The 57671-nt window shown below is 49.5% G+C and carries 47 protein-coding genes (1 of these 47 running past the window's edge); 34 read left to right on the top strand and 13 right to left on the bottom strand.

Going from position 1 to position 57671, the window contains the following annotated elements:
• The 8 genes from AC0YN3_RS29580 to AC0YN3_RS29545 all read left to right on the top strand — a co-directional run.
• Window positions 1-1012, top strand: partial view of a sensor histidine kinase gene (locus AC0YN3_RS29580; RefSeq protein ID WP_475778497.1) — the 3' portion only. Its footprint begins 770 nt before the window's first position; only the last 1012 of its 1782 coding nucleotides appear in the window; its start codon lies beyond the left edge, outside the window; the stop codon is at window positions 1010-1012.
• Window positions 1005-2072, top strand: a complete 1068-nt coding sequence (locus tag AC0YN3_RS29575; RefSeq protein WP_475778496.1) for a response regulator transcription factor — start codon at window positions 1005-1007, stop codon at window positions 2070-2072. The genes AC0YN3_RS29580 and AC0YN3_RS29575 overlap by 8 nt, the downstream gene beginning before the upstream one ends.
• Window positions 2073-2173: 101 nt before the next feature.
• Window positions 2174-3466 carry an ABC transporter substrate-binding protein gene (locus AC0YN3_RS29570; RefSeq protein ID WP_475778495.1) on the top strand — a complete coding sequence of 431 codons (1293 nt, stop codon included), beginning with the start codon at window positions 2174-2176 and terminating at the stop codon, window positions 3464-3466.
• Between the two features lie 93 nt (window positions 3467-3559).
• Window positions 3560-4444 (top strand): carbohydrate ABC transporter permease, encoded by an 885-nt coding sequence (locus tag AC0YN3_RS29565; protein WP_475778494.1) that lies wholly within the window; start codon window positions 3560-3562, stop codon window positions 4442-4444.
• Window positions 4441-5268 carry a carbohydrate ABC transporter permease gene (locus AC0YN3_RS29560; RefSeq protein ID WP_475778493.1) on the top strand — a complete coding sequence of 276 codons (828 nt, stop codon included), beginning with the start codon at window positions 4441-4443 and terminating at the stop codon, window positions 5266-5268. Before AC0YN3_RS29565 ends, AC0YN3_RS29560 begins: the two co-directional genes overlap by 4 nt.
• Before the next feature lie 56 nt (window positions 5269-5324).
• On the top strand, window positions 5325-7334 hold the full coding sequence (locus AC0YN3_RS29555) for a beta-galactosidase (RefSeq protein ID WP_475778492.1): 2010 nt from the start codon (window positions 5325-5327) through the stop codon (window positions 7332-7334).
• 244 nt (window positions 7335-7578) lie between these two features.
• The gene (locus tag AC0YN3_RS29550; RefSeq protein ID WP_475778534.1) at window positions 7579-8694 is read left to right on the top strand and encodes an LLM class flavin-dependent oxidoreductase; all 1116 of its coding nucleotides are present in this window, start codon (window positions 7579-7581) and stop codon (window positions 8692-8694) included.
• A gap of 239 nt (window positions 8695-8933) precedes the next feature.
• Window positions 8934-10502, top strand: a complete 1569-nt coding sequence (locus tag AC0YN3_RS29545; protein WP_475778491.1) for an alpha-amylase family protein — start codon at window positions 8934-8936, stop codon at window positions 10500-10502.
• Here AC0YN3_RS29545 and AC0YN3_RS29540 read toward each other — a convergent pair.
• A complete protein-coding gene (locus AC0YN3_RS29540) occupies window positions 10489-11418 on the bottom strand; it encodes a helix-turn-helix domain-containing protein (protein WP_475778490.1) in 930 nt (309 codons plus the stop codon). The genes AC0YN3_RS29545 and AC0YN3_RS29540 overlap by 14 nt on opposite strands.
• 92 nt (window positions 11419-11510) lie before the next feature.
• On the opposite strand from AC0YN3_RS29540, the gene AC0YN3_RS29535 reads away from it, so the two are divergent.
• The 3 genes from AC0YN3_RS29535 (at window position 11511) to AC0YN3_RS29525 (ending at window position 14094) form a co-directional block, all read left to right on the top strand.
• Window positions 11511-12821: a family 4 glycosyl hydrolase gene (locus tag AC0YN3_RS29535; protein WP_475778533.1), complete on the top strand. Its 1311-nt coding sequence runs from the start codon at window positions 11511-11513 to the stop codon at window positions 12819-12821.
• Between the two features lie 158 nt (window positions 12822-12979).
• Window positions 12980-13285: a chorismate mutase gene (locus AC0YN3_RS29530; protein ID WP_475778489.1), complete on the top strand. Its 306-nt coding sequence runs from the start codon at window positions 12980-12982 to the stop codon at window positions 13283-13285.
• 50 nt (window positions 13286-13335) lie between these two features.
• On the top strand, window positions 13336-14094 hold the full coding sequence (locus AC0YN3_RS29525; protein ID WP_475778488.1) for a DUF3891 family protein: 759 nt from the start codon (window positions 13336-13338) through the stop codon (window positions 14092-14094).
• A gap of 59 nt (window positions 14095-14153) precedes the next feature.
• Here the strand turns inward: AC0YN3_RS29525 and AC0YN3_RS29520 are convergent, their stop codons facing one another.
• The 4 genes from AC0YN3_RS29520 to AC0YN3_RS29505 form a co-directional block, all read right to left on the bottom strand.
• Window positions 14154-15281, bottom strand: coding sequence for a Ger(x)C family spore germination protein (locus AC0YN3_RS29520; RefSeq protein ID WP_475778487.1), 1128 nt, complete (start codon window positions 15279-15281; stop codon window positions 14154-14156).
• A complete protein-coding gene (locus tag AC0YN3_RS29515) occupies window positions 15278-16378 on the bottom strand; it encodes a GerAB/ArcD/ProY family transporter (protein WP_475778486.1) in 1101 nt (366 codons plus the stop codon). The genes AC0YN3_RS29520 and AC0YN3_RS29515 overlap by 4 nt, the downstream gene beginning before the upstream one ends.
• The gene (locus AC0YN3_RS29510; protein WP_475778485.1) at window positions 16375-17880 is read right to left on the bottom strand and encodes a spore germination protein; all 1506 of its coding nucleotides are present in this window, start codon (window positions 17878-17880) and stop codon (window positions 16375-16377) included. The genes AC0YN3_RS29515 and AC0YN3_RS29510 overlap by 4 nt, the downstream gene beginning before the upstream one ends.
• 153 nt (window positions 17881-18033) lie before the next feature.
• Entirely contained in the window at window positions 18034-18975 is a 942-nt protein-coding gene (locus tag AC0YN3_RS29505) for a ribose-phosphate diphosphokinase (protein ID WP_475778484.1), read from the bottom strand.
• 268 nt (window positions 18976-19243) lie between these two features.
• On the opposite strand from AC0YN3_RS29505, the gene AC0YN3_RS29500 reads away from it, so the two are divergent.
• The 8 genes from AC0YN3_RS29500 (at window position 19244) to AC0YN3_RS29465 (ending at window position 26785) form a co-directional block, all read left to right on the top strand.
• Complete coding sequence (locus AC0YN3_RS29500; RefSeq protein WP_475778483.1) at window positions 19244-20896, top strand: GAF domain-containing sensor histidine kinase; 1653 nt, start codon at window positions 19244-19246, stop codon at window positions 20894-20896.
• A 9-nt stretch (window positions 20897-20905) separates the two neighbouring features.
• Window positions 20906-21565 (top strand): response regulator, encoded by a 660-nt coding sequence (locus AC0YN3_RS29495; protein WP_475778482.1) that lies wholly within the window; start codon window positions 20906-20908, stop codon window positions 21563-21565.
• A 160-nt stretch (window positions 21566-21725) separates the two neighbouring features.
• Entirely contained in the window at window positions 21726-22352 is a 627-nt protein-coding gene (locus AC0YN3_RS29490; protein ID WP_475778481.1) for an FMN-dependent NADH-azoreductase, read from the top strand.
• Window positions 22353-22500: 148 nt separating this feature from the next.
• Window positions 22501-23085 (top strand): TetR/AcrR family transcriptional regulator, encoded by a 585-nt coding sequence (locus AC0YN3_RS29485; protein WP_475778480.1) that lies wholly within the window; start codon window positions 22501-22503, stop codon window positions 23083-23085.
• Window positions 23086-23143: 58 nt separating this feature from the next.
• A complete protein-coding gene (locus AC0YN3_RS29480) occupies window positions 23144-24586 on the top strand; it encodes a DHA2 family efflux MFS transporter permease subunit (RefSeq protein WP_475778532.1) in 1443 nt (480 codons plus the stop codon).
• Window positions 24587-24790: 204 nt separating this feature from the next.
• Complete coding sequence (locus tag AC0YN3_RS29475) at window positions 24791-25738, top strand: carbon-nitrogen hydrolase family protein (RefSeq protein ID WP_475778531.1); 948 nt, start codon at window positions 24791-24793, stop codon at window positions 25736-25738.
• Window positions 25739-25867: 129 nt separating this feature from the next.
• Window positions 25868-26008, top strand: coding sequence for a hypothetical protein (locus tag AC0YN3_RS29470; RefSeq protein ID WP_475778479.1), 141 nt, complete (start codon window positions 25868-25870; stop codon window positions 26006-26008).
• Window positions 26009-26137: 129 nt separating this feature from the next.
• Window positions 26138-26785 carry an HNH endonuclease gene (locus AC0YN3_RS29465; protein WP_475778478.1) on the top strand — a complete coding sequence of 216 codons (648 nt, stop codon included), beginning with the start codon at window positions 26138-26140 and terminating at the stop codon, window positions 26783-26785.
• 99 nt (window positions 26786-26884) lie between these two features.
• Here the strand turns inward: AC0YN3_RS29465 and AC0YN3_RS29460 are convergent, their stop codons facing one another.
• Window positions 26885-27886 carry a LacI family DNA-binding transcriptional regulator gene (locus AC0YN3_RS29460; protein WP_475778477.1) on the bottom strand — a complete coding sequence of 334 codons (1002 nt, stop codon included), beginning with the start codon at window positions 27884-27886 and terminating at the stop codon, window positions 26885-26887.
• A 370-nt stretch (window positions 27887-28256) separates the two neighbouring features.
• Here AC0YN3_RS29460 and AC0YN3_RS29455 point away from each other — a divergent pair, with 370 nt between their 5' ends.
• From AC0YN3_RS29455 to hisC, 3 genes are all read left to right on the top strand, one after another.
• The gene (locus AC0YN3_RS29455; protein ID WP_475778476.1) at window positions 28257-30803 is read left to right on the top strand and encodes a beta-mannosidase; all 2547 of its coding nucleotides are present in this window, start codon (window positions 28257-28259) and stop codon (window positions 30801-30803) included.
• 191 nt (window positions 30804-30994) lie between these two features.
• Window positions 30995-31663 (top strand): S-layer homology domain-containing protein, encoded by a 669-nt coding sequence (locus AC0YN3_RS29450; RefSeq protein WP_475778475.1) that lies wholly within the window; start codon window positions 30995-30997, stop codon window positions 31661-31663.
• Between the two features lie 137 nt (window positions 31664-31800).
• Window positions 31801-32913, top strand: a complete 1113-nt coding sequence (gene hisC, locus AC0YN3_RS29445; protein ID WP_475778474.1) for a histidinol-phosphate transaminase — start codon at window positions 31801-31803, stop codon at window positions 32911-32913.
• Window positions 32914-32986: 73 nt separating this feature from the next.
• On the opposite strand, the gene AC0YN3_RS29440 is transcribed toward hisC, so the two are convergent.
• Window positions 32987-33715, bottom strand: a complete 729-nt coding sequence (locus AC0YN3_RS29440; RefSeq protein WP_475778473.1) for a CAP domain-containing protein — start codon at window positions 33713-33715, stop codon at window positions 32987-32989.
• A 284-nt stretch (window positions 33716-33999) separates the two neighbouring features.
• On the opposite strand from AC0YN3_RS29440, the gene AC0YN3_RS29435 reads away from it, so the two are divergent.
• Entirely contained in the window at window positions 34000-34200 is a 201-nt protein-coding gene (locus AC0YN3_RS29435) for a cold-shock protein (RefSeq protein ID WP_053377054.1), read from the top strand.
• A 69-nt stretch (window positions 34201-34269) separates the two neighbouring features.
• Window positions 34270-34500 (top strand): cold-shock protein, encoded by a 231-nt coding sequence (locus AC0YN3_RS29430; protein ID WP_475778472.1) that lies wholly within the window; start codon window positions 34270-34272, stop codon window positions 34498-34500.
• 79 nt (window positions 34501-34579) lie between these two features.
• Here the strand turns inward: AC0YN3_RS29430 and fabV are convergent, their stop codons facing one another.
• Complete coding sequence (gene fabV, locus AC0YN3_RS29425) at window positions 34580-35770, bottom strand: enoyl-ACP reductase FabV (protein ID WP_475778471.1); 1191 nt, start codon at window positions 35768-35770, stop codon at window positions 34580-34582.
• A gap of 207 nt (window positions 35771-35977) precedes the next feature.
• On the bottom strand, window positions 35978-36187 hold the full coding sequence (locus AC0YN3_RS29420; protein WP_183560184.1) for an alpha/beta-type small acid-soluble spore protein: 210 nt from the start codon (window positions 36185-36187) through the stop codon (window positions 35978-35980).
• 132 nt (window positions 36188-36319) lie between these two features.
• Here AC0YN3_RS29420 and AC0YN3_RS29415 point away from each other — a divergent pair, with 132 nt between their 5' ends.
• Entirely contained in the window at window positions 36320-36928 is a 609-nt protein-coding gene (locus AC0YN3_RS29415) for an ATP-dependent DNA ligase (RefSeq protein WP_475778470.1), read from the top strand.
• Window positions 36929-37120: 192 nt separating this feature from the next.
• Here AC0YN3_RS29415 and AC0YN3_RS29410 read toward each other — a convergent pair whose 3' ends face one another.
• Together AC0YN3_RS29410 and AC0YN3_RS29405 are read right to left on the bottom strand one after the other, a co-directional pair.
• Window positions 37121-37606, bottom strand: coding sequence for a C40 family peptidase (locus AC0YN3_RS29410; RefSeq protein WP_475778469.1), 486 nt, complete (start codon window positions 37604-37606; stop codon window positions 37121-37123).
• Between the two features lie 166 nt (window positions 37607-37772).
• A complete protein-coding gene (locus AC0YN3_RS29405; protein WP_475778468.1) occupies window positions 37773-38753 on the bottom strand; it encodes an aldo/keto reductase in 981 nt (326 codons plus the stop codon).
• A 226-nt stretch (window positions 38754-38979) separates the two neighbouring features.
• Between AC0YN3_RS29405 and AC0YN3_RS29400 the strand changes: the two genes are divergently transcribed.
• From AC0YN3_RS29400 to AC0YN3_RS29370, 7 genes are all read left to right on the top strand, one after another.
• Window positions 38980-39759, top strand: a complete 780-nt coding sequence (locus AC0YN3_RS29400; RefSeq protein WP_475778467.1) for an alpha/beta hydrolase — start codon at window positions 38980-38982, stop codon at window positions 39757-39759.
• Between the two features lie 233 nt (window positions 39760-39992).
• Window positions 39993-41486 carry an alpha-N-arabinofuranosidase gene (locus AC0YN3_RS29395; RefSeq protein WP_475778466.1) on the top strand — a complete coding sequence of 498 codons (1494 nt, stop codon included), beginning with the start codon at window positions 39993-39995 and terminating at the stop codon, window positions 41484-41486.
• A gap of 13 nt (window positions 41487-41499) precedes the next feature.
• Complete coding sequence (locus AC0YN3_RS29390; protein ID WP_475778465.1) at window positions 41500-41772, top strand: DUF6171 family protein; 273 nt, start codon at window positions 41500-41502, stop codon at window positions 41770-41772.
• 326 nt (window positions 41773-42098) lie between these two features.
• The gene (locus AC0YN3_RS29385) at window positions 42099-43112 is read left to right on the top strand and encodes an S-layer homology domain-containing protein (RefSeq protein ID WP_475778464.1); all 1014 of its coding nucleotides are present in this window, start codon (window positions 42099-42101) and stop codon (window positions 43110-43112) included.
• A gap of 46 nt (window positions 43113-43158) precedes the next feature.
• Window positions 43159-43755, top strand: coding sequence for a peroxiredoxin family protein (locus AC0YN3_RS29380; RefSeq protein WP_475778463.1), 597 nt, complete (start codon window positions 43159-43161; stop codon window positions 43753-43755).
• 89 nt (window positions 43756-43844) lie between these two features.
• Window positions 43845-48227, top strand: coding sequence for a beta-L-arabinofuranosidase domain-containing protein (locus tag AC0YN3_RS29375; protein WP_475778462.1), 4383 nt, complete (start codon window positions 43845-43847; stop codon window positions 48225-48227).
• Window positions 48228-48304: 77 nt separating this feature from the next.
• Window positions 48305-52798: a PA14 domain-containing protein gene (locus tag AC0YN3_RS29370; RefSeq protein WP_475778461.1), complete on the top strand. Its 4494-nt coding sequence runs from the start codon at window positions 48305-48307 to the stop codon at window positions 52796-52798.
• 86 nt (window positions 52799-52884) lie between these two features.
• Here the strand turns inward: AC0YN3_RS29370 and AC0YN3_RS29365 are convergent, their stop codons facing one another.
• Both AC0YN3_RS29365 and melA read right to left on the bottom strand, forming a co-directional pair.
• Window positions 52885-53550, bottom strand: a complete 666-nt coding sequence (locus tag AC0YN3_RS29365; protein ID WP_475778460.1) for a cupin domain-containing protein — start codon at window positions 53548-53550, stop codon at window positions 52885-52887.
• Window positions 53551-53688: 138 nt separating this feature from the next.
• Window positions 53689-54987, bottom strand: coding sequence for an alpha-galactosidase (gene melA, locus AC0YN3_RS29360; RefSeq protein WP_475778459.1), 1299 nt, complete (start codon window positions 54985-54987; stop codon window positions 53689-53691).
• 148 nt (window positions 54988-55135) lie between these two features.
• Between melA and AC0YN3_RS29355 the strand changes: the two genes are divergently transcribed.
• Window positions 55136-56008, top strand: coding sequence for an AraC family transcriptional regulator (locus tag AC0YN3_RS29355; RefSeq protein WP_475778458.1), 873 nt, complete (start codon window positions 55136-55138; stop codon window positions 56006-56008).
• 1044 nt (window positions 56009-57052) lie between these two features.
• On the top strand, window positions 57053-57280 hold the full coding sequence (locus tag AC0YN3_RS29350) for a hypothetical protein (protein ID WP_475778457.1): 228 nt from the start codon (window positions 57053-57055) through the stop codon (window positions 57278-57280).
• The last annotated feature ends 391 nt before the right edge of the window (window positions 57281-57671 follow it).

The following is a 57671-nucleotide window of genomic DNA, read 5'->3' as shown; positions in this document are numbered from 1 at the left end:
CAAGCTGCCGAAAGCCTACGTGTTTTACAACACGATCGATCCGGTGGGCTTAAAGCTTGTGACGATCATCCCTACCAGCTTTATAAACAAAAGCGCGCAATCAACGATGCGGTTCGGCCTTCTGGTCGGCGCGATTTCTATCGCGGTCTCCATCCTGATTGCGATCCTGCTCGCATGGCGCACGGCGACGCCGATCGTGACGCTGGCGAGATCGATGCAAGGCCTTGGCTTAATCAAAGAAACGGAGCTGCCGCAAAGCAATCGCGTCGACGAAATTGGACTGCTCGAGACGAAGCTCTACAACATGTCTTATCGGATTAGAGAGCATATCAAGACGGAATACAGCATCAATCTAGAGAAAAAGACGGCGGAGCTTAAGGCGCTGCAGGCACAAATCAATCCTCATTTTTTGCAAAATACGCTACAAATGATCGGCAGTATGCTGTTCACCAAAAAGCCCGCCGAAAGCTATGAAATTATTAGGTCATTGAGCGATATGTTTCGGTACGTGATCAGGGACCCTAATGATCTGGCCAGTCTCAAAGCGGAGATGGAGCACTTGAACAATTATATGCTTATACAGAAGCAGCGTTTCTCGTCCAGGCTCAGCTATACGACAGACATCGACGAGCTGGCGCTCGCCTGCTCGATTCCTAAGCTTACGCTTCAGCCGATTGTGGAAAATGCTTTCTTTCATGGCTTGGAGAATAAATCGGGAAGCTGGGAGCTGTCTGTCTCCGTCGCGCATGCGCAGGATGCGGTGCATATACGGATCCAAGACAATGGGGTGGGCATTCACGAGAAGAAGCTGGCAGACCTGAAGCGGAGGCTGAACATTCAAAGCGGACAGGTGTGGACGAGAGGCAACCGCATCGGCATACAGAATGTCGCTTCCCGCATTGCGATGCATTTCGGGCCAACATACGGGATAACGGTAGAGAGCGAGCAAGGAGCGGGGACGCTGGTAACGGTGATCATACCAAAGGAAGCAAGAGGTGAGTCGGGTGATTAAAGTATTGATCGTTGATGATGAAAGCTGGACAAGGGATATTATTAAAGCCTTTGGGGATTGGGAGCAGCTTGGCATGGTCATTGCAGGGGAAGCGGAGGATGGACAGGATGCGCTTCGGAAAACGGAAGAGCTGGAGCCGAATATCATCATTACCGATATGCGGATGCCAGGAACGGACGGCGTCCAGCTGCTCCAGCTGCTTAATGACCGTTTTCCGCATATAAAGACGATCGTCGTAAGCGGCTACGATGATTTTCAGTATGCCAAGCATGCACTGCGCTACAAAGCGATGGACTATTTGCTTAAGCCCGTAGATCCGAAGGAGCTTAATACTGCGCTGCTCAATTGCAAAAGCAGCCTGGAAGCCGCGCAATTGGAACGAGGGGCTTGGTCGCTGGACTTGGATATATCCATAACGCTAGGCACTTATAAGCAGCTTGTGAAGTCGCATTACAATGAGCTGAATAAGGAAGGCGTGGTTGCGACGCTTTCCCAGATGATGAGTGAGATCGAACAAAACGGTAACGATAATGGTAAGCCGGCCATGCTTGAGCAAGTCATTCAAGAGATGCTTCTGCTGCTCAAAGAGCTGATGATCGCCAATTCGCAGGACAGCGATGGTTTGAGCGTGAATTATGGACAGGAAGCGGTTGAATCCTGTGCAGCAACGTCCGTGTTTCTCATTCATCATTATGAGGAATCGATGGAACAGCTCATTTTGCACCGCAAATTCAAAAACAAATTAAATTTGGACGAGGTTCGGCATTACATGGATAAACATTATGCCGAGTCGGTAACACTAGAACAGTTGGCTAGGGCTTTTTTCGTGAGCAAAGAATACTTAAGCAAAATGTTCAAGCAGGAGTATGGCCGCAACGTAACGGATTATATGCTGCATCTGCGCATGGTGAAGGCTAAGGAGTGGCTGCTCGACGAAACCATTCCGATTAAAGCGATCGCAGAGATGGCGGGTTACGAGGATATCACCTATTTCTACCGCGTATTCAAAAAGCATTTTGGCATCGCGCCAGGCGAAATGAGAAAAAACAGCGAGGTTTAAAATTGTCCAACGAAAGTGTCTAATTCCGTCCAATTAAACGCTTTCAAAAATCCATTACAATGAAAGCGTAAACAAAACAAGCTTCTGGGAGGTCAAATTAGATGAAAAAAATGATCAAGGGTCTACTGGTTACCGTACTCGCTACTACGCTGCTTGCAGGCTGCGGCAATAATGCAAATGATGCGGGAAGCACGAATGAAGGGGCAAGCGGCGGCGAGGCCAAAAGCGTCAAGTTGAAAATGTTTATCGCGCAGCCGCGCTTCAAAGAGCATTATGACAAATATATCGCGGATTTCGTAGCGAAAGAGAAAGCCGAGAAAAATATCGACGTTTCCGTTCAACTGGAAATGCCGACCGCCGATAACGCTGCCCAAATCTTGAAAACAAGATTGGCTTCGAATGATGCGCCTGATATTTTCGCTCTGCATGCCATCAACGAAATTCCTTCCTATTATAAAGCCGGATACCTGGAGGACTTGTCCGACCAGCCTTTCGTGGGCAAGCTGCTTGACAGCGTCAAACCATCCGTGACAACGACGGACGGCAAGGTTGTGGCGCTGCCGCTTGAAACTTTATCTTGGGGCTACCTGTACAACAAAAAAATATTCACGGATCTTGGCTTGACTCCGCCAACGACATTAACGGAAATGAAAGCCGTTGTCGAGAAGCTGAAATCCAATAACGTAACGCCATTTGTGCTCTCTTACAAAGAGGCATGGATTCCGCAATTGGTTCTGCCGCTGGCGGCTGGCGCGATTATCAATACGAAGGATAAAGACTTCATTGAGCGCATGAACAAGGATGAAGGCTCCTTCACGGAAATGAAAGAGATGTTCGATATCTTTGATCTCATCAACGCCAATGGCACGGAGAAAGCAACAGAGGTAGGCGGCGATGACGGCGCTGCGGCATTCGCGGCAGGAAAAGGCGCGATGTGGCTGCAAGGCCCATGGTACGCAGAAACGATTCTGAAATCGAACCCGGATTTGGATTTCGGAGTGGCTCCGCTGCCAATCAACGACGATCCTAACGCGACATTGATTAACCTGAGCGCATCCACGTCGCTGGCTGTCTCGAAGACAACTAAAAATAAAGAGGTTGCGCTTGATTTCATGAACTACGTGCTTGACGATACGGCTTCGAACGGCTTCTTCCAAGCGCTGAAATTCAACCCGCTTGCCACCGTTCATACCTACGAAAGCTATCCATGGGTAAACGATGCGACAGCTTACGTTAAAGAAGGCAAATCCTATCAGGATCCGGCGATTCCGCAAGCCGTTAAAGATGAGGTAGGCAAAGGCTTGCAAGCGTACTACGCAGGCCAGATTTCACAGGACGATGTGCTAAAAGCGCTTGATAAAGCGTGGAAATCGTACAACAAAGTAAACAAGTAATGTAGATATGCCTAGGGATGAAGAGGAGAAGGTTTCCCGTCTTCGCTTCATCCCTTTCTATACTTAGAGACACATAGGAGAGGGGCGGATACTGTGCCGATCAAGAGCTACAAAAAATACATCTCGCTGTTAACATTCGTCGGGCCTGCATTTATTTTATATGCCGTCTTCCTGCTTATTCCAACGCTTGGGGGCATGTACTACAGCTTCACGGATTGGAACGGATTAAATAGGGATTATGATTTCATTGGCTTCGGAAATTTCGTCGAGGCGCTTAAGGAAGATCCCGATTTCGTATCTTCGATATTTTTCACGTTGAAATACGTGCTGTTCATGGTCGTGCTGCAAAACGTATTCGCGCTGCTGCTAGCCGTTTTTATTGAATCACGCAAAAAATCAAAGGGCTTCTTCCGTACGATCTTCTTTATGCCCAACATGATCTCTACCATTATCAGCGCTTTTATGTGGACCTTTGTGTTCGCGCAGGTTATTCCGCAAATTGCCGAAAAAACGGCTATCTCGTTTTTGGACCAGGCTTGGATCGGCGATCCCAAAATCAGCTTTTTCTCCATATTAACCGTGTCGCTATGGAATGGCGTCGGGTACATGATGATTATTTATTTGGCCGGCCTGCAAGGCGTACCGCAAAGCTTGAAGGAAGCAGCGGTAATCGACGGCGCTTCCGCTTTCCAAACGTTCCGGAATGTCACGCTTCCGATGATTACGCATGCGATTACGATATGTTTCTTTCTGACCTTGAATGGTGCTTTCAAAGTGTTTGAGGTTGTGTACGGCTTAACCGGCGGCGGTCCTGGACGGAGCACGCAGGTCATTACGATGAATATTTATGAGGAAGCCTTCTCGAACAACTTCCGATATGGGTATGCCAGCGCCAAATCGGTTATCTTGTTCGTCATCATCCTCATTTTCACATTGATTCAAATTCAAGTCATGAAGAAAAGGGAGCTGGAAGCATGAATCAGAAAAAATCAACGTCGATTCTCATCACGGTTCTGCTGTCCATCGCAGCCGCCATCTCCTTTTTCCCTATTTACTTAGCGGTAATCAATTCTTTCAAGACTCAGGGGCAAATGTTCGCATCATTCGTTTCCTTGCCTACGAGCATTTCATTCGACAACTACGTGAACGCGTTTAAACAAATCAATCTGCTCAACAGCACGCTCAATTCGATCATTATTTCAGTAATCGGCATCGGCGGCATCGTGCTATGCGCGTCGCTCGCCGGGTATAAGCTATCCCGAACCAGCGGGAAAATAAGCAGCATCATATTTTTCCTGTTTATCGCTTCGATGCTCGTTCCATTCCATTCGATAATGATTCCGCTAACGAGAATGGCTAAAGCGTTATCGGTGCAAGGCACTACTTATGGGCTTGCGATCATCTATATCGGGCTTGGCGTTAACATGGCTGTGTTCCTGTACCATGGCTTCGTAAAGTCGATCCCGAGAGAGCTTGAGGAAGCTGCGCAGATCGATGGCTGCAACGAATATCAAACGTTTTTCCGCATTATATTTCCGCTGCTCGTACCCATTACCGTCACGATTGCGATTCTTGATTTCCTATGGATTTGGAATGATTTCCTGCTGCCGCTCTTAATGCTGACGGACGTTGAGAACTATACGTTGATTCTGTCGACGAATACGCTGTTCGGAGAGTACAACAAGGAATGGGCGCTTATTCTGGCGGCACTCGTACTGACGGCAATTCCCGTTATCGTCATCTATTCTTTTTTCCAAAGATTTATTATGCACGGAATCGCGGAAGGCGCGGTCAAAGGCTAATAGGTGCTGTGGGGTAATCGTCTCTGTTTAAGATAAGAATGAAGGAGCTGCTTTACGTGAACCGACTTCTGTACGGCGTAGCTTATTATGATGAATACATGCCCTATGAGCGCATAGATGAAGATATTCGGCTGATGAAGGAAGCGGGCATTAATGTCGTGCGAATCGCCGAATCCACATGGAGCACCCACGAGCCGCAAAACGGCGTATTTGACTTCTCTTCGGTTGATAAGGTGCTTGATAAAATGGTTGAGGCGGGCATCGCGGTTATCGAGGGTACGCCAACGTATGCCGTGCCGGCATGGATGGTGAAAGAGCATCCGGACGTTCTCGCCATAACGCCGCGTGGTCCAGGGAAATATGGCGCACGCCAGATTATGGATATCACGAATCCGGCTTACCTGTTTTATTCCGAACGAATTATTCGCAAGCTGATAAGCCGCGTGTGCAAGCATCCAGCCGTAATCGGCTATCAGACGGATAATGAGACGAAGCATTACGATACGGCCGGACCCAATGTGCAGCTGCGATTCGTCAAATATATGAGAGATCGTTATGAAACGCTTGAATGTATCAATAAGCGGTTTGGCCTTGATTATTGGAGCAACCGGATTAATAGCTGGGAGGAATTTCCTTCCATTGTAGGTACGATTAACGGCAGTCTTGGAGCAGAGTTTGCCAAATTTCAACGAACGCTTGTCAATGAGTTTCTGGCTTGGCAGGTATCGCTCGTCAATGAATACAAGCAGCCTGGACAATTCGTTACGCAAAATTTCGACTTCGAATGGCGCGGCTATTCCTTTGGCGTTCAACCGTCGGTTGACCATTTTGCGGCAGCGGAGCCCTTCGATGTCGCTGGCGTAGATATCTATCACCCGTCGCAGGATGATCTAACCGGGATCGAAATTTCCTTTGGCGGAGACATGGCGCGTTCGCTCAAGCGCAACAACTATCTGGTACTTGAAACGCAGGCGCAGGCTTTCCCGCATTGGACGCCTTATCCGGGGCAATTGCGTCTGCAGGCGTTCAGCCATCTGGCATCCGGGGCGAATATGGTTGCGTATTGGCATTGGCACTCCATCCATAATTCGATCGAAACCTATTGGAAAGGGCTACTCAGCCATGATTTGCAGCCAAATCCGGTTTATAACGAAGCGAAAACGGTCGGGTCTGATTTTGCCAGGTTAAGCGATGAGCTCGTTAACTTGAAGAAAAATAACCAAGTTGCGGTTATGGTGAGCAATGAAGCATTGAGCGCGGTCGAATGGTTTAAGCTGCCAGACGGGAAAAACTATAATGACGTTGTTCGGGCGATGTACGACGAATTGTACAAAATGAACGTCGAGGTTGATTTTATCCAGGCTTCTTATGCCACCCTGGACGAATACAAGTTGATTATCGTGCCAGCGCTTTATGCTGCCGCGACGGAGGATTTGGAGAGGCTGAACGAATACGTTCGCAGGGGCGGACATGTCGTATATACATTTAAGAGCGGCTTTGCTGACGAGGTCGTAAAAGTTCGCACCGCTCAGCAGCCTGGATTGTTAAGCGAGTCTTGCGGCATTACTTACAGCCTTTTCGTACAACCGAATAAAGTTGCGCTGAAAGGTACGCTGATTCCTTCCGGCAAGGAGCGGCGCGAAGTACAATCTTGGATGGAGCTGATAACGCCAACATCGGCTGAGGTGCTTGCCCATTACGATCATCCGCAATGGGGACAATATGCAGCGATCACACGGAATAGATTTGGCAGAGGAACGGCAACGTACATGGGCTGTCTGCCAAGCGCGGAGGTTATCAGCCGTTTGCTTGCGGGTGCGGTTAAGGATGCGGGCCTATGGCATGCCGAACAAGAGCTTGCTTTTCCGATAATCGTAAAATCAGGCATAAACAAAGCGGGCATCCCGATCCGCTATTATTTCAATTATTCGGCTACCGCGGTTTCATTCCCTAACATGCAGCGCAGCGGAGTGGATCTGATGTCAGGTCGCAGCATCGCGAGCGGCGAGACGGTGCAGCTGGAGCCTTGGGGCTTTCTGGTTATGAAGGAAATGAGCAAAGAATAGATATATGCAAAGGCTGGAGCAGGCTTGACTTGCTTCAGCCTTTTTTTTAATATAGGAAAACCACCAGAGGACGGCTTCAACCGTTTACGCTTGCGTATGCTAATAGGCGCTGGCGCATAGCAGTAGGCATATTTCCTTGACGAAATTAAATTACTTATGTATCATTACTTACGAATAGTAACTACGGTGCCATACAAATAACGATTGATCTACCGCAGGAAAAAGAACGAAAGTGGTGTTAGTCATCAAAGAGGAAACACATCAGTCTGGCTTACTTCCCACAGAGAAGCAGCCGCTTGATTTTGAATTCGGCATTTATACGTTGGGGGATTTAAGCAGGAGTCCCGCCAACGGATTATTGGCAAGCCCGCGTGCTCGGATGAAAGAAATTGTAGCCGCAGCGATGCTAGCCGACGAGGCAGGCATAGACGTGTTCGGCGTAGGCGAGCATCATCGGCTTGACTTCGTTATATCCTCCCCTCCCGTCGTTTTGGCTGCCATTGCTCATGCTACAAAACGGATAAAGCTGACAAGTGCGACTACGGTTCTTGGCACATCGGATCCGGTGCGCGTATTCGAAGACTTTTCTACCTTGGATTTGCTATCCGATGGACGTGCTGAAATTATTGTAGGCAGGGGCGCGTACGTCGAATCTTTTCCGTTGTTCGGCTACGAGCTTAGCGACTATAAAGCGTTATTTCAAGAAAAGCTCGGCTTGCTGTTAGAGCTGAATGAACAAGAGAGGATCAATTGGTCCGGACGCTACCGTTCGGCTTTGATCAATGCAGAGATTGCGCCGCGTCCCTTCCAGCCGCGTCTGCCTGTGTGGGTAGGAGTGGGAGGCACGCCACAAAGCGCGGAGCTTGCCGGGCAATCAGGCACCGGGATGGCTCTCGCGATTCTTGGCGGCGATCCGGCAAGATTCAAGCCGCTTGTCGACGTTTACCGGTCTGCTGGCATTCATGCCGGTCATATGCAGGAGGAATTGCGGGTCGCCATTACAAGCCATGCCTATATTGCGGACACCAATGAGAAGGCCAGGGCTGAATATTATCCTTATTACGCGAATTACGTGAGCAGCTTCATGGGTGGACAAGGCAGGGGCGAGACGATGACCCGTGAGCAGTTCGAACTGCTTGCGGATCCGATGAGCGCGCTAGCGGTAGGCAGTCCCGAGCTCCTGGTCGAGAAAATTCTGGCTCAACATGAGCTGTTTGGGCATAATCGATTCATGGCACAGTTTGATATCGGAGGCATTCCATTCTCAAAGGTGGCCGCGTCCATCGAGCTGCTTGCCGTTAAGGTCATGCCCGTTGTTCGCAGGGAATTGCGGAAATCTTCCATGGATCGTGTGCGTTAATGCTATCTGCATCTAAACTGAAGGACTGCTGCAAGCCGTTATCGGCTAGCAGCGGTTCTTTTTTTGTTCATTGGCCGAGGGGTCCCATTTGGTTAGTTTTTTATTCGAAATTGGGCTCAATTCGTTATTCAAATTGCTTGGTTACCGTACTATACTCAGGTTGTCGGCAAGAAAAGCAGCTAAAGGAGGCCAACGCCATCACATTTATAGATCTATTAACGAACCCGGACGCGATTTTCGTGGAGCTGAATGAAGGCTGGGCTCGCGCTTCGTACCAAATGCGGGAATGGCATGCTGGAGAAGCAGTCATAACCTGCACATTGGAAGACGGAAGAATGCCCGTTCGGTTAAACGCAGGCCAGACACCGGTTAGACGACTGCATTTGCGATGGAACAGGGATCTTCAGAACGAGGTAAAGGTGCTAGGCGATCACTGGGAACGGGGATACGGTGATTTGGAATGGCGGGGGCTGGTGGCCGAGCGGGATATGCCATGGTATTTCTTGCTATCCGGGGATGGATTTACGCACGCTTACGGCGTGGAAACCGGTACGCATTCTTTTTGTTATTGGCAGGCAGACGCAGGCGGCATCAGTCTCGTCATGGACGTACGCTGCGGGGAAGAAGGCGTACTGCTGGGAGACCGCCAATTGGAAGCGGCGGTTATCGTGACGAGAGAAGGCTTAGCAAACGAGTCGGCTTTCCAAGCCGCAACCGCTTTCTGCCGCTTGATGTGCAAGCGGCCGATGCTGCCGCCGCAGCCCGTGTATGGCGGGAATAATTGGTATTACGCATATGGAAAAAGCTCAACGGCGGAAATGCTCGCGGATTCAGCGCGCGTATCGGCATGGGCGGCATCGTCGCAAAACCGTCCGTTTATGGTCATTGATGACGGATGGCAGCTATGCAGCGGAGGCGGAAGCTGCAACGGCGGGCCATGGGTGCCTAATTACCGGTTTTCCGATATGCAGAGGCTTGCCAGCGATATGAGCGATATCGGGGTTCGTCCAGGCATTTGGTGCAGGCCGCTTCTCGTTGCGAACAGCGTGCCTTCACATTGGCGAAGATACGGCCAGCAGCTAACTGGCGTGTATTTGGATCCGAGCGTGCCCGAAGTGCTGGACTATGTGGGCAATGAAATTCGCAAGCTTCATGATTGGGGTTATGAGTTGATCAAGCATGACTTCTCCACCTTTGACATATTTGGCAAATGGGGCTTCGAAATGGGCACATCGCTTAGCAGCCATGGGTTGGCGTTCGCAGATCGGACGAAGACGACGGCGGAAATTATCGTTGCTTTGTATGAGCGAATCTCGGAAGCAGCCGGAGACAGCTTGATTATAGGCTGCAACACGGTTGGGCATCTTGCTGCTGGGCTCGTGGACATACAGCGGACAGGCGATGATACGAGCGGCAAAGAGTGGGAGCGAACGCGCAAGATGGGGGTTAACACGCTTGCCTTCCGCATGCCGCAGCATAATACTTTTTTTGCATCCGATGCGGATTGCGTGGGGCTCACGCAACATATTCCGTGGGCTTTGAACAAGCAATGGCTGGAGCTGCTGTCCGAAAGCGGCACGCCGCTGTTCGTTTCTGCCGATCCTCAAGCGGTTGGCCCCGAGCAGGAGGCTGCGATTCGCAGGGCATTCGAGCTAGCCTCCAAGCCTAGGCAGCCAGCAGAACCACTCGACTGGCTGAATGACCGCTGCCCGTCGCACTGGAACCTGTCCGGGGAGGAAAGACGTTTTGATTGGTATTCGGATCGTGGTGTCCTGCTGAATGACCGTCCGGAAATTATTCTAAGGTAGAAGCAGCGCCGGCATGGAACGGTTCAAGCTCTAGCGGCGTCAAATAGCTAATGGTTGCCCGTTCCTTTTTGCGGTATGCGCCAGGCGTGAGGCCCGTCCACTTGGCAAACTGCCTGATGAAGCTTTGCACATTCTCAAATCCGATCCGATTCGCAATTTCATCAAGCGAGGTATTTTGCCCGGCGAGCATATGCATAGCCTCCTGTTGACGAATAATGGACAAATATTGGCGCGGTGACATCCCGTAGGTTTGTTGAAAGATGCGCCCGCAATGCCTGCGGCTGATATTAAGCTTCGCTGCAATCGTTTCCAGCCAATTCGTAGATGCGGATGAGGCTTCCGTTTCATTGAAAGAACGGAGAAGCGCTTCGATTTCCTTTGCGATCTGTTCGGCCAGCGGTTGTTCTGCTTCTGAATGACCGGCATGCCGAAGCGTTGGCTGCAAATGATCTTCCAAATGAACGAGCATGGCATTGCAGAGCATGAAAATGCGGTGGCTGGAGGCCTTTTGCTTCAAACAAGCCAACAGTTCCGCTAGAAGCGGGTGAAGCAATTGGTTAAGCGGATGGCCGCTTGCATACAAATATTCGCCGCTTTCACGAAAGGCTTGCAGCAGCCTGTGATCCACATTTTGAATATGAATGACAAAATAGCTCATTTGCGCCTCGGCGCTGAAATCATGGAGCTTCATCGGAGGAATGAGCAGGATATCGCCTTCTTGTTGAAGAATCCGCTCTTGTCCGATGTTCGCTGCTTGGCAGCCAGAGAGGACCATATTGATCTCCAGCATGCGGTGATGCAGATGACGTTGACATAGCGGTCCTTGACCAACCTGATAGGTATGCATCCCATAAAGGAGAAGCTGAGCCTTGTAATTGGGAAAGGATTGATTAGAAGTTAAGGATGGGCTGCTCATAATGCCTCCTTCATAGACGGTATTGTTGTTAAATATTATCCCTCCAGAAGCCTTAGCATTGCAACTATTCAACCGAGAGGACACATGATGTGATGAGAATTGTATTAATTGGAGGCGGGAGCTTCGTATTTGCTCCTACCGTACTAGAAGATGTGATCGTGAAACACCGATTATCGAATTGCGAGCTAGTGCTAGTCGATCCGAATATGGAGGCCGCCGGAGCAATGGCTGCAGCAGCTAAGCGTATAGCGGGCGAGCTGCAGGTTGCCATCGAAGTCACGGCAACAACCCAGCGGAGAGAAGCGCTGAGCGGTGCCCATTTCGTCATTGTATCTGCGTCTGTGCAAGGTGCGCGCCGCTGGCAAATCGATTATGAAATCTTGTCTGAGCTGGATATGGAAGACCAAGCCCGGGAATGCGGGGGAATAGGCGGGCTGATGAATGCTTTTCGCTCCATTACGCTGCTGATGGACATTTGCCGCGATATGGAACAATTATGCCCAGAGGCATGGATTCTCGATGTGACGAATCCGATGCCCCGTGTCGTTACCGCGGTTGAACGATTCACTTCGATTCGGATCGCCGGTTTTTGCAACATTGCGCACCGGGGACCGGAAGGGTATGCATTCCTGCCGCGGCTGCTTGGCAAGTCGCCTTCCGAGGTTTCGATCGTGTCTGCAGGACTTAACCATTTTGCGTGGGTGCTGCAAATCGAGGATGTGAATTCCGGAGAGGATCTTCTCCCGGCAATGAAGGCATATGTGGAGAGGGATAGCTGGCCAGAGCAGGATCGGGAGACGCAGCGCGAGCTTCGAATAATGAAACGATGGCTGAATGCGTACGGAGCCATTGCTGCAGGGCATGTCGATCATCATGCGGAATATCTACCGGTCCAGGCAGATATTCATTATACGACGAGCCCGCCTTACCATGGTTCTGCTGCCGACCGCAGCCGGAGAATGGAAGAGCTTCATGCGATTGGCTCAGGCATGCTTCACTGGGATATTTTGTTTGACCATGGCAGCTGGGAGCACCCTGTCAGTCTGGCGCTTGCGATCCATAATGGGAGTTTCACCGCGTTTAATATATTGAATGTGAGAAATGCAGGGGCTATTCCCGGGTTGCCCGCGGAGCGTATTGTAGAGGTGCCCGTTACCGTTTCGGAGGGTAGGATTTACCCGCAGTCGGTTTCTGTGTTTCCATCGGCCCTGCTGGAGCTTTGCCGCAAGATCTCGGACGTCCACGAGCTCGTTGCCGAAGCAGCAGTCACCGGCAGCAGGGCGATTGCGAAGCAAGCTATCGATGCAGACCCGGCAATCACAAACAAAGCGGCGGCTTACGTGGCGCTGGAGCGGATGCTGGAAGCGCATGCGGATTTACTGCCTCAATTCCGAACTTCTTAATTACGAATGCCAAGCCGTAACCCTATCGGAAAGCCGCCGTCCCCTAACTAGGAACGGCGGCTTTTTTGGATGGCTTATGAATAAAAGGCAAACCAATAGCTGAAATGGCGTTGGTGATGGTACAATAATAGGAAAACTGACAGATAAGGGAGAGGCGCATGAAGGCTTCCAAACTAGATGAGTTAAGACAAAGCATTGACCAATTGGACCAGGAAATGATTGGATTGCTCGCAAAACGGTTTCAATTGACGGAAGAAGTGGGTATTTATAAGGCAACCCACAAGCTTGCTGCTCAGGATTCAAATCGCGAACAGCAGCAATTCGACAAGATAAGGCGTCTAGCCGAGAGCAGCAAGCTCGACGGGGAGTATGCTTCCGTTATATATCGCTGCATGATGGATTTAGCCATTGCTAGACACAAGGAAATTGAGCAAGGCCTTAAGGAAAGCTCGACAATCGTCTAAATCGCATGAGCGACTCCGCCGTTTATTTCATATAGAAAGGAATGGTAACGTTGATCGTATACGAGAAAGAGGACTCATATATCTGCATTGCGCAGCATGACCATGCCAGAATTTCTGGCGACCTTGTCACCGCTTGGGCGAATGAGCTGTTCGTCAGCGGGGATAGGAGGGAGGAGCTTAACCTGGCAGCGTATGAGCATGATAGCAGCTGGATTGAGCTTGACCGGATTCCGCTTTGGAATGATGCGGTAAGCGCCCCGTTCTCGTTCCGTGACTTTCCTGGGAATATACGTTTCGTGTTTTACTCCAAGGCGCTCGACCGCCTGCAGGAGAAGAGTGAATATGCAGCGCTGCTGGGCAGCATTCTATACACAACGCTAGCCGAAAGATTTCGCAACGAAGATACGATCTCGTTTGTTGAAGGCGAATTTGCCCGACAAAGCGACATATTGGAGAAATTGCAGCTGAATGTGAAGCTTCTTCAGGAGCATGCCAAAGCGCTGCTGCTTTGCGATGAGCTATCCTTGTTTGTGTGCATGGAGTCGCCGGGGACGCCTCGAGAGCAGTATGAGTGGTTTGCTGAGGGGTTTCCGTATTGGTTCGACCGAACGGGCGGAACGAGCTTGATCGCGGAGTGGAAGGGCGAAGAAACGATCGAGCTGGAGCCCTTTCCGTTCAGCCGAATGGTTGAAACGACGCTTTCCTATAAAGAAGTAAAAAAGAAGGAAGCAGCAAAGCTTGGCATTTCGCAAGTCTATCAATTGTCTGAGCTTCGCGAACACTCGATCCGGTTTGCCCCGAGAGCGTGAGGATTGAAAGATTTTTTGAAAGAGGCTTTTCCCGCTGGGAGGGAAAAGCCTCTTTCTTTTTATTTGACCGGACCCATGGCACCGATTTTCAGATCTACCTTCACATTAAATTCAGCGCGTGCGATCGCGTCGCCCCATTCATCCTGGACCTGCTTAAAGTTTTCGTATTGAAAGGCTCTTGCATATACGCCTAGACCGATCGGATCAATTTTATTTTTTTTGAATTTTTTGATAATCCCTTCGATCTGGTCCTGCACGAGTCCAGAAACCTGTTTTTCTAGCGGTGCCGAATCTTGAGCGACATTGATCGGAAAGAGATGCTCCGAGAGGCCGACCGTCATTTTAATGTGAATATCGAAATTGAATTTATTGTTACGGTAGGCGGTTTTAATTTTAGTTTTCACCTTTCCGCCTGTAAAGCTCAGCATGTTGGTTGCGAACGGCCCCTTGACTGGCTTGCCAGGAATGAGATAGGAGAGGCTGAAGCCGGGATCGGCTTGCTTCTGCATGATGTTGAGCAGGATGGTTTCCTGAGCATTCAAGGACATTTTATATTTGCCATACTGGTTTAATAACGCGCTTCCTTTGAGTTGAACCTGATGGTTGGCTACCTTGACCTCGGCAATGTAAGGCGTGACGCCCTTGTCGATAAACTGCCGGTGGAGCTCTTGCGCGGTCGTGGAATAGGTTTCCGACTTTCTGGTTTTTGTATCGACCATGCTTCGAAGCAAAATAGGCAGTAGCGGCTGATCGGGCGGATTCAGGTAAAGAAGCTCTTCTACCGAGCCATCAACCGCGATGATGCGGTCGGTGATCGTATTGCGGGCATCGCGAAAGATAACATCGAGCATGCTGAACCAATCATTGTATTGGAGCAAGCGTCTGCCGAGTAAAATGACTTGATAGTTTCTCCCTTGGACAGAGCCTGCCGTGTGCGAATCTTGAATCGCCTTGGATTGGCGCAGCGACTCTGCCCGACCGGTTATCTCCTGGCTCTTTTTCTTAATGTTTTTGCTGAAGACGGGCGCGGAGGAATAAAAATGAAATTTTCCATTCTCATCCATATCCATGCCGAGTGCTAGCGGTGTTGAAGCGTTCTCCAAAGTTAATTGGTCTCCGCAAGCGGATAAAGCGAAGCAAGCGGCAAGCAATAGGAACGACTTCATGGAAAGATGTCGCCATTTCATAGGGATTTCCCCTTGTGCATCTGTTTATATAACGTCATGTATATGAGCAATAGGCTCGGCAATACGTATTCCATGCCGATGCCGAACCAGGTCAGCCAGTGCTGCAGCTTATCGCTTTGATTGAAGGTTGGCACGAAGAAAAAGGTACCTATGATAAGTATGGCGCAAAGGATGCGAAGCGGATTGCGATGACTGCCTAACCCGAAGATAAGCCTCATACAGTATGAAACGATGTACAAGGACGGTATCCAAACGAGCGAGAATACGAACAAATAAAAAGAAATAAACGGGACTTCGATCCGCTCGATAAACCGGAATTCGATCGTCTTGAGTATGCTGATAATCGGGTCATTATACAGCAGGCTCTCGTTGGGGCTGTAATAAATGAAGCAAATGATCGTAATGAAGAGATAAACCGAGAACGTAACGGCATTGGAAAGAAACATGGCTGACGCCGCTTTTTCCTTGTTTTTCAAATAGGGGTACAAAATAAACACGGCAGTGAGTCCGAGTGTAGGATAAACCGTTTGTTTGACTGCATATAACACAGGCAGGAAGCCTTCTTTGAGGAAAGGCAATAAGTTCAGCCAATGGGCGTACTTCAGCGTGAATAAATAAACAAAGGGCAGCCAGCAGGAAATAACGGCAACGAGCTCCGCATATCTGCCAATGATTCGCGGCCCGCCTAAGGCGACCTTATACGCGGGGAATAGCATAAGCAGCATAAGCACATAAGACTGCGTGTTCGGCATGAGCCAAATTTTCACGATGAGAATCGCGCGGACTAAGCCGTCATACATCAAATGGAAGAAGTAGAGGGCAATTACGAGTGCGAAAGCCTTGCCGATCCATTTGCCCATAATGGCGGAAATGGTTTCGATTAACGTTTTTTCGGAACTGTTCCTCATTACCGAGACGATAATATAGCTGCATACGATGTTAAGGGCAAATCCAAGAGGCAGAGCCATCCAGCCGTCAGAACCAGCCGCCTCCGCTAGTTTTCTGGGCAGGGAAAGCACGGCAACGCTAATCTGGATGCCTGAGATGATGAAGACAAATTGCATGAACGTTATGGAGTTTTTGTCCGTTTGAATCAAGGCTGTTCCTCCTGTGGATTGCTGGTGGCTTGACGTCTATCTTGCTTGGAAACGGTGCTTTTGGGGCGCTTGTCCATTAACCAAAGCGGCAGCCGCACAAGCGTGTCCCTCCAGTCCGCGAATCTAACCGGAGCGAGTGGAATGCCATAAGGCATGCCAAGCGATTTGAGCGTAAGCAGATGAGCGATCATGGTCATTAAGCCGACGATGATTCCGACGAACCCAAATAGCGATGCCAGCACCATTAACATGAAACGTATCAATCTTACCGCGGCAACCATATCATAGTTCGGCAGAATAAAAGAGGATATCGCGGTGAACGCCACGACGATTACCATAACGTTGCTAATCAAGCCTGCCTGCACAACCGCTTGTCCGAGCACGATACCGCCTACGATGCCGACTGTCTGGCCGACGGGAGCAGGCAGCCGTACCCCGGCTTCGCGAAGCATCTCCAGCGTAATTTCCATGATAATGGCTTCCACGAACGGAGGAAACGGAACCTGCCCGCGCGATTCTCCGAGGGTGAGCAGCAGCTTCATCGGAATGATCTCGAAGTGGTACGAGGCGACGGCGATATAAAATGCAGGCAGAAACGTAGCGGTTAAAAAGGCAAACATCCGCAGCAGCCTCAGAAACGTTGCGATAGACCATCGGGTACTGTAATCGTCAATGCTTTGGAAATAAGAAAAAAAACTTACGGGCGCTATAAGCACGCTAGGCGAGCGGTCCACGACCACGACGCATCTACCTTGCAAAAGCTGGGAAGCGGCAGAGTCAGGACGCTCGGTCAGAACGAATTGCGGAAAGAACGAGAAGGGATTATCCTCAATGAGCTCGGATAATTCACCCGTATTCAGAATGACGTCCACATCGACCTGCTGAATCCGTTTCTCCATGGCATGTAGCAGGTCGACGTTCATGACGTCAGCCAAATAAAGGATCGTTACGTTCGTCTGCCCGCGCTCTCCGACCACTAGGCGTTTCATTTTCAATTCCTTGTTCGGGATATAGCGCCGAATCATCGCAATATTTAAACCGCTAGTCTCCACGAAGCCTTGATGGGCGCCTTTCAGTGAAGCTTCCATCTGAGGATCCTCGATGGCTCGCTGCGGCCAGCCGCCTGTTCCGAGCACGTAGGCATAATTTCGCCCATTAATGAACAATACGCTGTTGCCGTGCAGCACTGATGATTCGAGCTGCAACAACACCGTTTCCTTCTCGATATGGCCTACCGACATCATAAGCTCGTCGCCGGGTTTGCCAGTTTCCGAGAAGTTCTGAAGAGGCTGCAGGACACCGTTATTGACAGCCGGCCTGTCTGTAAGCCCGTCGATATACACTAAGACAGCCAGCTCATTGGTTTGCGTAATCGTAAATTTGCGAATAATTATATCGGATGTATTCGAAAATAAGAGTTGAATACGTTGGATGTTTTCATCGAGATTGGAGCTGATGACAGCAGCTAGGTCAAGTGTGCCTCCTTTTGATTGATCAACCATCGCGCATCCTCACCGTCCCGTGTTCTCATTCTTATTGGTTTTTTATTTTGCCACGGTTTTCCATGGTTATTCAGGCAAAAAAAATACCACCTTGCAGCTCGGCAAGGTGGTATTTCTGTGGATTCATGAAAACATGCGAATGATGCGTATTGCCTAGGTGCCTGCTTTAAACAAAGTCGCAATCGAGCCGCCTTCGGTAATGATTTTGATGGCAGTGGCAAGCAGCGGTGACATAGGCAGCACAACGAACTTATTGGACCGTTCTTCTCCGATATCGATCGTATCGGTGATGACAACCTCGCGAATGTTCGGGTGGTCAAGCTTCTCGAGCGCATTGGCCGAGAAAAGGCCATGCGTCGCACATATGTATGAATCATGCGCGCCTTTTTTCTTAAGCGCCTCTACTACATTGACGATCGTGCTTCCCGTGTCAATCAAGTCTTCAATAATAATCGGCGTCATGTTTTCTACATCGCCGATTATATGCGTGATCTCCGATTGATTGTGCGCAGGCCGGTTTTTAATCATAATGGCAAACGGGCAATCCAGCAGGCCCGCAAGCTTCTCGGCTGTCGTGGCCCGTCCCGCATCCGGAGATACAACGACCGGATTCGTAATCTTTTTCTCTCTTAAATATTCGATGATTAGGTCCAGCGCGGTTAAATGATCGACGGGAATATCGAAAAAACCTTGAATCGGATCGGCATGCAGGTCGACGGTAATGATCCGGTTCGCTCCGACAGTCGTCAGGACATCCGCAACGAGCTTAGCCGATATCGGTTCGCGAGGCGCAGATTTTCTTTCCTGCCTTGCATACCCGTAATAAGGCATGACGATATTGATCGTTTTGGCTGAGGCCCGTTTGGCGGCATCGATCATGACAAGCGTCTCGATCAAATGCTCGTTGACAGGATGCGAAAGCGATTGGACGATAAAAACATCGCAGGTACGGATGGATTCTCCGTAGGAAACGTGTATTTCGCCGCTTTGCTGCCTCGAAATCGCAACATTGCCGAGCGGAAGATCCAGCTCCCTGCACAATTCGGCGGCCAGCCTTTCGTTTGAGGTGCCGGAAAATATTTTAACCTTTTGCATGTGTTCCTCCTTAAAGATAAACAAAATTCATCAGATTACGACAGTCTTTGCTCAATCATAACAAACAAAGCAAATGAGAACAAATATTTCGGTTATTAATCTCGGATTGGCGTGCTTCCTGATGTATTGTTTGATCAAACGCCGTTTTTCCAAGTTAAGAGCGTGCTCAGACGATGGCAAGACTGAGGAATGGAAGGGCAGCTCGAAAACGGCTCTGTTTTTGCATAAAGGGCAGGTGTATAATGGTTGCTAAGAAGGGGGTGGGGGCATGTCCGCAGAAATCAGAGCTTATGAGCTAGTAGCGTTGAAGGAGATCGCCGAGACGCTGAACAGCACGAATGATATGGATGAAATGCTGAACGACGTGCTTGCCAAGCTGCTTCAGGTAACAGGCTTTACGACAGGCTGGGTGTTCATGATGGACAGCCACAGCGAAGAAATATGCGTAGCTACCCATAATTTGCCGGAAGGTCTGCGAGCTAACAATCAGGAAGTGATGTGCGGCTCCATGTGCTGGTGCGTTGAGCGCTTCAAGCAGAACAAGCTGGAGCAAGCGGTCAATATTATTGAATGCTCGAGAATTACATATGCGATAAACAATGAGCTTGGCGATACCGAGGGCATCTCTCATCATGCCACGGTACCCCTCCACGCAGGGACGGATCGATTCGGCCTATTAAATGTTGCTCAGACAGGCAAAAGCCATTTCTCCGAGGAGGAGCTGGCACTGCTTCAAGCCGTGGCTTATCAAATCGGCACGGCGATCAAGCGGATTCGGCTCTATCAGGTGCAGGAGAGGCATGCGCTGCATTATGCCAAGCTGGGCGATGTCATTCAGCGAATAAACGCGATTCAAGATATTAACAACTTGCCGCTCCAGGCTGTCAGACATATCGGAGATACGTTCAGTTGGCAGCACGTCTCGCTGTTTATGTATGAGCAGCAGCAATTGTCGCTGCGGGCGACATATACGGATAAGCATGTGAAGAAAGAATGGCTGACGCTTGAGCTTGATCAAGGCGGGACAGTCAGCACGGCGTTCCGCGAGAACCGAATCGTAACCTTATCGAATTGCCATCAGGTGCCGAGCTCATCCTTGTCATCGATCGGTATACCGCCTTTTTCATCCGCTGTGGCCATTCCCCTTCGGATCAGGAGCAGGCCGATTGGCGTCTTATTTATTAGCAGCGAGCTAGGCAGGCAATTTGACGATTATTTGGAAGATTTTTTATATTCATTAGGTGATCATTTCACGCTTAGCGTCGAGAATCTTCGCGTGTACGAACAGCGGCGGGAGTTGGCACGGATGGAGGAGAGGAACCGGATGGCACGAGACCTGCATGATTCCGTCATTCAGAAAATCTTCTCGTTGTCATTTCTTGCCAAAGGCGCGGAAACCGTACTTGCCGGCAAGGAGCCGATCGTCGAACGCTCGCTTCAAGAAATCAGGCAGCTGTCCCAAGAAACGCTAAAGGAAATGCGAACGCTGATCTGGCAGCTTCGACCGGCCGGCTTGGAGCATGGCTTGCTCACGGCTTTGAAGCAGTATGGAAAAAACATGGGATTAACCGTCTATGAGCATGTGGAAGGCGTGCGCGAGTTGCCCCGAGCGATTGAAGAAGCATTCTGGCGAATTGGGCAGGAGGCTATGAATAACGTAAAGAAGCATGCCGATACAGAAACCGTCCATGTGCGGTTAATGAAGTCCGAGCGGCTTGCCAGCATTGAAATTATAGACAAGGGACGAGGTTTTTCGCCGGAGAAGCGCAAGGGCAAGCTGACGATGGGGATGCTAACCATGAGGGAGCGGGCTGAGACGCTAGGCGGCGAATTGTCCATTACGAGCATCAAGGGACGTTCGACCAGCGTAAAGGCTGCGATTCCGGTCACGACCGAAACAGAAATGTGGAACGAGGAATGAGGAACGGCTGTGAAGATCAAAATCCTTTTAGTTGACGACCATCAAATTGTTTTGAAAGGCATTTCTTTTTTTCTGAATATGCAGCCGGATTTTGAATTGGTCGGCGAAGCGCATCATGGGCAAGAAGCGGTGGAGAAAGCGGAGGAACTAAAACCCGATATTATTCTGATGGACCTTAACATGCCGATTATGGATGGCATTGAAGCAAGCACGCTAATCGCCAAGCAGAATCCTCATATTAAAGTACTCGTGCTGACAAGCTTCTCTGATCGCAGCCATATCGTGCCGGCGCTTCAGTCAGGCGCAATCGGATATATGCTGAAGGATGTGGAGCCTGATCAGCTTGCCGAAGCGATCCGCAGTGCCTATAAGGGCAATATCCAGCTCCATCCCGACATTGCGAGCGCGCTATTGGCTGAGGTTTCACCGAATACCCAGCCTGCGAAAGAAGGCCCAGGCCGCGAATTAATGGAGCAGTTAACGCCGCGGGAGCTTGAAGTGCTGCAGTTGATTACGAAAGGCATGAGCAACAAGGATATTGCATCCGCCTTGACAGTTGCAGAGAAAACGGTAAAAACGCATGTAAGCAGCATTTTGAGCAAGCTTAATATGACAGACCGTACGCAAGCCGCGATTTACGCTGTGCAGTTAATGAATGAAAGCGAATAACGCAACAAGGTCAGACTTTAGTCGTAAGACCATGCCTCCGTCTATTCTGACTTTTTTTTAATCATTTTTCAGCCTAATTGCCGATGTTTCCTCCCGAAAAACTATATACAATAAAGGTACTTACTAAAAGTAAATCACATATCCTGGAGGGAAACACAAAATGAGTACAGTATTATTTGTTAAAGCGAACGATCGCGGAATTGAAATGGCAACTAGCGTTAAACTATACCATGCATTTTTGGACAGCTACAAAGCTAGCCATCCTGAGGATACAGTTGTTGAGCTTGATTTGTTCCAAGAAGAGCTGCCATATCTGAACGCGGATATGATCAACGGCAACTTTAAAGCAGCTCGCGGCTACGACCTTACTGAGGGCGAGCAAGCTGCTGTAGCGGTTTCCGATAAATATATCAACCAATTCCTAGCTGCTGATAAAGTCGTATTCGCATTCCCGCTTTGGAACTTCACGGTTCCGGCTGTTCTGCACACGTATATCGACTACCTGTCGCAAGCTGGCAAAACGTTCAGCTACACGGCTGAAGGTCCGGTCGGTCTAATCCCTGACAAAAAAGTAGCGCTTCTAAATGCTCGCGGCGGCATCTATTCCGAAGGCCCTGCTGCCGGCGCAGAAATGGCATTCAACTTTATTCGCAACGTAATGGGCTTCTACGGCGTGAAGAACCTTGAGAGTGTCATTATCGAAGGGCATAACCAATTGCCTGACCAAGCGGAAGCTATCGTAGCAACTGGCCTTGAGCAAGCGAAAAAAGTAGCAGTAGGATTCTAATTGCCGCTTCCTATTCGGAGACAGCCGGACATACGTTCGGCTGTCTTTCTGTGTGTGGAGGGAAATTCCCTTTAATAAAAGGTTGACTTGATCGGTCTGACCATGTATAAATTATATAGACCAATCGTTATAATCGAGGAGTGAATGGATGCCAGAAAAAATAAATACGCGACAAATTATCCTTGAGACGGCTGCAAGGCTTTTTTTCACGAAAGGATACCACGCAACCGGCTTGAGCCAAATTATTAAAGAGAGCGATTGCCCAAAGGGGTCGCTTTATTATTATTTTCCTGACGGCAAGGAAGAGCTGGCGCTGGAATGCATTAACTGCACGAGAGATCTTGTCCTCGAGAAGTGGTCCAGCAAGTTCGCTGAGTTTGATGAGCCTTCTGATGCCGTTCAAGCGTTTGTCCTTGATATGGCGGAGGATGCCGAGAAGTATGATTTTAAGGGCTACATGCCGTTTAGCTTTTGGATGGCGGTAGAAACGTCGTCGATTAGCGAGAAGCTCCGGAGTGCCGGACAAGCCGTATTTGCCGCATGGCAATCGGCTATTTCTGACCGTCTGGTTGCCGCGGGCATGGAAACGGGGAAAGCGACGGAAATCGGAGTCGTTATCATCTCGCTTTTGGAAGGCGCGCTGATCCTTACGCTGACGAATCGCGACAAGCAGCCGCTTCTGACTGTTGCGAAATGCGTGCCGTATGTTATTAACCAATGCCCTTCCTTCTGAATGATAGGCATGTACAAAGATAGGTAATTATGGGAGAGTGGAATGCTTGCAAGCAACAATGACAGAAACGAAACAACAGTCAGGACAGAAATTTAAAGTCGTACCCATTATGATATCCCTGCTCTTAGCAGGTTTCGTTGGGATGTTCAGTGAAACGGCGCTAAACGTAGCGCTAACCGATTTAATTGAAGTGTTCAACATTACGGCGCCGACGGTTCAATGGCTGACGACCGGCTATTTGCTAACGCTCGGTATTTTGGTACCCGTATCGGGATTGCTGCTGCAATGGTTCTCCACTAGGCAGCTATTCATTGCTGCGGTCAGCTTTTCGGTGCTCGGAACGCTTGTGGCCGCGCTTGCGCCTAGCTTTGAGGTGCTGATGACAGCACGCGTTATTCAAGCGATTGGCACGGCACTTTTGCTTCCGCTCATGTTTAATACGATTCTCATAATATTCCCTGCCGAAAAACGCGGGGCGGCAATGGGCGTAATCGGGCTCGTTATTATGGTTGCTCCCGCAGTAGGTCCTACTATTGCTGGTCTTCTGATCGAAAATTTAAGCTGGCATTGGATTTTCTGGCTATCGTTGCCTTTCTTGGTCATAGCGCTTCTGTTCGGCATCCTGTTTATGCAGAACGTATCTACGATTACAAAGCCGAAAATCGATATTTTCTCGCTCGTATTCTCGACGCTCGGCTTCGGCGGCATCGTGTTTGCATTCAGCAGCGCGGGTGAAGGCGAAGGCGGCTGGACGAGCACGAAGGTCGTTTCGTTTATGATTATCGGGATCGTCGCGCTTTTCATATTTGCGATTCGCCAAATTATGATGAAGCAGCCGATGATGAACTTGCGTGCCTTCAAGCATCCGATGTTCGTGGTTGGTACGCTTATGGTATTTATCTGCATGATGGTTATCCTGTCATCCATGCTTGTACTGCCGATGTATTTGATTAGCGGCCTAGGGCTAAGCGCATTGACAGCGGGTCTTATCCTGCTGCCAGGCGGCCTTATCAATGGGATCATGTCTCCGATCATGGGTGGGCTGTTCGATAAATTCGGTCCGAAATGGCTGGTCATTCCCGGACTTGCTATCGTTGCAGCCGTCCTTTGGTTTTTCTCGGGCATTACGACTGCTTCCACAATCGCGCTGATCATTGTACTGCATTCTTGCCTCATGATCGGTATTTCGATGGTGTGGATGCCTGCCCAAACGAATGGTCTTAATCAGCTTCCGCGCGAGCTGTACCCGGATGGCACGGCTATCATGAACACGCTGCAGCAGGTAGCAGGCGCTATCGGAACAGCAGTAGCGGTAAGCATTATGACTGCAGGCATGAATAGCTTTATGAAGGATGTCGCTGACCCGACAGATCCTGCGAATGCACCGCTTGCCATGACGGCGGGCATTCAGAATGCGTTCATATTCGCGATGGTCGTCGCTATCGTTGGTTTGATTGTAGCTTTGTTCATTAAACGAGTTCATGTCGAGAAACAGCATTAGATTTTATTGCGATTAGTAAGTTAGCCGCATGATTAGACGTTAGCCAAACAGCTAACGTCTTTTTTTTTTGTATGCAGCGATGAATTGGTTGGTTAGTTTAGCAACCAATTGGACGGTTACAGCGCGGCGACGGGGAGGTATGCTTATTTTAATGGCAAGAGGTTAACCATGGAGATCCACATGAAAAAGGAGATGGCTGACGATATGGGTGAGCAGAAGGTTAAGGTGGCCGTCGTACAAGCAGCTCCGATCTTATTCGATAAAGAATCTGCGTTTCGGAAAATAGCGGCTTACGTCCAAGCGGCAAAAGGGAATGGCGCTAAGCTGCTGCTATTCCCGGAAGTATTTATTGGCGGATACCCGCGAGGTTTTTCCTTTGGCGCCAGGGTAGGCAGCCGAACGATGGAAGGACGCGAGGATTGGGCAAAATACGGGAGCAGCGCAATTACGATTCCCGGTACGGATACGGATCTATTGGGCGAGATTGCAAGAGAAGCCGGCGTTTATTTAATTATTGGCGTTGTAGAGCGCGACCAAGAATACAGCCAATCAACGTTATACAACAGCATCGTATACATCGGTCCTGACGGCAAGCTGCTTGGCAAGCACCGCAAGCTCGTTCTGACGGGCTCCGAGCGTTTATTATGGGGACAAGGCGACGGCAGTACCCTGACCGTTATCGACACGCCATTTGGTCGAATTGGCGGCTTGATTTGCTGGGAAAACTATATGCCGCTTGCGCGAATGGCGATGTATGCCAAAGGTATCGATATATTGGTAACTCCGACAGCCGATGCGCGCGATACATGGCAGGCCACCCTTAAGCATGTTGCTTGCGAAGGCAGATGCTACGTGCTGTCGAGCAACCAGTTCGCCACCAAGGATTCCTATCCGGAGAGCCTCAATGGGTATGCCGAGCTTGCTAATGATCCGGCAATTCTTTGCAGAGGAGGCAGCGCGATCGTAGGTCCTTTGGGCGAATATGCAGCTGAGCCTGTATACGGTATGGAAACCGTTATTTATGCGGATCTGGATATGGCTTCCGTTACGGCAAGCCGGTTCGACTTCGACGCTGCGGGCCATTATAATAGGCCGGACGTATTCCAGCTGCAGGTGAACGAAGCTAAGCAAAGCATCGTAAGCTTTGGCTGATTGTTATAGATGTGGCTAAGTTTGCTTTGCAAACGGGTGAATGCAAGCAAAGCAAGCTATGCCTAGCAAAACGAAGCGTATGCTTACGAAGCAAGCTTTGCTTCGCAAAACTTTTGAGGAGATGATCAAATGGAAGTGCCAGTTGGCGTATGGATTGCGGCGGGCATCATTGTGGCTATTTTAGCGTGGATTACCTTTTGGATAACGAATAAAGCATATTCCCGCAGGTGGGAGGATCATGATACAGAGGATAATGGCAACCGTTTTTAAGCAAAACGTACGGTTTCATGCCTCAAGCGCGGCTCACACTCCCTTCGTGTATAAAATAGTGCTACAATAGTAAGAAAAACATGAGGGGAAGTATACGGGTGCTGCATGGACGCATGCCCGGAATAAACGATGGATGAAACTGAACCTCAACCTACAAAGCCTTGCGCTAGCTGCAAGCAGATGAGGCCGCTGTCAGAGTTTTTGCGCCGAACGGGCAGACGAGCCAGTGCGGGATCGCGGCGCGGCGCTTGCCGTACTTGCCGAAAGGCCCGGACCGCGAAGCTAGAGCCGCCGACTATCGCCGCTCAAAGCGAGAAAGTCAAAATAGAAACGGAAAAGGCGCGAAAGCCGCGCGCTATGCCGCACATGCCAACGATACCGCTTCCTAACGACCCGGCAGCGCTGAAGAAAACGCGCCAGGGCACGATTTGGATGAGGGGGAAGACGGACAAGGGACGGCGATGGTACCAAGAAATAGAGCTGGAGCTTGCAATAACGCTTATTAACGAGCATGCTGCGGTTATCGTCAATCGGCATACGATTAGGCGCTTGTTCAGCAATAAGGAGTTTCGGCGGCACATTTTAGAGCGAGATAATCACATTTGTTATTTTTGCGGTGAGTTCGGTGATACGATCGACCATATGCTGCCTCGCGCGAAAGGCGGACATACCACGCCGCTCAATTGCGTATGTGCCTGCAACGCCTGCAACCAGTCCAAAGCCGATCAGGATCTGGATGCTTTCATGAACAATGAAGGACCTATTTTCAAGGAATGATTCCTTTGAAAATAGGTCCTTTTTGATGCGAGCACTAGTCTAGCTTAATTACGGGCAAAGAACGATACTCTCTTCACAGTCATGCGAAGGGGTGGCTGTTTAATGGAAAATGACTTCCGCTTGAATGAGCACCTTCTCATAACGGGTATGCGGATTTAGAATTCGCCATAGCATTTTATCAACGGCTCTTTTGCCGAGCAGCTCTTTGTCAACGTTAACGGTAGCAAGAAATGGCACCTCGGGATACGTATTGTCGAAGCCCGTAAAAACAAGGCTATCAGGTATGCTAATGTCCATTTGACGTAGGATGTCCAGCGCGACCTTGGCCAAAATGTCATTCGCGCATACGAACACCTCAGGCAAGCCGTGCTCCGTAACGGCAGCTTGAAGCGTGTCCTCGATCTGCTCGATCTCCGGTCCGTTCAAGGACGGAATCTGGTTCAGTTCGATGCCGTGGTCGTCAAGAGCGGACCGAAAGCCAAGGAATCGTTCATAGAAGCTGTGGGCATCGCGTATATTCCCCAAAAACTGAAAGCTGCGATATCCTTTCCGTATGACATACTCCATGATCTCCCTCATGCTTGACAGGTTGTCCGTAAAGACGGAATCGCAATGAAAGCTTGGCTCCACATGATCAACCATAACGATGGGGATACCGATTCGTTTGATCTCTTGCAAAATTTGCGTGGAAATCGTACCGACGGTTATGACGCCCATGATTGCTTCAGGCTTCAGCATAGAAAACATGGAATCATCCGAAGGCTCGGTCAAGGTCAGAATATTGATGCCTTGCTGATTGAGGCGGGAGGAAATGCCGTTAAATACGGGACCCCAATAAACGGAATCCGTATTCTGATAGCGAACGTTCGGAAATAACACGAGAACCGTTCCCGTCCATTGGCGCGGTCCCATTGCGTGAAGCTCATTGGACAGCTGCCCGGCAGGAGCATCCTTGAAGTAGCCAAGCTGCCCCGCAGCTTTATAAATAAATTCTCTCGTTTGCGGGCTGACGCCGGATTTGCCGGATAACGCGCGTGATACGGCGAATTTGGAGAGGCCCGTAAGGTCGGCAATGGATTGTATCGTTACTTTTTTACGCATGGATTTCAGCCTACTTTGTTTGGAGTATGGGGGAGATAAGCCAATTGGCTTAATGCTCGGTACGCTAATTATGTGATATCTATTTTACAGGAAACGAATGCGTAGTAAACGTTATTTTTGATAATCATTTAATTGTTTGTTGTTTCATCAAAAGTGTTATTTTTGTTATGTTCTTGTCAGCTGCCGACAATTTAGGATTATGAACGAGATATGCTGTAGTATTATAGTCTTGTTACTATTAAATTATAAATAACAAACGATAATAAAATAACAAAAATCATTGACCGTTAGGCAGATTGTGTTAGAATATGTTAGGTGAAGTTGGTGCGATGATAACAAAAAAAATGAGCCTGACATTCGGGAGGACACAATGAGAGCGACACAACAAGTACTTAATAATTGGAATTTTAAAGCTTGCGGGGAAAAAGAATGGCTGCAAGCCGTTGTTCCGGGTTGCGTGCATACCGATTTGCTTCGCAATGGAAAAATCGAGGATCCGTTTTATGCGACGAATGAGCATGACCTGCAATGGATTGATAAAATAGATTGGGAATATGAAACGCAGTTCGACGTGTCTGAGGAGCTGCTGCAATCGTCCGTGCTGGAGCTCGTTTTTGACGGCTTGGATACTTATGCGGATGTATACTTGAATGGTCTGCATGTCCTGTCCGCAGACAATATGTTTCGGTCGTGGAAGGCTGACGTGAAGGCAATCGTGAAGCCTCAACATAATCAATTGCTTATCAAATTCCGTTCTCCGGTACAGGAGGATCTGCCGAAGATCGATAAGCTGGGTTACAACCTTCCGGCTTCTAATGATCAATCCGAGCTAGGCGGGCTCGGTGCCCAGAAAATTAGTATTTTTGCGCGAAAAGCACCTTATCATTATGGCTGGGACTGGGGTCCGCGTTTCGTAACGAGCGGCATATGGCGGGAAGCAAGGCTTGAAGGATGGTCGAACAGCAAAATCGCTGACGTTCATATCCAGCAGGATGAAGTAACGGCGTCACAAGCCGCTTTGACGGTTTTTGTGGAAATCGAAGCGGAGTCCGCATGGACCGGGACGGTTAGAATTAGCACGGAGAATTTCACTTGGGAACAGGAAGCGAGCATTGAGCGCGGTATACAGACCGTAGAAATCAAGGCTGTAATCCCTGAACCCAAGCTTTGGTGGAGCAGAGGGCTTGGAGATGCGAATCTGTATACCTTCACAGCGGAGCTTCTAAACGGAGAGGAATGGATCGCGGCTCGCTCTGCACGAACAGGCCTCCGTTCCGTCCGCTTGGTCCGGGACAAAGACGAGAAGGGAGCCAGCTTTTATTTCGAACTGAACGGCGTACCTGTCTTTGCCAAAGGTGCCAACCATATTCCGAATGACAGCTTCATTACGAACGTGACCGATGAACGCTATCGGCATGAAATCGTGGCGGCAGTCGAATCCAATATGAACATGCTGCGCGTTTGGGGCGGCGGTATATACGAGCAGTCGGTATTCTACGAGCTGTGCGACGAGTATGGCATTATGGTATGGCAGGACTTCATGTTCGCTTGCAGCATGTACCCTGGCGACCAGGCTTTTCTGGACAATGTGCGCCAGGAAGCCATTGAAAACGTAAAACGGCTGCGCAACCATCCTTCGGTCGTGCTTTGGTGCGGCAACAACGAAATCGATTCTGCTTGGGCACAATACGATGAAACCGGCGGCTGGGGCTGGAAAAAGGAATATACGCTTGACCAACGGGCTGTCATATGGGCAGATTACGAGTCAATCTTCCATGACATTCTGCCGGAAGCCGTTACGGCATTCGCGCCTAATACGCCCTATTGGCCATCTTCGCCGATGATCGACTTGACAGGCGATATAAACCAGCATGCGCATCCGCTTTCCACGGAGGGGGACATCCACTACTGGGGAGTTTGGCACGCCGTTGAGCCTTTCGAGAATTATAACGTAAAGGTCGGACGCTTTATGAGCGAGTACGGCTTCCAATCTTTCCCGGAATACGACACGGTCATGACCTTCGCTACCGAAGCGGATTTGGCACTGGATTCAAAAGTAATGCGGGCCCATCAGAAGAACGGAGACGGAAACCGCCTGATTAAAGAGTACATGGATATTTATATGAAGCAGCCAAAGGACTTTCCGGCATTTCTATATATGAGCCAAGTGCTGCAAGCCGAAGCAATGAAAATGGCGATTGAAGCGCATCGCCGCAATATGCCTTATTGCATGGGGACCCTGTACTGGCAAATGAATGATTGCTGGCCGGTTGCTTCATGGGCAGGGATGGATTATTACGGCAAATGGAAAGCCATGCAATATTACGCGAAAAGAAGCTTTGCCGATACGATGCTTTCATTTGATCGGACGGACGAGGGCGTCGTGCGCGCATTCGCAATAACGGATCTGCTTTCGCCAATAGCCGGCGAGCTGCGGTTGACACTTTACGATTTCGCGGGAACCATCGTGAAGCAGCTCATTACAGAAATATCTCTTGACGGAAACAGCTCTGCGGTCGTCGCTGCTATTAATGAGCAGGAATGGTTAGCGGGCTTCGAAGCCGGAAGCGTCGTATTGCACGGCGAGCTGGTGCAGGATGGTATTCAGCTGGACAGCAAGACGTATTATTTCTCCAAAGCGAAGGACCAGAACCTATCCGAGAGCACCATTCGCATATCGGAGGTAGAAGGCAGCGAAGGCACCGCCTTTAGGCTAAGCAGCGATGTCCTTGCCAAGCAGGTTTGGGTAAAAGCAGAGCATGAAGGCATGTTCGATGATAATTTCTTTGATCTTATCCCTGGCGTAGACAAAGTCGTCACGTTCTCGTTCCGAGCTCAGGATGAGCAGGCAAGCAAGCCTACGAATGCAGGGACGGTTCAGGTTCGCTCCATGATTGATTTCTTAGCAGTGGACTAAGGATAAGGCTTCACCTATATGAGCGCAAAATGATGCTTGTTTTGGTCATTTCGCGCTTTTTTTCATGTCATATACTGGAATCGCGAATAAAATATTTAGTTTATAAAAATAAGTAAGCATCATTGCAACCTTTTTTTGTAAAGCCCGTCTATGATGGAGGAACGTTCCAAATACTTGATGAGGTGATTACCATGACAAACAAATTCAAACTCGTTACATTAGCAGCAACAGCAGTGCTTACCCTATCCATAGCCGGACAAAGCTTTGCGGCGTCAACTTCGTTCTCGGATATCGCGAATGTAACGGCTAAGGATAAAATTACCTCATTACAAAATAAAGGTTTAGTAAAAGGTGTAAGCACGGACCGCTTCTTCCCAGATGCAACGCTTACGGCAGCGCAAGGCATTCAATTAATCGTGAACGCGCTTGATCTGAACATCGATACGCTTCGCTTTATCAAAGAGCCTCATGCCACTGATTATTTCCCGAAAGCGAATGATGACGCTTGGTATGCGGATGCGCTTATCATCGCGGCGAATAATGACATCGGCTTGCCGACTGATCTGGACCCTAACAAAACGTGGACAAAGGAAGAGTTCGCGCATCAGCTTATGCTTGCGATCGAGAAGCATAGCAACCTGCCGATGATTAAGATCATGCCGATGGAATTTAACGATCAGGCTGAGCTTTCCGTATCCTATGACGGCTCTGTCCAAAGAGCGCTTGTACTTAAAATCGCTGAGCTAGATGCGGCCGGAAATTTCAATCCTACCGATGAAATTACGCGTGCGGATGCAGCAATTCTCATCTTCAACGCGCTTGCTTATATCGATGCGCATCCCGCGCCATCAGCTGAATAAGCACACGTCAATAAAACGCTAAATAGAAGAGGGGCCTGAATGGGCTCTTCTTTTTGCACTTTTGCTTTACCGCTTAAAAGGATTAATGTATTATAGTGATAAAGGTTTTTATTTCAGATGTGAAGGTGATCATGGTGATGAAGCAAAATATCGAGGTTCGAGCACGCAAGGCGCTGGACCAAATGAAGCCTTATTCCCCAGGCAAGCCGGTCTGGGAAGTTCAGCAGGAGCATGGCTTGGAGCGGGTCATTAAGCTAGCATCCAACGAAAATCCGCTTGGGCCGTCGCCTATGGCGCTGGAGGCCATGAAGGAAGCCTTATCCGAGCTGCATAGATATCCGGATGCCCAGGCTCTTCGTTTGAAACAAACGATAGCAGATCATTATGACCTCGTGCCTGAGCAGGTTATCGTAACCAATGGAGGAGACGAGCTTATCACGTTAATATCGGAAACGTTTCTGGATGCGGAAGACGAAATCGTAGTGCCAAGCCCGACCTTTAGCGAATACGCTTTTGGAGCACAGCTGTTGGATGCTCGGACCGTAACGGTGCCTTTGAAGTCCGATTTCCAGTACGATGTGCATTCGATTCTTGCGGCCGTAACGGATCGCACCAAAATCGTCTACCTATGTTCGCCGAACAATCCGACAGGTACATTTTTGGCGGAAAAGGATTTGAAGACGATTGTTGATTCGCTGCCCAAAAGGGTACTGGTTGTCGTGGATGCCGCATACAGCCATTTCGCGTCGGATGCATCGTATTCGGATGGCGTATCATTGGCAAGAGAAGGGTATCCGGTGCTTGTCCTAAACACGTTCTCCAAAATTTACGGGCTGGCTGGCATACGAGCCGGTTATGGCATAGCGCCGGAGTCGATTATCCAGAGCATCTTGAAGGTTAAGGAGCCTTTTAATGTTAATGCACTAGCACAATCCGCCGCCTCCGCGGCATTAGGCGATATCGACCATGTGAAGAGATCGAAGCAGCTCGTATGGACAGAGAGGGAATACCTCTACCAAGCGCTGGATGAGCTGGGCTGCAGCTATACGGAGAGCATGGGCAACTTTGTGCTCGTCGAGCTTGGCGAGCATGCAGAGCGCTTTTATGAACAGCTAATGGCAAGAGGAATAATCGTAAGGCACGGGAAAATGTGGAATCTTCCTCATTACGTGCGAATATCTATCGGTACGAGGATGGAAAACGAATGCCTGGTTGCCGCGCTAAAGGATTTGCGGAAGGAAGAGCTATGATGCTCATGCTGACTGCATGATAAAGAGACCTGTTCCGGAGCATGCTCCGGAACAGGTCTCTACTGCATTATGGCTAGCCGATAAATTCTTGGACCCAAGATCCGTTGTAGTAAGCTACACCGATCTTCGTGAAGCTGCCGTTTAGAATGTTTGCTCGATGCCCAGGACTGTTCATCCAGTCCGTCATTACGCGTTCAGCGGTCGGTTGTCCTTTAGCAATGTTCTCGCCGGCTGAGCTGTAAGTGATCTGGAATTGTCTCATCATGTCAAAGGGCGATCCGTACGTAGGGGAATTATGATCGAAATAGTTGTTGTCGGACATGTCCTTTGCTTTGACCATGGCCATGTTGGCAAGCTTGCTGTCCATCGTTAATCCGCCTAAGCCTGCTTTGGACCGTTCGGCATTCACGAGTTGCAGCACCTGTTGCTCGAATTGACCGGTAGCTGCTTTTTCACCGCTAGGATTCGGAGTTGCGGGAGCTTGCGTGCCCGGATTTTGGGTTGTCGGATATTGGGTCGTCGGCTGCTTGGTTACAGGGTATTGAGTGGTCGGATTTTGGATTCCCGTATTATCGCCGAACAGCCAATCCGGGAACGTAAACTGCGAGCCCCTAAGCGTGCCTGAAGGTCTTCCTGGCGACGTTGTGGCGACCGACGAGGCTCGCGTAACATGCGGTGCTGCGGTAATTAACGGCGCTTTGTCTTTGGCATACTCATGGGCAGACTGTTTGTGCATCATGTTAGAGCCCGACGAACAGCCGGTAACGACTAATAATGCAGCAATCGCAACGAACTTCTTCATGTACGTACACCTCATATTATTAGGATAGAGTGCTTGTCACGCCTTTATATTTTCCCCGGAAGACGGCGGCTATCCCAAGCCTTATTAAAAGATTTTGGTTTTTTTGGAGGAAGGACTTGCGTTATGCAAATGCCTATGATATATTGTTAATACAAATAACAAATTTAAACCTTGAATTCACATATTGAAAAGGGTTGTCATTTGTATAATGATACTTTTCTCAATGTGTGATTTTTAGTTTTTCTGGAAAAAACATGTTAAAAAAATTATTGGAGGTTTTTATAATGGAACAAGGTACAGTGAAATGGTTTAACGCAGAAAAAGGTTTTGGTTTTATCGAAGTTGAAGGCGGAAATGACGTATTCGTACATTTCTCCGCAATTCAAGGCGAAGGCTTCAAATCCCTTGACGAAGGTCAACGCGTTGAGTTCAACGTAACTCAAGGCAACCGTGGACCACAAGCAGAAAACGTTGTAAAACTGTAGGTTTTACACATCAAGAGTCCTTAACATTCGTTAAGGGCTCTTTTTTATAGGCCAAAGGAGGATTGTACAATGTATTTTCGTAGAAAATCGTTAGAAGATCATCCTCAAGAAAGCACGGTTGTTTGGACCTGTGGGAACGATACCTGCAAAGGCTGGATCCGTGATGATTTTGCATTCGAGCATGTCCCGGCATGCTTTCTATGTCACTCGGTTATGGTAAGAAGCGAGAAGATGCTCATTACGTTGAATAACTCCAATAAAGATATCAAATCATTAAAGCCGGGCAAATTAATTTCTTAGAATAAATTTCGCTCATATGAAATGCTCATATGAAAAGGACGCTGAATCGGTAATCCGACTCAACGTCCTTTTTGCTTTGTTAACGAAGATTTTGAATGTTAATTTCAGGATTTACTTCTGCTTCATAATCAATGCCATCCGTCTCGAAGCCGAACAGCTGGAAAAATTCCCGACGATACCCTTCAAGGTCTGACAATTCATATACGTTTTCGGTGGACAGCTTCGCCCATACATCCGCAACCTCGGCTTGAATCTCCGGTCTCATCTCCCAATCGTCGACACGGATCAGACCTTTCTCGTCAACAGCGGTTTCGCTGCTGCCGTATAGCCGTTCAGAGAACAGCCGGTACATTTGCTCGATGCAGCCCTCGTGAATGCCTTTTTCCTTCATGACTTTGTACAGCGCGGAAATATAAAGCGGTACAACCGGAATAGCCGAGCTGGACTGCGTAACTAACGCTTTGTTGACCGAGACGAACGCGCGGCCGCCAGCTGTGCCAAGCTGCTCGTTCAATCGCTTAGCCGTAGCTTCCAAATCGTTTTTGGCAGCTCCGATCGTGCCTTCGCGGTAAACCGCATGCGTGATTTCTGGACCGATATAAGAATAAGCGACAGTCGTTGCGCCTTCAGCAAGCGCGCCTGCAGCCGAAAGCTCATCGATCCACATTTGCCAGTCCTCGCCGCCCATTACGGCAATCGTTTGGCGAAGCTCATCCTCGGTTGCCGGCTCAATCGTAGCTTGCGATACTTCGCCGCTGTGGAAATTGACGGTTTTGTTCGCATACGTGCCGCCAAGCGGCTTTATAACGGATGAGAAGGTTTCGCCGGTTTTGGGATGCGTACGGCGCGGTGACGCGACGCTGTATACGACAAGGTCGATCTGCCCAAGCTCGGTGCGAATTAAATCAATCGTTTTCGCTTTGATTTCATCGGAGAAGGCGTCTCCCACGATGCTGTAGGATTTGCGGCCTGCAGCAGCGGCAGCGTCTTCGAAAGCAGCTGAATTGTACCAGCCTGCGGAAGCTGTGCGAGCGCCCTCAGCAGCTTTGTCGAAATATACGCCGATGGTATTCGCGCCAGCTGCGAAGGAGGATACGATGCGTGAAGCGAGACCATAGCCGGTGGAAGCTCCGATGACCAATACGTTCTTAGGGCCTGATATCGCAGGCTGAGCGCTTACATAGTCAATTTGGCGCTGTACTTGCTGGGCACAGCCCTCGGGATGTGCAGTCGTACAAATGAATCCGCGTGTTTTTGGTTGGATAATCATATTGGAATATTCCTCTCTATTATGGAATTTTTGCGAGTATGCTTTATGTAGTGGGACAACTCTATCCCATTTTACAGATTTTTAGGACGGAAGGGAAGTTCTCTTCGGGCCGTCTGGTCAGTTTTTGTATGAAAATGCGGGGTACGCATGAAACAAATAAGCGCCAAGTCAGCACATACGCTGCCTTGGCGCTTATTTATGTAGAATTTAACGGCGGCCTGCGAGCTGCTGCTCAGCGATTTGAACGAGCCGGCGAGTAATCAATCCGCCGATGGAGCCCATATCGCGCGTTGTCATATGGCCATAATAGCCGTCTTGCGGAAGTTGAATGCCAAGCTCTTGAGCTACTTCGAATTTCAATTGCTCCAGCGCTGCGCGCGCTTGCGGTACAAGAAGTTGATTCGTGCGGTTTGCCATCTTTTCTCAGCCTCCTTCTTGCATCTATTATGCGAAAGTGCAAAGGAGATTATTCGTGAATTCCACCTAAATTTACCGCCGATTTTTGGAGTAGTTTCATGCTAGAATGGTTAGACGGAAGGGGGCGCCGTTATGTTTGTAAAACCGATGCTTCTGACAGAGCATGCTCAGCCTTTTGATGACGATAATTATATATTCGAACCGCTAATTGACGGACACCGGCTGCAGCTTTCATTCATTCATAGCAAGCCGAAATTATATACCAAGCATTGCAACGACGTCACAAGGCAATATCCCGAACTACATAATGTTCCATTGCGGGAGCCGGCTGACGTATTATTGGACGGCGAGGTTGCATATGTGAACCCGGATTCGGGAGTTTTCGATTACCGTGTCCTTCAGGAAAGGTACCGTATCAAAAAAGAACCGACGATCCGGGAAGCAAAACGGACAAACCCAATTAAGTTTTTCGTATTTGATCTGCTTTATTATAACGGAATGGATATGAGAAAACAGCCGCTGCTGGAGCGGAAGAAGCTGCTAAACGTGATTTTGGACGATAATGCCTATTTCAAAAAAATGCTTTACGTCGAACGGGAAGGTTCGGCGCTGTTTGACCTCGTCAAAAGCTCTGAATTGGAGGGCGTTGCCTGCAAACGCAAGGATAGCATCTATATGGAGGGCAAGCAGGATGACTGGCTCCAGGTGCTTAATGGCGAATACAGACATTTAGCGATGTAGGAGCGCAAGCAGATGTAAATATGCAAGTGGATGATCAAAGGGAAAAAGGATACCGTTAGCATAAGCTAGCAGTATCCTTTTTTATAGGGGGCCATTTGTTTCATCCATCATCTAATTGGTTAAGTAAATAGTAAACAAAAAACTGCAATCGCTATAAAAGCGACTGCAGCCCTAAAATGGTACTCTGTGTACCTAGCTAAGAACGCGTCTAGCCGTTACGTACTTCTTTGCCCAATAGCTGCTTCCTAGGCTCGTTACGGTAACGCCTTGGCTAGTGGAGCTGTGAATAATTTTGTTATTGCCAGCATAAATAGCGACATGGCTAATGGACTTGCCATTCGTATTGAAAAATACAAGATCGCCCACGCTCAAAGAGCCCTTTGCAACCTTCTCGCCAACTCCTGCCTGTGCAGAAGAAGAGCGGGGAAGGGTAACATTCAGGCCTTTGTACAGAAACTGGGTGAAAGACGAGCAGTCAAAAGCGTATGTAACGCCAGCTGGTGCGCCGAATTTATAAGGTGTGCCGATATATTCTTTGCCGGTCGAAATAAGATCTAATGTTTCAGGTGTCGCTGCATGCGCCTTTGGCGCAAAAGAGCCTAATGTGATTGCCGACATGACGACCGCGCTGCAAATGCCTGCTTTGGCAATCGATTTCAGTAAGTGTGATGTTCTCATGCTGTCAGGATGTCCCTCCGCGTTTCGTTTTATGTGTATTGACTATAACACATAAAAAAACGGCGAAAATCGCAAATGAGAGCGATCCGTTAGTTATAACAGGGATTCTGAGAGTTTATGAGAATTAAATGAAAAAAAACTCATAATTAAAGATAGGCAGCGGAAACTAAGGCATGTTTACGCCTCTAGCGCTTACTAGCAGGCTGTACCATTGCTCTCTTGTCATGATTTCAGCTTGATGAACCGCGTCTTTACATGCGATAATGCGCTCTGGGTTTATCGTGCCGATTACCGGCTGAATGCGAGCGGGATGCTTCATCAGCCATGCTAAGACGATGGATTCAGGCGTCGTGCCATTCTCATCCGCGATTTGCTTCACCATAGCTGCCGTTTGAATTTCTGACTCGCTAGCATTCTCCGAAACTCTACCCGAGAATCTTCCTTGGGCTAGAGGTCCCCATGCTTGAATTTGAATGTCCTCCATTTGCATGAATTCCATCAAACCTTCGGCAAAGTTGTCCTTTAAACCAGCTTTCTGGTTCACATGAATGCCTTGATCAACCCAGTCATGTCGCAGCAAGCTAAGCTCCAGCTGATTCACAACGATCGGATCCGGAAGCGCGCGTTGGAGGAAACGAATTTGGCCAGGGCTCATATTGGAAACGCCGAAATTGCGAACCTTGCCTGACAGCTTCAGCTTTGTGAAGGCTTCTGCTATTTCATCCGGCTCCATGAGCGGATCCGGACGGTGCAGCAGGAGGACATCAAGGTATTCCGTTCCAAGCCGCTCAAGAATTCCGTCTACCGAAGGCAGTATATGCTCCTTCGAGAAGTTGAAACGACCAGGCAATACGCCGTCTGACAGCTGAATGCCAACCTTCGACTGGATGACGATCTGCTCGCGAAGCTTAGGCTGCTGCTTCAGGACCTGTCCGAAAATAGATTCTGCTTTTCCTCTCGTATAAATATCGGCGTGGTCATACATCGTAATGCCGATGGAAAGAGCGGCATCAACGGCTGCTTCGGCCTGACGTATATGATCTGTTGTAATCGGGTCTGCAAGATCCCAGCTTCCGCCAAGGCCCATGCATCCTAGTACTAAACGGCTGTCCGATATTCCTCGACGCTCTAAAGGCATCAATTTCATTGTTCATCAACCTCCGAATATTTGGATTAAGCTTAGACGGTTACTATTATACCTTGCAATTTATTTTGATATAAGCACTGAAAAAAAGTTCACTAACTAACTTTCCAGCGCAAAAGGCGAGTATGAAGCCGATTACCGCAGATTTGTTTGCAAGCGCTTCATGATGGTGCTACATTACTATTATTAACAATGAAATACATTCATTATATTTCGGGAGGATTACAGAATGGCGTTCATAACCTGCAACTTTTATTCTGAAGCACTAGGCCTAAGCACCTCAATGACTGTTATTCTGCCCCAGCAAACGACTTCCCAGATCGGCCTTACGAATCGCAGCAGTCAAAAGCTGCACAAAACTTTATATTTGCTTCACGGACTATCCGATGACGATACCATTTGGGCACGGAGAACTTCGATTGAACGCTATGTAGCCGAACTTGGCCTTGCCGTCGTAATGCCGAATGTGCATCAGAGCTTTTACACGGATATGGAATACGGCAATAAATATTGGACCTTCCTCACAGAGGAGCTGCCGGCCATCGCCCGTTCCTTCTTCCCTCTTTCAGACGCTAGGGAGGACAATTATGTTGCAGGCTTGTCCATGGGAGGTTATGGCGCGTTCAAATGGGCGCTGCGGCACCCGGACCGAATTGCGGCCGCTGGCAGCTTATCAGGCGCGTTAGATATGGCCAATCATATTAAAGATGCCGCTATGCCGCATATGAACTCCTTTTTCCGTCTCATCTACGGCGAGAAGGATATTACAGGATCTAACGAGGATTTGCTGCATCTCGTTCGGGATCAGCGGAGCTCCGAACAGAAGCCGCTGCTCTTCCAATGCTGCGGCACGGAGGACTTCTTATATAAGGATAATTTGGCTTTCAGAGACGCTGCGGAGCAAGCTGATTTTCCTTTGACATACGTCGAAGGGCCAGGCACACACGAATGGGGCTATTGGGATACGCATATCCAACAGTTTTTGAAATGGCTTCCGCTCTCCGAGTAATCACATAGATTGAAGGATCAAACACACCGAATAACACGTATTCGGTGTGTTTTTTTGCGTGCGGGAACATGATTTGCAGCGTATTGCAATATTTTCCGAAATAAGGGTTGCAAAATGTATCCGCTCCCATTATGATTTGTTTAGGATTAATATATTTATTTTTGGATAAACAAATATATTAATTTAAATAAAAACGATGTATCCATCCCACATAAAAAGCGAGGTTGATTTTTTTGGCAAATCGGATAACGATCAATACCGACCTAACGGCGGGTACGATTAACCGCAATATTTACGGACATTTCTCTGAGCATTTGGGACGTTGCATATATGAAGGCATTTGGGTTGGTGAAGATTCCCCGATCCCAAACACGAACGGAATCCGCAACGATGTAGTAGCAGCGCTGAAGAAGCTTAACATTCCCGTGCTGCGTTGGCCAGGCGGCTGCTTTGCGGATGAATACCATTGGAAGGACGGCATCGGCCCGCGTGAGTCGCGTAAACGGATGATAAACACGCACTGGGGCGGTGTGGTGGAAAACAACCATTTCGGCACGCATGAGTTTCTGATGCTTTGTGAAATGCTGGAATGCGAGCCTTACATTTCAGGCAACGTAGGGAGCGGCACGGTACAGGAGATGTCCGAATGGGTGGAATACATGACCTTTGAAGGCGTTTCGCCGATGGCCGAGCTGCGTCGCGAGAACGGCCGCGAAGAGCCTTGGAATGTCAAATATTTCGGCGTCGGCAATGAGAATTGGGGCTGCGGCGGCAATATGCGCCCTGAGTATTATGCGGATCTTTATCGTCGATATCAGACCTATGTGCGCAATTACGGAGAGAACAAAATCCATAAAATCGCTTGCGGCCCTAACGTTGACGATTACCGCTGGATGGAAGTAGTCATGCGTGAAGCACATGGCTTAATGGATTCCATTTCTCTACACTATTATACGATTCCGGGTGCCAGCTGGTCAGAGAAGGGCGCAGCTACGGGCTTCTCAGAGGATGAGTGGTATAGCACGTTGAAGAAAGCGCTTTGGATGGACGAGCTCATTACGCGCCATTCTACGATTATGGATAAATATGACCCTACCAAACGCATTGGCCTTATCGTTGACGAATGGGGAACATGGTTTGACGTTGAGCCGGGAACAAACCCAGGCTTCCTCTACCAGCAGAATACGATTCGGGATGCGCTCGTTGCAGGCGTGACGCTCCATATTTTCCATGATCATTGCGACCGGGTGCAAATGGCGAATATCGCGCAGGTCATTAACGTACTGCAATCGGTTATTCTGACCGAAGGCGAGAAGATGCTGCTCACGCCGACGTATCATGTTTTTGAAATGTATAAGGTGCATCAGGATGCCGCACTGCTGACTACGGCTATCGAAAGCCAAGATTACGCGCATAACAACGAGAAGATCCCTCAGATTTCGGTATCTGCCTCCAAGGACGCTGAAGGCCGCATTCACATCAGCTTGTGCAACCTGGATAACGATGCGCCTGCAGACGTAGAAATCGACCTGCGTGGACTAGCCGGGCTCGGCCTTGCTGTTTCGGGTACGGAGCTGACTGCTTCACTGAAAGACGCCCACAATACGTTCGAACAGCCAGAAGCGGTGAAGCCGTCAGTTTATCAAGCTTTCACGGTCGAAGGCTCCACAATCAGCGCGAAGCTCTCGCCCATGTCAGTAACGGTGCTTGAGCTCATTTCCGAATAGGAATAAAAGTGCTATGAGCAGCCGAAATGATTGCAAGGGATGCCGGGATGATTACCGCGTGACGGACGCGCAAATCGATCGCATCTTGGCGGCGCCGATGTTTCAATCTGGTATCAGCGTGCCGGATAACGTTTACGAGGAACGCTTGCAGGCATGCCGGGCATGTCCGAAGTTTCAATATGGCACCACATGTACAGTATGCGGCTGCTTCGTCCGGATCGCTGCCAAATACAAAGACCGCGCTTGTCCGAATCCGGGAGACAGCCGTTGGCTGAAGCATGCCTAATAAGATTTATTAAAGCATATGAAGACCGCCCACCGCGCTAATGGTGGGCGGTCTTTTTGTATATGGCGGGGCAATGTCAAATGTACGGCGGAAATTCATAACTTTTAGCCTGATATTGCAAATACAATCGGAATTCAAGTTTGTAAAATAAAGGTATCGGCAGCACGCTAAGCTTCAATTACGGTTATGTGGCAATGGCATGCAAGGCCGACAGCGTTTTCCTCGCAACGATAGTGATACGAAACGTATCGCTTCCGGACGTGAGCAGACTATACGTCTTTTTCGTTGAGACAACCACACATTTTGCTTCGAAAGGGTCGATTGTTATGTTGAATTGTAAGCGTTCTATTTCGGTTGGGTTCATGATTATGCTGCTTGCGATGGCTTTGCCGAATTTCGTTTTTGCAGCTGAGTCGCCAGTTTTCACGCTGCAGCAGGAAAAATCGGATCGTGAGATCCGGGTTGTGCTGACGGCCGATAAATTAACCGATATGTATGCCTTTGAAGTAAAGCTCTCCTTCGATAAGTCAAAGCTGCGATTCAAAAGCGCGGTAAGCGGGATGACGGGTTATTCCATTACGCCGCTTGTGGAAGGAAGCCAACTGGTATGCGCAACGACGAAAATCGGCAAAAAAGCAGGTGAGAACGGGAAGCTTGTTCTCTCCACCTTGTTGTTTGAGCAATTAGGAACTGGTTCTGCTGACATTAAGCTTACAGATGTGAAGCTCGTGGACAGCAAACTTCAGCCGCAAACGCTAAAACCGGGGGTCAAGCTGGCAGCCGTACTTAACAGCGCGGGAACGGTCTTGAAGGATATCAATGGTCATTGGGCCAAAGCAGCCATCGAACGGGGCGTTGCGCTCGGATTTATAAAGGGCTATAGCGACGGAACGTTCCGTCCTAACGCCTACGTATCCCGTGCAGAGTTCGCTGCTATGCTCGTCCGAGCCCTTGACTTGAAGGCAGGCAGCGCCGGGAATCCGGCATTCAAGGATGCCGACGGCATTCCTAGCTGGGCGGCAGAGGAGGTTGCAGCTGCGGTTGCGGCAGGCATGCTCACAGGTTACGAGGATCAAACCTTCCGCCCAAGCAAGCCAATCAACCGGAGCGAAATTGCCGTCATGGTAACAAGGGCACTCAAATGGCCGGTTGATTCGGCGCAAAAATCCGTTTTTGCCGATCGTGAGCAAATTCCGGCATGGGCTGAACCTTCTGTCGCTTTGGCGGCACAAGCGGGCGTTATCAAGGGCAGAGGAGCCAATCTTTTTGCGCCGGCTGCGAATGCGACTAGGGCAGAAGCGGTAACGCTGCTGCTGGCGATCATCGATTTGAAAAAATGACGCGGTGATCATTTACATGTGATCAAGAAGCAATGGAGTGGATGCAATGAAAAGCTCAGTCGTAATCATTGGCATGTTTATTGCCGCAACGCTCTTCGGCATGCTGCTTATTTTCCAAACGGACGAATCCAGCGAAGCTGGGGGCAAGAAGCTTAATGCTTCTTCCCTCGAGAGCGTGCTTAGCGTAAGCCAGGAAGTGGCGCTGCACCGAAAGGCGACGTCGGGAGTAAAGGCTCCATCTTTTACCTTGAAGGCGGTAGACGGGAAAACGCACACGGTAGGCGAGACATATGACAAGCCGATCGTACTGCAGTTTTGGGCCAGCTGGTGCGAGGCGTGCAGCATTGAGGCGCCAACGTTGCAGAAGCTTCACGGACGGTATCGGGACAAAATCGATTTCTATGGGGTGAATTTATCCGCAGAAGAGAAGCAAGCCGATCGGATTAGCGATTTTATTCAAAAAAACGGGTGGAATTTCACGAATCTGCTGGACGCCAACAAACGAGCTTCGTATTTGTATGAGCTGCATGCCCTGCCTACGACATTCATTATCGATACGGACGGCACGGTGCTGGACACCTTCCATCTGATTGATCCGATGGAATTCGAGAGCAAGCTGAATATGCTGTCCGAAGGGAGGTGAGCATCGCTAGAGGCCAATGCGGGACGGAATGAGCAGGTATGGAATGAAGCGCAAGCCGGCAAGACCATAGACCGAGGGAGTGAAGCAGGATGAAATTCAGCGCAAAGCTGAAGACATGGATGGCAATACCGCTTATTTTCTCCATGTACGCAAGCCTTTTTATGCCGGCAGTGCATGTGGAAGCTTCGGCAGAGCCAGAACCGGGATTTTTCGAGGATCATTTCAACCGTTCGGTCATTAATGAGAAATGGCAAGTGGTTGACGGGGCTTGGTCCATGCAGAACGGGATTATGACTGCCGATAGCGGCTCGGGCTCGAAAGCGTTAATCAAGGACAATGATTTACAGGATGGCAGCATGGAGGGAGACATCAGCTTCCCGGACCGGAAAGGCGATGCAGGATTTCTTCTGAGAACGATAAGCGCGGCACCCGGAGCGGACAATGTGAAAGGTTATTATGCAGGCATATCCGCCCAAGGAACCGGCAGCGTTTTTCTGGGGCGTATGGATAATAAATGGACCGAGCTGAAGCGAGCCTCGATTCCCGTCAATCCCAATACGATCTACTCCTTTAAGGTGAGCGCTATCGGCTCGCAAATTAAGTTCTATTTGAACGGTTCGCTCGTTCTGGAGCAAACGGACACAACCTATACGAAGGGGCAGGCAGGCGTAAGGATTTATCAGTCCAAGCCAACCTACGACAATATTCGGTTAGCCGACGAGAAAGGAGCAGAACGATTCGTGGATGCTTTTGATTCGGAGGTTGAATCGGTCGCCCTGCCGAATTGGCAGCCGCTCAAAGGCAATTGGAAGCTGCAGTCCGGCGGTATTACGGTGAACGCAGGCCAGCGGCAAGCTCTATTCGTGAAGGATACGGTCTTTCACGATTTCACGGTAGAAACAGACATCTCGCTGCAAGACGCGGCAGGCTCGGCAGGACTTGCGTTCCGAAGCCAGCCTAATGTCAAAGACAGGCAAGCAGACGGTTATTATGTTAGCCTGCGGGGTGATGGCAGCCTTGTGCTGAGCCGGCTCCATAAGGAATGGACCGAGCTTAAGGTAGTAAAGGCACTGGATACCGTGAACCTTCAAACGTTTTATCAGCTCAAGGTCGTCACATACGGCTCCGGCATCAACGTATTTCTGGACGATATGCATAATCCCGTTATGGAATATGAAGACGACAGCGAGCTGAAGTGGTCTTCGGGAGGAATTGGAGTATGGGCGGATGATGCACAATCCGTATTTGATAACTTTATCGCCACTGATTATGCTGTCCCAGTCGAATCGTTCAAAGAGCCGATTGCGAATAAGGACCCGCTTGCGCAAACGCCGTTTGTACCGCTGCCGTTAGGCTCGGTGAAGGCGGATGGATGGCTGCTCACCCAGCTTGAGCTCATGAAAGAGGGCGCGACCGGGTACGCGGAGGATTTGTATGGCGAGCTGAACACGAACTCGGAATGGCTCGGGGGAACCGCGCCGGAATCGAATTGGGAACGTCCTGTCTATTATGTGAAAGGGTTGGTAGCCCTCGCATATACGCTTGATGATCCGGAGCTAATCTCGAAGTCGCAGAAATGGGTAAGCTGGATTCTTGCGAGCCAGCGTGAGGACGGTTTTTTCGGTCCTGCCAGCGACAATGATTGGTGGCCGCGCATGGTAGCGCTCTACGTGCTCAAAGATTATTACGAAGCGACCGAAGACGAGCGGGTGCTCTCGTTTCTTACGAATTACTTCCATTACCAGCTGAATAACCTGGACGCGCGGCCGCTTAGGGATTGGGGCCAAGTCCGCAGTGGAGACAATCTGAATGTGGTACTGTGGCTGTATAACCGGACTGCAGATCCGTTTCTGATCCAGCTAGCCAAGAAGCTGCATGCGCAAGGAACCGATACGACAGACGTGTTTACGAACAATAACTTCCTCACCCCAGCTAAGAGCAACCCCGACAACTTCTACACGCAGCATACGGTTAATGTCAATCAATCGATTAAAACCTCAGCCATTTATTCTCAAGTTTCGAATAATGAAGCGGATAAACGGGCTTTCCAGGCCGGGAATCAGCATCTCGACCAATTGCATAATCAAATTACCGGCATGAACTCGGGTACGGAGATGCTTGCGGGTCTGTCATCGACGCAGGGCGTGGAATTATGCGCTATCGTGGAGCGGATACATAGCAACGCCGTCGCCGCAATGATTACGGGCGATCCCCATATCGGAGACGCACTCGAGAAGATCACGTTTAATTCGCTACCGGGCTCCATGAGCAAGGATCTGAAGACGCACCAGTACTACTCGCTTCCAAACCAGGTGCAGAGCGGCGTGACGGATCATGGCTTTAAGCAAAACTACGGCAACGGCACGGTGCAATCGCCATATTCCGGATTTCCGTGCTGCCGCTTCAACATGCATATGGGCTGGCCTTATTTTGTTAAGGATATGTGGGCAGGCACGTCTGACGGAGGGCTTGGCGTTATCGCCTACGGACCTAGCCGTGTCTCGGCTGCCATCAAAGGCGCAAACGTAACGGTGAAGGAGACGACGAATTACCCTTTCGAGGATGAGATTACGTTCACGATCGAGGAGGCTTCCGAAAGCGTGACGTTCCCGCTTAAGCTCCGCATACCGGAGTGGACGAAGAACGCGGCCATTACCGTTAACGGTCAGCCGCAGCCTGCTGTGAAATCCGGTGAGTACTATACGATCGAAAGACAATGGAAAGAAGGAGATACCGTTTCATTGACGCTTCCAATGGAAATTAAAACGTCGGCTTGGGTTAACAATTCCATAGGAATCGAACGCGGCCCGCTTGTTTTTTCCCTTAAGATCGAAGAAAACTGGGTAGAAAAATCGAATCCAGCTCCGCACATCAAAGCGCCTGGCTTCAAAGAGTACGCGATAGATGCCAAGTCGCCTTGGAATTACGGCCTGCTGATCGACCGTGACAATCCTGGAGCTTCCATCGAGGTTGTCACCTCCGAAATGCCGGAAAATCCTTTCCTGCAGGAGACGACGCCAATCAAGCTGATTGCCAAGGGCAAACGAATTCCGGCTTGGGGCAAAGCGCCTAACGGTGTCTCGGCAGCTGAGCCGCCTGTCGGTCCCGTCTACTCCGCAGAGCCGACTGAAAAAATTACGCTAGTTCCGTTCGGCGCGGAAAATTTACGAGTGACGTATTTCCCGGAAGCAACGGAGGATGCCAGTGCTATTCCGGCCAAATATGAGGCTGAGCAGGCAAAGCTGTTCAAAGCTGCGGCTCGCACGAATAACGCGTACGCATCCGGGTCCAGCTATGTGGGAGGCATTGATTACGCCGACAGCTATGTCAGCTTCGATCAGGTTGAGGCTCCATCTGCAGGGACCTATAAGATGTTCATTTGGTACGGGCAAAATACCGGAAATTACCAGCCAGCGACGGCCAAATTAACCGTTAATGGCGGTGACGAGCAGTCCGTGGAGCTTGCAGGCTCGATTAATTGGGGCAGGTTCATGGCAACGAGCATAAACGTTGAGCTAATGGAAGGCAAAAACACCATTACGTTCATGCGGGGCAGCGGACCGAGCCCCGGCTTCTATGAGCTTGATTACATTGCGTTGTCTTCAGTCAGCGATGAACCAGATGAGCACGCAGCAGCTCCGAAGGCTGTATGGAGCGGGGCTGCAAGCTTGGTGAGCGGTGAACAAGCCGCTTATACGCTAGCCGTTCAAGGCGTTACGGATAACGTGTACCAAAACGTCTACGCGCAAGACGTGACGGTTACTTACGATCCGAGCAAGCTTAGCTTCTCAGGTGCCGTATCGCTGCGCGAGGGCTTGGCGGTGCTAGAGCCGAAAGAGCTTGCGCCGGGGAAAATTCGCATTTTAGCCTTCGGAGAGGGAGTTGCTTTGGCGCCGAACGAAGCATGGCTGAAGCTTTCCTTCCAAGCGGCAATGCTGGAAGAGGCAGCAGATACGCTTATTTCGGTAGTCGACATGAGTTTAGCTAACAGCGAGGGGCACGAGCTGCCGATTTCTGGAGCGCGGCATTCCGTGCACATTCAAGCAGCACCGGCGGACAAAACCGCATTGGATGATGCTATTTCGTCTGCCCAAGCTGCTTATGACGAAGCGGTTACGGGCACGCAGACAGGGCAATACCCTGCGGCAGTCAAGCATCAGCTGCAAGCCGCGATTAACAAAACGAAGCTGACTGCGGAAGACGCGCAAGCGACAAGGGCTCAAATCGCCGCAGCCATTCTGAAGCTCACCGAAGCGCTTGAGCTTTTCCGAGCAGGCGTCATTAAGCCGACCGACGGCGACGTGAATCATGACAATAAACGCAGCATTGGCGACCTGGCTATCGTTGCTGCCGTTTACGGCAAGACGAGCAGCGATCCGGATTGGGAGCAATACCGCAAGGCAGATCTAAACCGCGACGGAATCGTTGACATCGAGGATTTGGCAATGCTTGCCGCGTGGATAACGGGCTAAACGGACCAAGGAGGAAGACGCATCACTTCCTCCACCTGATTTATTCTTTTCCATATGAATATTTGGAGGTTCTGCGCATGTTGAAACGAAGCAAAGCAATCAGTACGATCGTGGCCCTATCGATGTTGTTCGCTTTATTATCTTCTGCCCTGTCTTTCACGCCTCGCGCTGTGGCGGCGGAAGAAGCGTCTTCTCCTGAGTATCACGGCTTGAAGGCCGAATATTACCTTGCGGGAGGCCCGCCCGATTTCACCTTCGGCACCTTTAAAGGAACGGGTTATGACCCGAATTTGGATATTTCCAATCTGGAGCCTTCGATCAAAATGTACACCGGCCAAGAAAATCGGGTCGGCATCAGATGGACGGGATTTATCGAGCCGGCATACTCCGAAAATTATACTTTTTACATTACCGGAGATAACGGGTTCCGTTTGTGGATTGACAATAAGCTGACCATTGACCATTGGGTAGCTGATTGGGATAAAGAACAAACCTCGATTCCGGTCGCTTTGACCGCCGGGCAGAAATACAGCATCAAGCTTGAGCTGTTCGAGGACAACGGCGGATCGAACGTGCATATGCGCTGGTCGAGTCCGAGCGTTGCGAAGGAGCCCGTGCCGACGGAGGCGTTCTACCTGCCTGATGGCTTCGCGCCGGGAGGTACGGTGCTTGAGGACGGCTTGCAAGCGGAGCTGCCTTTCCCGGAAGCATTGAAGCCGCTAACGCCTGAATTTTTGAACCATTTGCGGGTTAGCATCTCGACTGGCAACATCGCGATTGCATCGGCGGCACTGAAGGAAGGTGACGATAAAGTCATCGCGGTGACCTTCAAGGATCCGCTTTACTCAAAGGACGTAGGCAATGTTAAAGTAAGCTACGACGGACTCGGAGGACTGACGACACAGGCTGGGTCAGCGATTCCTGGCTTTGACAAACCAATGCTGAACGGTTCGAAATACCAGATCATGTCGCCATGGGCGGATGACGTGGACAAAGAAAACGTGCTGCCTGAATACCCTCGGCCGCAGCTTGCACGCGACGAATGGATCAATTTGAACGGAGAGTGGGAGTTCGAGGCTGCGAAAAAGGGAGAAGCCATTCCTTCAGGCCAAACGTTGAAAGAAAAAATCCTCGTGCCGTTCGCGGCGGAGGCGAAGCTCTCTGGCATTAATCGGGTGGAGGACCTGATGTGGTACAAACGCAGCTTCGCGATTCCGGACAATTGGGATGGGCAGCGCGTAAAGCTTAATTTTGGCGCAGTGGACTATTTGGCTACCGTATACGTGAACGGACAGCTAGCTGGCAGCCATAAAGGCGGTTTCACATCGTTCAGCTTCGATATTACCGATTATCTGGTGCCTGGCGATAATGAACTGATCGTAAACGTGCTGGATGAGACGGATATGGGTGCCGATCAAGCCGTTGGCAAGCAAACCGTCAAAAAACTCGGGGGTATTTGGTACACGTCCGTTTCGGGGATCTGGCAGACCGTATGGCTGGAGCCGGTAGCTGAAGCGCATATCGACAAGCTGGATATGGAGACGGATATCCATGGCGGCGTTCTGAAGCTAACGGCAGCAGGCAGCGGCATACAAGGGGAAACGGTTGAAGCCGTTGTCCTCTCAAGCGGAGAAGTCATCGGATCGGCAACGGGAGCCATCGGTTCGGAGATCAAGGTGGCTGTACCGAACGCTCGCCTGTGGTCGCCGGATGACCCGTTCCTTTATGACTTAAAGGTTTATGTGAAGGACGGCGGCCAGACGGTCGACGAGGTTTCGAGCTATTTTGGCATGCGGGAGATTAAGCTCGGGAAAGTAGACGGGATAACGCGTCCGCTGCTGAACGGTGAGTTTGTCTTCCAAATGGGGCCGCTTGACCAAGGCTATTGGCCTGACGGTATCTATACGGCGCCTACTGACGAAGCGCTTAAGTTTGATATTGAAGCGGTGAAGCGCGTCGGAATGAACACGATCCGCAAGCATATTAAAGTGGAGCCTGCAAGATGGTACTACTGGGCAGATAAGCTCGGCGTGCTCGTATGGCAGGATATGCCGAGCCTTGAAGATCGGCAGGGCAATAAAGGCGCAGATATTACGCAAGCTACCAAGACGCAATGGTTCAAGGAATACAAAGAAATGGTCGATCAGCTGCGCAGCGTAACGTCGATTATCATATGGACCGTGTTCAACGAAGGCTGGGGTCAATTTGACCAAGGCGGCCAGCAGACACGGGATGCGACAGCATACGTAAAAAGCCTCGATTCTACGCGGCTTGTCAACAGTACGAGCGGCTGGTGGGATGCAGGGGCAGGCGATTTGCTCGATGTGCATCGTTACCCTGATCCAGGCGCGCCGAACCCTAGCGATACAAGAGCAGCGGTACTCGGGGAATATGGAGGCTTAGGCTTGCATGTTCCGGGGCATGAATGGAGCCCGCTCGTATTCTCGTACCAATTAATGAACAGCAAGGAACAGCTAACCTCTACGTATGTGAATTACGTGAACAGGCTGAAGGCTTTGAAGGAAACGGGCTTAAGCGCAGCCATTTACACGCAAATTACAGATGTGGAGTACGAGATTAATGGGCTTCTATCTTATGACCGCAAGGTGGAGAAAATGGATTTCAACCGCATTGCGACCGCTCACCGCGAGTTGATTGGCACGGCTACCAAAGCGGATCTGCTGGCCGAGGTCGAGGTTTCGGAAGCATTCCTTGGCAAAGCGAAGCCCGGAACAGGGGCTGGCGAGTATAAACAAGCATCCATCGATGCATTCCATGCCTTAGTTGAAGCAGCCAAGGAAACGGCACAGGACGGGCAAGCGGCCCAAGCGGCTATTCAGCAGAGCCTAAAAGCTCTTCAAACGGGCCGTGCACAGTTTTTCACCGAGGTTAACGCGCCAATTCCCGCAGGCTCGGCAGTGGATGGGTTCGATGCCGCTGCGTTGGATTCCGCGTGGACGATTCTAAGAGCGGATAACGCCAAATGGTCATTGACCAGCAAGCCGGGATACCTAAGCTTGGCTACATCAACCGGTGAAACGTTCCAGAATACGAATACGCTGCCGAACATCTTTCTAAAAGCTGCTCCAGCCGGAGACTTCGCAATCACGACGAAGATCGATGCGGCTGTTCGGAAAAACTTCCAGCAGGCAGGGCTATTGCTCTGGCAGAATGATGACAATTACGTTAAATTAGGCCATGTATGGGATACGGAGGGTGCAACCGGTAAAAGCATAGAGACCGCATATGAGAAAAATGCCGTCTACACCAAAGCGGCGAATATGGCGAAGCATCCCGGTTATGACACCTCGTATTTGCAGTTGAGAAAGATTGGAAACGTCGTCTCTACATTCTACTGGGACGGGACCGCTTGGAAGCCGGCTGCCGATCCGGTCACGGTCAGCTTAAGCAATTTGAAAATCGGTTTTTATGGCTTGTCCGCAGGCGATCAAACCTCTGTGCAGGCGAACTTCGATTATTTCTCTGCAGGTCTGGTAACGAATGCAGATAAAACCGTGCTGCAAGCTGCCGTGGCTTCCGCTGAAGCTTTGCTTGCTTCTGCGGTTGTCGGTACAGAGCCGGGACAATATCCACAGCCTGCTAAGGATGCTTTTGCCGCAGCGGTTGCAGCAGCCAAAGCAACGGCAGCCAATCAGGGGGCTGCCCAGGCGGAAGTAGATGCAGCCGTCGGCACATTGGTGCAGGCACAGGCTGCGTTCTCTGCAGAGGTTATACCGTCAGCAACTGACGGTACTGCTACAATTTCCGGAGTCTCGCAGGTAAGGGCTGGCCAAACTTTTGACCTTTCCATAGGCCTCACAGGCATTTCGGCAGAGGACTATCAAACCTTGTATGCGCAAATGCTTACGGTCAGCTTCGATCCGGCGAAGGTAGCGTTTGTTGAAGCAGCGTCGCTACAAGCGGGCTTTGGCATCCTTGAACAGAAAACAATAGAGCCGGGTAAAGTGAGGATCATTGCAGCCGGCCAAGGGAACGGGCTTGCAGCCAACTCGCAGTGGCTGAAGCTTAGCTTCCTCGCAGCCGCATCAGGCGCGTCTAGTTCTGCGCAAATTACGGTAAGCGGCGTAGAAGCGGCTAACGGTGAAGGTGGCGAGCTTAAATTAGAGGGTGCGTCGCACGAGATTCAAATAAGCGCTCAGGTCGATCTATCAGGCTTAAACCAAGCGATTACGGCAGCTGAAACGATTTACGAAGGCGCGCAGGTTGGTACACAGCCTGGACAATATCCGCAAGCGGCTAAAGCTGCCTTCGGAGCAGCTATTGCGAAAGCAAAAGCGGTAGCGGTTAATCCGAACGCAACGGTCCAACAGGTAGCTGCGGCGATTACGGAGCTCGGTGCAGCCGTAACGGCATTCCAAGCATCCGTATTATCCGGCGACATAAACGATGATCAGAAGATTACGATAGGCGATCTGGGCATCCTTGCGGCAGCCTACGGGAAAACAAGCGCTCATCCTGACTGGCCGCAATTCAAGAAATCCGATCTCAATGCCGATGGCAGAATCGATATTGAAGACATTGCTATGCTTGCTAGATGGATTCTGGGCTAACGTACGGCTTGTCATGACTTAATTCGAAAAAGGTGACTGGCAGCGATACGCTGTCAGTCACCTTTTTCGTTTGCTCGGCTGCTGCTCTAAAATTGCGGAGCGCGATGATGATGGCCGTATTTTTGCTGCGGCATGACTTGGTTCGGATTTGCGGCTTGTTGTTGAACAAAGGCTTGATTGGCAGACGGGTTAGCTGTAGATTGGCCTTGAACGGGATTATAGCTGCAGTCGCGCGGAGGTCCGAGCACAACCGTGTTCTTTATCGGAGCGAGCGTCGTTTTGAGCGCTGTTTCATCGAGGCAATACGTATAAGCGAAAACATTGGTTGGCGTTAAACGCAAGATGTCGGATCCATAAATGACGTCAGGCACGTTGGCATCGAAAATAGCGAGAAGATGCGTGTTGTCTTGCGTAGCAATTTCATAATGCCACCAGCCCTGGGGTATGTTGACCACTTGGCCTGGCGTAACCAGGTAGCGGAGATACTGCTTCGTGAAGGGGTTCAAGAGGGAGACCTCTGCCGCTCCCGAAATGCAATAAACCAGCTCGGAAGCATTCTGGTGGTAATGCGGCTCGATGACATTTCCTTTGCTAAGGAAAATATCGAGCAAGGATATGTTTTGCAGCGTATTTAATTGATTAACGGATAAAAGATTGAGGTAGTTGTTAGCATCTTTTTTGAAGATCGGGTTGGTGTTGACATCGAAAGCAAATTGCGTCCCGGGAGACGTGTAGTCCATCTGCGTGCTCATTCGAATAAATGCCCCTTTTCATTAAGCTGATGAATCTTATGAGGTAGGGTATGTGTTTGCCTAGATGGGTGTGAATATTTTTTGTGAAAAAAATGAAGCCCCCCATGAGCCGAATATGGCTTTTGGAGGGCTGTCCCGTTATTTATAGGTTGGAAGCCAGCTGCCATGGGCTTCAATCAGATCATCGCAAAGCGACACGATGTCATCCATGGAAAGCTCGGCAGACGTATGTGGATCAAGCAGGGCTGCATGGTAAATATGATCGCGCTTGCCAGTGATGGCAGCCTCGATGGTGAGCAGTTGCGTATTGATATTCGTGCGGTTCAATGCAGCCAGCTGCGGCGGAAGATCGCCTACATACGTAGGGGTTACTCCGTTTGCATCGACGAGGCAAGGCACCTCAACGCAGGCTTCCTTAGGCAGATTAGTAATCAAACCGGTGTTCATGACGTTGCCGCCGATTTGGAATGGATTGTTGGTCTCAATCGCCTCTAAGATGTAGGAAGCGTATTCATGACTGCGGCAGTGTTCGAGATTGCTGTCGTTGACAAGCGACTCGCGCATCGTTTTCCAGCCTTCGATTTGGTTCACGCAGCGGCGCGGATATTCATCGAGCGGTATATTGAAGCGTTCGATGAGCTCGGGATAATTGCGCTTAATGAAGTAGGGATGGTATTCAGCGTTATGCTCGGATGATTCGGTAATGTAGTGGCCGAACTTGAGCATCAGCTCATAACGGACCATATCATGATGCTTTTCCTTTTGCTTTTCGGCTGCGCGGCGTTTAATTTCAGGATAAAGATCAACGCCGTCCTTGCTTGCTTCAAGCAGCCATGCCATATGGTTGATGCCTGCGATTTTGTATTTGACGCCTGTCGCATCCATATCCAAATGCTCGAACAAATGCGGCAAGCATACTTGTACGCTATGGCAAAGACCCACGGTCTTCACGCCGCCGTACGTATTCATCACATTGGTCAGCACGGCCATCGGGTTCGTATAGTTCAAGAATAAAGCATCCGGACACACTTCATTGATGTCGCGGGCGAAATCCAGCATGACCGGAATGGTACGCAGATTGCGGAAAAGGCCGCCGATGCCTACCGTGTCCGCTATCGTTTGGCGCAGACCGTACTTCTTCGGTATTTCAAAGTCTGTAATCGTACATGGATCGTAGCCGCCTACCTGGATGGCATTTACGACGTATTTGGCGCCACGAAGAGCTTCTTTACGGTCTGAATACGCTTTAATTTGGCAGGTGCTGTTGCTCGTTTTTTTGAGATTAAGCAGGATTTGTTCCGATTCATTCAGTCGTTGTGCATCGATATCGAATAAAGCGATCTCAAAGCCTTGCAGCGCAGGTGTCTGCATGACATCGCCTAGAATATTTTTGGCAAAGACGGTGCTACCTGCTCCGATGAAAGTGATTTTGGACATTAGAGATTAGCCTCCCATTAATTGATTGCTGACTCCTTTAGTATAAAGAGGACATTGGCAAATGAATATGGAAGGAAAGAAGGTTTATATGGAGAAATGTCGCATCATTTAGTATGATAGGCAGAGATAATTTCAAAGGGGTGCTGCAATGGAATCGCATCATACATACTCGATTAACCTGAACAGATCTCCGCTTAAAGGTGAAATGTCAGTCTTATTTGCTGGCAAGGGTCAGCCGGTCGCAGGTCATTTTATCGGTCCGGCCGTTCATGATTTTTTTTTGATCCATGTCGTCTTAGATGGCGAAGGTGAATTCGAGACGTTAGGGAAAGCGTATACATGCAAGGCAGGGGATGCATTCGTCATTTTTCCGGACATTTTGGTTAAATACCAGGCTAGCATGACCAATCCATGGAGCTATGCTTGGGTCAGCTTTTCGGGCGATATCGTGGAGACGTCGCTCAGTTCAATCGGCATTACGCCCGACTATGCGGTAATTCGAGATTTCTCCTTATCTGCTGCGCAGAAGATGCTTAGAACGATCCGAAAAAGTATGGATAAAAAGAATTCGCCTGCGCTTGGCAATATGGAAGCGTCAGGCTGGCTAAGGCTGCTGCTGCATGAGCTAGGGAGTAAACATATCGGCGATACGGAACAGTCTGCCATTCCCGATTCCCACTCCTTCCGCCAAATTGACCAGGCGATCCGCCTGATGTCGCTGCAGTATGGACAGCAGCTGTCGATCGAAGGAATTGCCCGCACGCTCGGCTACCATCGCGCCCATTTGACGCGGCTGTTCAAAGAGGCGACGGGCTTGTCTCCGATGCAATATTTGCTCAAAGTGCGTATGAAGAAAGCCGAGGAGCTGCTCGGAAGTGAGCTGACCGTCGCCCAAATCGCAACATCTGTCGGCTACAATGACCCGTTGTTTTTTACGAAGCAATTCCGCAAATGGAGCGGGCAATCCCCCTCAAGCTACCGTAAGTCGATCGTAGGGGAAGCAACCAATCTCATAACGTAGAAATCAACGCTTTGACAGTTAAGGGCGAAGAAGCCAACCACAACAAAGAGCAAAGAAGCCAATCATAACAAAGAGTGAAAACCATAGATTCAAGCAAGTAAGAACCAGTAAACCAACCTTTACACAATTATGAGCCCAGAAGCCAACCATTTAACAAGTAAGAACGAAGAAACCAACCTCATAACAACTACGAAACAATAAAGCAACTACCCAAGCAAGTAATAACAAACTAATTAGTTTAGAGTACGTTGCACTTTGTGCAATAGAAACCTCACATATGGCCTGTCTTAGCGGCTACGTTGCAGAAAGTGCAGTAGAATCACCCATTTACGTGTTTAGTAGGCTGCAATTCAGCCAAACTGTTGCAGAAACTGCAACGTAGCAAAAAATTGGTTACTCAAACGACGGATAGATTGTACAAAGTGCAACGTAGTTCAGGGAATGGTTGGAGAACATGCGAGGGAATAGAGTGAAGCCAAAGAGCCAAAGAGCAGCAGTTCAACAGAGCAACATGTGTAAAGTACGTTGCACTTTGTGCAATAGAAACCTTACATGAGGACCAATCTTAGTAGCTACATTGCAGAAAGTGCAACAGAATCGTTCTAATACGTGGGTAACAGGCTGCAGCTCAGCTAAACTGTTGCAGAAACTGCAACGTAGCAAAAGAAAGGTTACTCAAACGACGATTAGAGTGTATAAAGTGCAACGTAGCAAGGGGCGGTGGGGGGAGGAAGTTTTAGGGGGACTAATAGTAACCAACCAACCAACCAACCAACCAACCAACCAACCAACCAACCAACCAACAGCAGGTAACAGCAAACAGCAAACGATCACTGTGGCGTACATTGCACTTTGTGCAATAGAAACCTTACATGAGGGCCAATCTTAGTAGCTACATTGCAGAAAGTGCAACAGAATCGTTCTAATACGTGGATAACATGCTGCAGCTCAGCTAAACTGTTGCAGAAACTGCAACGTAGCAAAAGAAAGGGTACTCAAACGACGATTAGAGTGTATAAAGTGCAACGTAGCAAGGGGCAGTGGGTGGAGGAAGTATTAGGGGGGAGTAATACCAACCAACCAACCAACCAACCAACAGCAGGTAACAGCAAACAGCAAACAATCACTGTGGCGTACATTGCACTTTGTGCAATAGAAACACGCGTAAATCATGATTCGTCAGGCTACGTTGCAGAAAGTGCAACAGAAAAGGTCATGCGAGTGAGATATGGTCTGCAAAAGCGCCTTTCTATTGCAGAAACTGCAACGTAGCAAGAGCGAGGTTAGTTGAACGACGATTAGAGTGCATAAAGTGCAACGTAGCAAGGGTGGTTGGGTGGAGGGAGTACTTTAAGGGAGGATTAGTCATCAACCAACAACTAATCGCCAACTAGCAGCAGGAACAGCAAACAATCACTGTGGCTTACATTGCACTTTGTGCAATAGAAACACGTTTAAATCATGATTCGTCAGGCTACGTTGCAGAAAGTGCAACAGAAACGATTATGCGAGTAAGATATGGTCTGCGAAAGTGCCTTTCTATTGCAGAAACCGGTTAGACCCCTTAATTCCGGAGTGCTGCCAACCAAATAATCAAATTACGTAGCCAAGCTTGTTATTTGGCCTATTTACATGGCTTTATGGAACTTACTTTGATCCTCCA

The organism is Paenibacillus sp. J22R232 (assembly GCF_056269165.1).
This window is presented reverse-complemented; position numbering and strand designations above follow the sequence as displayed.

Coding starts and splice junctions, on each gene's coding strand:
- AC0YN3_RS29570 (WP_475778495.1), top strand. CDS start 2,174: ATGAAAAAAATGATCAAGGGTCTACTGGTTACCGTACTCGCTACTACG.
- AC0YN3_RS29560 (WP_475778493.1), top strand. CDS start 4,441: ATGAATCAGAAAAAATCAACGTCGATTCTCATCACGGTTCTGCTGTCC.
- AC0YN3_RS29540 (WP_475778490.1), bottom strand. CDS start 11,418: ATGAGCAGCCCATCCTTAACTTCTAATCAATCCTTTCCCAATTACAAG.
- AC0YN3_RS29535 (WP_475778533.1), top strand. CDS start 11,511: ATGAGAATTGTATTAATTGGAGGCGGGAGCTTCGTATTTGCTCCTACC.
- AC0YN3_RS29530 (WP_475778489.1), top strand. CDS start 12,980: ATGAAGGCTTCCAAACTAGATGAGTTAAGACAAAGCATTGACCAATTG.
- AC0YN3_RS29520 (WP_475778487.1), bottom strand. CDS start 15,281: ATGAAATGGCGACATCTTTCCATGAAGTCGTTCCTATTGCTTGCCGCT.
- AC0YN3_RS29510 (WP_475778485.1), bottom strand. CDS start 17,880: ATGGTTGATCAATCAAAAGGAGGCACACTTGACCTAGCTGCTGTCATC.
- AC0YN3_RS29505 (WP_475778484.1), bottom strand. CDS start 18,975: ATGCAAAAGGTTAAAATATTTTCCGGCACCTCAAACGAAAGGCTGGCC.
- AC0YN3_RS29500 (WP_475778483.1), top strand. CDS start 19,244: ATGTCCGCAGAAATCAGAGCTTATGAGCTAGTAGCGTTGAAGGAGATC.
- AC0YN3_RS29490 (WP_475778481.1), top strand. CDS start 21,726: ATGAGTACAGTATTATTTGTTAAAGCGAACGATCGCGGAATTGAAATG.
- AC0YN3_RS29485 (WP_475778480.1), top strand. CDS start 22,501: ATGCCAGAAAAAATAAATACGCGACAAATTATCCTTGAGACGGCTGCA.
- AC0YN3_RS29480 (WP_475778532.1), top strand. CDS start 23,144: ATGACAGAAACGAAACAACAGTCAGGACAGAAATTTAAAGTCGTACCC.
- AC0YN3_RS29475 (WP_475778531.1), top strand. CDS start 24,791: ATGGGTGAGCAGAAGGTTAAGGTGGCCGTCGTACAAGCAGCTCCGATC.
- AC0YN3_RS29470 (WP_475778479.1), top strand. CDS start 25,868: ATGGAAGTGCCAGTTGGCGTATGGATTGCGGCGGGCATCATTGTGGCT.
- AC0YN3_RS29465 (WP_475778478.1), top strand. CDS start 26,138: ATGGATGAAACTGAACCTCAACCTACAAAGCCTTGCGCTAGCTGCAAG.
- AC0YN3_RS29460 (WP_475778477.1), bottom strand. CDS start 27,886: ATGCGTAAAAAAGTAACGATACAATCCATTGCCGACCTTACGGGCCTC.
- AC0YN3_RS29455 (WP_475778476.1), top strand. CDS start 28,257: ATGAGAGCGACACAACAAGTACTTAATAATTGGAATTTTAAAGCTTGC.
- AC0YN3_RS29450 (WP_475778475.1), top strand. CDS start 30,995: ATGACAAACAAATTCAAACTCGTTACATTAGCAGCAACAGCAGTGCTT.
- hisC (WP_475778474.1), top strand. CDS start 31,801: ATGAAGCAAAATATCGAGGTTCGAGCACGCAAGGCGCTGGACCAAATG.
- AC0YN3_RS29440 (WP_475778473.1), bottom strand. CDS start 33,715: ATGAAGAAGTTCGTTGCGATTGCTGCATTATTAGTCGTTACCGGCTGT.
- AC0YN3_RS29435 (WP_053377054.1), top strand. CDS start 34,000: ATGGAACAAGGTACAGTGAAATGGTTTAACGCAGAAAAAGGTTTTGGT.
- AC0YN3_RS29430 (WP_475778472.1), top strand. CDS start 34,270: ATGTATTTTCGTAGAAAATCGTTAGAAGATCATCCTCAAGAAAGCACG.
- fabV (WP_475778471.1), bottom strand. CDS start 35,770: ATGATTATCCAACCAAAAACACGCGGATTCATTTGTACGACTGCACAT.
- AC0YN3_RS29420 (WP_183560184.1), bottom strand. CDS start 36,187: ATGGCAAACCGCACGAATCAACTTCTTGTACCGCAAGCGCGCGCAGCG.
- AC0YN3_RS29415 (WP_475778470.1), top strand. CDS start 36,320: ATGTTTGTAAAACCGATGCTTCTGACAGAGCATGCTCAGCCTTTTGAT.
- AC0YN3_RS29410 (WP_475778469.1), bottom strand. CDS start 37,606: ATGAGAACATCACACTTACTGAAATCGATTGCCAAAGCAGGCATTTGC.
- AC0YN3_RS29405 (WP_475778468.1), bottom strand. CDS start 38,753: ATGAAATTGATGCCTTTAGAGCGTCGAGGAATATCGGACAGCCGTTTA.
- AC0YN3_RS29400 (WP_475778467.1), top strand. CDS start 38,980: ATGGCGTTCATAACCTGCAACTTTTATTCTGAAGCACTAGGCCTAAGC.
- AC0YN3_RS29390 (WP_475778465.1), top strand. CDS start 41,500: ATGAGCAGCCGAAATGATTGCAAGGGATGCCGGGATGATTACCGCGTG.
- AC0YN3_RS29385 (WP_475778464.1), top strand. CDS start 42,099: ATGTTGAATTGTAAGCGTTCTATTTCGGTTGGGTTCATGATTATGCTG.
- AC0YN3_RS29380 (WP_475778463.1), top strand. CDS start 43,159: ATGAAAAGCTCAGTCGTAATCATTGGCATGTTTATTGCCGCAACGCTC.
- AC0YN3_RS29375 (WP_475778462.1), top strand. CDS start 43,845: ATGAAATTCAGCGCAAAGCTGAAGACATGGATGGCAATACCGCTTATT.
- AC0YN3_RS29370 (WP_475778461.1), top strand. CDS start 48,305: ATGTTGAAACGAAGCAAAGCAATCAGTACGATCGTGGCCCTATCGATG.
- AC0YN3_RS29365 (WP_475778460.1), bottom strand. CDS start 53,550: ATGAGCACGCAGATGGACTACACGTCTCCCGGGACGCAATTTGCTTTC.
- melA (WP_475778459.1), bottom strand. CDS start 54,987: ATGTCCAAAATCACTTTCATCGGAGCAGGTAGCACCGTCTTTGCCAAA.
- AC0YN3_RS29355 (WP_475778458.1), top strand. CDS start 55,136: ATGGAATCGCATCATACATACTCGATTAACCTGAACAGATCTCCGCTT.